The organism is Streptomyces cylindrosporus (assembly GCF_022698165.1).
GTDB lineage: Bacteria > Actinomycetota > Actinomycetes > Streptomycetales > Streptomycetaceae > Streptomyces > Streptomyces cylindrosporus.
The window spans coordinates 341,900-398,545 of sequence record NZ_JALDAY010000010.1; the positions used below are offsets into that span (position 1 = coordinate 341,900).

The 56,646-nt window shown below is 71.4% G+C and carries 53 protein-coding genes and 1 pseudogene (2 of these 54 only partly in view); 34 read left to right on the forward strand and 20 right to left on the reverse strand.

Annotation, left to right across the window (positions count from 1 at the left end):
• Positions 1-276 carry the 5' portion of an amino acid deaminase/aldolase gene (locus MQP27_RS32365; protein WP_242771271.1) on the reverse strand. Its footprint begins 927 nt before the window's first position, so 276 of the gene's 1,203 nt are visible here — the first part of the coding sequence; the start codon lies at positions 274-276; its stop codon lies off the left edge, out of view.
• Between the two features lie 2,650 nt (positions 277-2,926).
• Here MQP27_RS32365 and MQP27_RS32370 point away from each other — a divergent pair.
• Complete coding sequence (locus MQP27_RS32370) at positions 2,927-3,679, forward strand: hypothetical protein (protein ID WP_242770735.1); 753 nt, start codon at positions 2,927-2,929, stop codon at positions 3,677-3,679.
• Positions 3,680-3,741: 62 nt separating this feature from the next.
• Positions 3,742-4,893, forward strand: coding sequence for a type VII secretion-associated serine protease mycosin (gene mycP / locus MQP27_RS32375; RefSeq protein WP_242770738.1), 1,152 nt, complete (start codon positions 3,742-3,744; stop codon positions 4,891-4,893).
• Between the two features lie 9 nt (positions 4,894-4,902).
• On the opposite strand, the gene MQP27_RS32380 is transcribed toward mycP, so the two are convergent.
• Positions 4,903-5,928 carry a serine hydrolase gene (locus MQP27_RS32380; protein WP_242770745.1) on the reverse strand — a complete coding sequence of 342 codons (1,026 nt, stop codon included), beginning with the start codon at positions 5,926-5,928 and terminating at the stop codon, positions 4,903-4,905.
• Between the two features lie 160 nt (positions 5,929-6,088).
• Here MQP27_RS32380 and MQP27_RS32385 point away from each other — a divergent pair, with 160 nt between their 5' ends.
• Entirely contained in the window at positions 6,089-6,817 is a 729-nt protein-coding gene (locus MQP27_RS32385; protein ID WP_242770746.1) for an SseB family protein, read from the forward strand.
• Positions 6,818-6,821: 4 nt separating this feature from the next.
• Here the strand turns inward: MQP27_RS32385 and MQP27_RS32390 are convergent, their stop codons facing one another.
• Positions 6,822-7,187: a DUF1844 domain-containing protein gene (locus tag MQP27_RS32390; RefSeq protein WP_242770747.1), complete on the reverse strand. Its 366-nt coding sequence runs from the start codon at positions 7,185-7,187 to the stop codon at positions 6,822-6,824.
• Between the two features lie 336 nt (positions 7,188-7,523).
• On the opposite strand from MQP27_RS32390, the pseudogene infC reads away from it, so the two are divergent.
• The 10 genes and pseudogenes from infC to MQP27_RS32440 all read left to right on the forward strand — a co-directional run bounded on the left by infC (position 7,524) and on the right by MQP27_RS32440 (position 18,460).
• Positions 7,524-8,205 (forward strand): annotated as a pseudogene (gene infC / locus MQP27_RS32395) (translation initiation factor IF-3).
• Positions 8,206-8,316: 111 nt separating this feature from the next.
• Entirely contained in the window at positions 8,317-8,511 is a 195-nt protein-coding gene (gene rpmI / locus MQP27_RS32400; protein ID WP_007829094.1) for a 50S ribosomal protein L35, read from the forward strand.
• Positions 8,512-8,614: 103 nt separating this feature from the next.
• Positions 8,615-8,998: a 50S ribosomal protein L20 gene (rplT, locus tag MQP27_RS32405; RefSeq protein WP_004002577.1), complete on the forward strand. Its 384-nt coding sequence runs from the start codon at positions 8,615-8,617 to the stop codon at positions 8,996-8,998.
• An 89-nt stretch (positions 8,999-9,087) separates the two neighbouring features.
• A complete protein-coding gene (locus MQP27_RS32410; RefSeq protein WP_242770749.1) occupies positions 9,088-9,945 on the forward strand; it encodes a TrmH family RNA methyltransferase in 858 nt (285 codons plus the stop codon).
• Positions 9,946-9,997: 52 nt separating this feature from the next.
• Positions 9,998-11,071 (forward strand): sensor histidine kinase, encoded by a 1,074-nt coding sequence (locus MQP27_RS32415; protein WP_242770759.1) that lies wholly within the window; start codon positions 9,998-10,000, stop codon positions 11,069-11,071.
• 150 nt (positions 11,072-11,221) lie between these two features.
• The gene (gene pheS / locus MQP27_RS32420) at positions 11,222-12,343 is read left to right on the forward strand and encodes a phenylalanine--tRNA ligase subunit alpha (protein WP_242770761.1); all 1,122 of its coding nucleotides are present in this window, start codon (positions 11,222-11,224) and stop codon (positions 12,341-12,343) included.
• Positions 12,343-14,853: a phenylalanine--tRNA ligase subunit beta gene (pheT, locus tag MQP27_RS32425; RefSeq protein WP_242770782.1), complete on the forward strand. Its 2,511-nt coding sequence runs from the start codon at positions 12,343-12,345 to the stop codon at positions 14,851-14,853. Before pheS ends, pheT begins: the two co-directional genes overlap by 1 nt.
• A gap of 273 nt (positions 14,854-15,126) precedes the next feature.
• Entirely contained in the window at positions 15,127-16,161 is a 1,035-nt protein-coding gene (locus tag MQP27_RS32430; protein ID WP_242770784.1) for a PP2C family protein-serine/threonine phosphatase, read from the forward strand.
• 343 nt (positions 16,162-16,504) lie between these two features.
• The gene (locus MQP27_RS32435) at positions 16,505-17,845 is read left to right on the forward strand and encodes an NsdA family TPR-like regulatory protein (RefSeq protein WP_242770795.1); all 1,341 of its coding nucleotides are present in this window, start codon (positions 16,505-16,507) and stop codon (positions 17,843-17,845) included.
• A gap of 75 nt (positions 17,846-17,920) precedes the next feature.
• On the forward strand, positions 17,921-18,460 hold the full coding sequence (locus MQP27_RS32440; protein WP_242770796.1) for an NUDIX hydrolase: 540 nt from the start codon (positions 17,921-17,923) through the stop codon (positions 18,458-18,460).
• Positions 18,461-18,498: 38 nt separating this feature from the next.
• Here the strand turns inward: MQP27_RS32440 and MQP27_RS32445 are convergent, their stop codons facing one another.
• On the reverse strand, positions 18,499-18,756 hold the full coding sequence (locus tag MQP27_RS32445) for a hypothetical protein (RefSeq protein ID WP_242770797.1): 258 nt from the start codon (positions 18,754-18,756) through the stop codon (positions 18,499-18,501).
• A 222-nt stretch (positions 18,757-18,978) separates the two neighbouring features.
• A complete protein-coding gene (locus MQP27_RS32450; RefSeq protein WP_242770798.1) occupies positions 18,979-19,839 on the reverse strand; it encodes a 3-hydroxybutyryl-CoA dehydrogenase in 861 nt (286 codons plus the stop codon).
• A 238-nt stretch (positions 19,840-20,077) separates the two neighbouring features.
• Here MQP27_RS32450 and MQP27_RS32455 point away from each other — a divergent pair, with 238 nt between their 5' ends.
• Positions 20,078-21,295 (forward strand): glycoside hydrolase family 10-like protein, encoded by a 1,218-nt coding sequence (locus MQP27_RS32455; RefSeq protein WP_242770799.1) that lies wholly within the window; start codon positions 20,078-20,080, stop codon positions 21,293-21,295.
• Positions 21,296-21,299: 4 nt separating this feature from the next.
• Here the strand turns inward: MQP27_RS32455 and MQP27_RS32460 are convergent, their stop codons facing one another.
• Positions 21,300-21,491, reverse strand: coding sequence for a DUF1918 domain-containing protein (locus MQP27_RS32460; RefSeq protein ID WP_242770800.1), 192 nt, complete (start codon positions 21,489-21,491; stop codon positions 21,300-21,302).
• Positions 21,492-21,599: 108 nt separating this feature from the next.
• The gene (locus tag MQP27_RS32465) at positions 21,600-22,511 is read right to left on the reverse strand and encodes a DMT family transporter (protein WP_242770802.1); all 912 of its coding nucleotides are present in this window, start codon (positions 22,509-22,511) and stop codon (positions 21,600-21,602) included.
• Here MQP27_RS32465 and MQP27_RS32470 point away from each other — a divergent pair.
• Positions 22,510-23,964: an aminotransferase-like domain-containing protein gene (locus MQP27_RS32470; RefSeq protein WP_242770804.1), complete on the forward strand. Its 1,455-nt coding sequence runs from the start codon at positions 22,510-22,512 to the stop codon at positions 23,962-23,964. The genes MQP27_RS32465 and MQP27_RS32470 overlap by 2 nt on opposite strands.
• Here the strand turns inward: MQP27_RS32470 and MQP27_RS32475 are convergent.
• A complete protein-coding gene (locus tag MQP27_RS32475) occupies positions 23,961-24,575 on the reverse strand; it encodes a DUF6461 domain-containing protein (RefSeq protein WP_242770814.1) in 615 nt (204 codons plus the stop codon). The genes MQP27_RS32470 and MQP27_RS32475 overlap by 4 nt on opposite strands.
• A gap of 89 nt (positions 24,576-24,664) precedes the next feature.
• Here MQP27_RS32475 and MQP27_RS32480 point away from each other — a divergent pair, with 89 nt between their 5' ends.
• Both MQP27_RS32480 and MQP27_RS32485 read left to right on the forward strand, forming a co-directional pair.
• Positions 24,665-25,102 (forward strand): GNAT family N-acetyltransferase, encoded by a 438-nt coding sequence (locus tag MQP27_RS32480; RefSeq protein WP_242770816.1) that lies wholly within the window; start codon positions 24,665-24,667, stop codon positions 25,100-25,102.
• Between the two features lie 103 nt (positions 25,103-25,205).
• Positions 25,206-25,799 carry a histidine phosphatase family protein gene (locus tag MQP27_RS32485; protein WP_242770818.1) on the forward strand — a complete coding sequence of 198 codons (594 nt, stop codon included), beginning with the start codon at positions 25,206-25,208 and terminating at the stop codon, positions 25,797-25,799.
• Here MQP27_RS32485 and MQP27_RS32490 read toward each other — a convergent pair.
• Together MQP27_RS32490 and MQP27_RS32495 are read right to left on the reverse strand one after the other, a co-directional pair.
• Entirely contained in the window at positions 25,781-26,227 is a 447-nt protein-coding gene (locus tag MQP27_RS32490; protein ID WP_242770820.1) for a DUF6314 family protein, read from the reverse strand. The genes MQP27_RS32485 and MQP27_RS32490 overlap by 19 nt on opposite strands.
• Positions 26,224-26,478 carry a hypothetical protein gene (locus MQP27_RS32495; protein WP_242770828.1) on the reverse strand — a complete coding sequence of 85 codons (255 nt, stop codon included), beginning with the start codon at positions 26,476-26,478 and terminating at the stop codon, positions 26,224-26,226. The genes MQP27_RS32490 and MQP27_RS32495 overlap by 4 nt, the downstream gene beginning before the upstream one ends.
• A 143-nt stretch (positions 26,479-26,621) precedes the next feature.
• Between MQP27_RS32495 and MQP27_RS32500 the strand changes: the two genes are divergently transcribed.
• A complete protein-coding gene (locus tag MQP27_RS32500) occupies positions 26,622-29,108 on the forward strand; it encodes an alpha-L-arabinofuranosidase family protein (RefSeq protein WP_242770830.1) in 2,487 nt (828 codons plus the stop codon).
• A gap of 265 nt (positions 29,109-29,373) precedes the next feature.
• On the opposite strand, the gene MQP27_RS32505 is transcribed toward MQP27_RS32500, so the two are convergent.
• Both MQP27_RS32505 and MQP27_RS32510 read right to left on the reverse strand, forming a co-directional pair.
• On the reverse strand, positions 29,374-29,823 hold the full coding sequence (locus MQP27_RS32505) for a carboxymuconolactone decarboxylase family protein (protein WP_242770832.1): 450 nt from the start codon (positions 29,821-29,823) through the stop codon (positions 29,374-29,376).
• 51 nt (positions 29,824-29,874) lie between these two features.
• Positions 29,875-31,107: a cysteine desulfurase gene (locus MQP27_RS32510; RefSeq protein ID WP_242770834.1), complete on the reverse strand. Its 1,233-nt coding sequence runs from the start codon at positions 31,105-31,107 to the stop codon at positions 29,875-29,877.
• 89 nt (positions 31,108-31,196) lie between these two features.
• Between MQP27_RS32510 and MQP27_RS32515 the strand changes: the two genes are divergently transcribed.
• The 9 genes from MQP27_RS32515 to MQP27_RS32555 all read left to right on the forward strand — a co-directional run bounded on the left by MQP27_RS32515 (position 31,197) and on the right by MQP27_RS32555 (position 41,290).
• A complete protein-coding gene (locus MQP27_RS32515; protein ID WP_242770836.1) occupies positions 31,197-31,784 on the forward strand; it encodes an ABATE domain-containing protein in 588 nt (195 codons plus the stop codon).
• Positions 31,785-31,959: 175 nt separating this feature from the next.
• Complete coding sequence (locus MQP27_RS32520) at positions 31,960-35,064, forward strand: YfhO family protein (protein WP_242770838.1); 3,105 nt, start codon at positions 31,960-31,962, stop codon at positions 35,062-35,064.
• 22 nt (positions 35,065-35,086) lie between these two features.
• Positions 35,087-36,037: a glycosyltransferase family 2 protein gene (locus MQP27_RS32525; RefSeq protein WP_242770840.1), complete on the forward strand. Its 951-nt coding sequence runs from the start codon at positions 35,087-35,089 to the stop codon at positions 36,035-36,037.
• The gene (locus MQP27_RS32530; protein WP_242770842.1) at positions 36,037-36,420 is read left to right on the forward strand and encodes a GtrA family protein; all 384 of its coding nucleotides are present in this window, start codon (positions 36,037-36,039) and stop codon (positions 36,418-36,420) included. The genes MQP27_RS32525 and MQP27_RS32530 overlap by 1 nt, the downstream gene beginning before the upstream one ends.
• Before the next feature lie 45 nt (positions 36,421-36,465).
• A complete protein-coding gene (gene argC, locus MQP27_RS32535) occupies positions 36,466-37,494 on the forward strand; it encodes an N-acetyl-gamma-glutamyl-phosphate reductase (RefSeq protein ID WP_242770844.1) in 1,029 nt (342 codons plus the stop codon).
• Positions 37,491-38,642: a bifunctional glutamate N-acetyltransferase/amino-acid acetyltransferase ArgJ gene (gene argJ, locus MQP27_RS32540; protein ID WP_242770846.1), complete on the forward strand. Its 1,152-nt coding sequence runs from the start codon at positions 37,491-37,493 to the stop codon at positions 38,640-38,642. Before argC ends, argJ begins: the two co-directional genes overlap by 4 nt.
• On the forward strand, positions 38,639-39,547 hold the full coding sequence (argB, locus tag MQP27_RS32545) for an acetylglutamate kinase (RefSeq protein ID WP_242770848.1): 909 nt from the start codon (positions 38,639-38,641) through the stop codon (positions 39,545-39,547). Before argJ ends, argB begins: the two co-directional genes overlap by 4 nt.
• A complete protein-coding gene (locus tag MQP27_RS32550) occupies positions 39,544-40,743 on the forward strand; it encodes an acetylornithine transaminase (protein WP_242770850.1) in 1,200 nt (399 codons plus the stop codon). Before argB ends, MQP27_RS32550 begins: the two co-directional genes overlap by 4 nt.
• 7 nt (positions 40,744-40,750) lie before the next feature.
• Positions 40,751-41,290 carry an arginine repressor gene (locus MQP27_RS32555; RefSeq protein WP_242770852.1) on the forward strand — a complete coding sequence of 180 codons (540 nt, stop codon included), beginning with the start codon at positions 40,751-40,753 and terminating at the stop codon, positions 41,288-41,290.
• A gap of 6 nt (positions 41,291-41,296) precedes the next feature.
• Here MQP27_RS32555 and MQP27_RS32560 read toward each other — a convergent pair whose 3' ends face one another.
• The 5 genes from MQP27_RS32560 to MQP27_RS32580 form a co-directional block, all read right to left on the reverse strand.
• Positions 41,297-42,034: an FAD:protein FMN transferase gene (locus MQP27_RS32560; protein ID WP_242770854.1), complete on the reverse strand. Its 738-nt coding sequence runs from the start codon at positions 42,032-42,034 to the stop codon at positions 41,297-41,299.
• A 58-nt stretch (positions 42,035-42,092) separates the two neighbouring features.
• Complete coding sequence (locus tag MQP27_RS32565; RefSeq protein WP_242770856.1) at positions 42,093-42,881, reverse strand: FMN-binding protein; 789 nt, start codon at positions 42,879-42,881, stop codon at positions 42,093-42,095.
• A 29-nt stretch (positions 42,882-42,910) separates the two neighbouring features.
• The gene (locus MQP27_RS32570) at positions 42,911-44,293 is read right to left on the reverse strand and encodes a ferredoxin reductase family protein (protein WP_242770858.1); all 1,383 of its coding nucleotides are present in this window, start codon (positions 44,291-44,293) and stop codon (positions 42,911-42,913) included.
• A gap of 76 nt (positions 44,294-44,369) precedes the next feature.
• The gene (locus tag MQP27_RS32575; protein WP_242770866.1) at positions 44,370-44,864 is read right to left on the reverse strand and encodes an FMN-binding protein; all 495 of its coding nucleotides are present in this window, start codon (positions 44,862-44,864) and stop codon (positions 44,370-44,372) included.
• An 18-nt stretch (positions 44,865-44,882) separates the two neighbouring features.
• Positions 44,883-46,235 (reverse strand): ferredoxin reductase family protein, encoded by a 1,353-nt coding sequence (locus tag MQP27_RS32580; protein ID WP_242770868.1) that lies wholly within the window; start codon positions 46,233-46,235, stop codon positions 44,883-44,885.
• Between the two features lie 149 nt (positions 46,236-46,384).
• Between MQP27_RS32580 and MQP27_RS32585 the strand changes: the two genes are divergently transcribed.
• Together MQP27_RS32585 and MQP27_RS32590 are read left to right on the forward strand one after the other, a co-directional pair.
• Positions 46,385-47,125 carry a response regulator transcription factor gene (locus MQP27_RS32585; protein ID WP_242770870.1) on the forward strand — a complete coding sequence of 247 codons (741 nt, stop codon included), beginning with the start codon at positions 46,385-46,387 and terminating at the stop codon, positions 47,123-47,125.
• Positions 47,122-48,576 carry a sensor histidine kinase gene (locus MQP27_RS32590; RefSeq protein WP_242770872.1) on the forward strand — a complete coding sequence of 485 codons (1,455 nt, stop codon included), beginning with the start codon at positions 47,122-47,124 and terminating at the stop codon, positions 48,574-48,576. Before MQP27_RS32585 ends, MQP27_RS32590 begins: the two co-directional genes overlap by 4 nt.
• Here MQP27_RS32590 and MQP27_RS32595 read toward each other — a convergent pair.
• Entirely contained in the window at positions 48,563-49,270 is a 708-nt protein-coding gene (locus tag MQP27_RS32595; RefSeq protein ID WP_242770874.1) for a L,D-transpeptidase family protein, read from the reverse strand. The two genes, MQP27_RS32590 and MQP27_RS32595, sit on opposite strands and share 14 nt — an antisense overlap.
• Before the next feature lie 138 nt (positions 49,271-49,408).
• Positions 49,409-50,284 carry a hypothetical protein gene (locus MQP27_RS32600; RefSeq protein ID WP_242770876.1) on the reverse strand — a complete coding sequence of 292 codons (876 nt, stop codon included), beginning with the start codon at positions 50,282-50,284 and terminating at the stop codon, positions 49,409-49,411.
• Between the two features lie 194 nt (positions 50,285-50,478).
• Between MQP27_RS32600 and MQP27_RS32605 the strand changes: the two genes are divergently transcribed.
• From MQP27_RS32605 to MQP27_RS32625, 5 genes are all read left to right on the forward strand, one after another.
• On the forward strand, positions 50,479-51,672 hold the full coding sequence (locus tag MQP27_RS32605; protein ID WP_242770878.1) for an argininosuccinate synthase: 1,194 nt from the start codon (positions 50,479-50,481) through the stop codon (positions 51,670-51,672).
• A 45-nt stretch (positions 51,673-51,717) separates the two neighbouring features.
• A complete protein-coding gene (gene argH / locus MQP27_RS32610) occupies positions 51,718-53,148 on the forward strand; it encodes an argininosuccinate lyase (protein ID WP_242770880.1) in 1,431 nt (476 codons plus the stop codon).
• A 69-nt stretch (positions 53,149-53,217) separates the two neighbouring features.
• The gene (locus MQP27_RS32615; protein WP_242770882.1) at positions 53,218-54,189 is read left to right on the forward strand and encodes an aldo/keto reductase; all 972 of its coding nucleotides are present in this window, start codon (positions 53,218-53,220) and stop codon (positions 54,187-54,189) included.
• Positions 54,190-54,284: 95 nt separating this feature from the next.
• Entirely contained in the window at positions 54,285-54,836 is a 552-nt protein-coding gene (locus MQP27_RS32620; RefSeq protein ID WP_242770884.1) for a TetR/AcrR family transcriptional regulator, read from the forward strand.
• A complete protein-coding gene (locus MQP27_RS32625) occupies positions 54,833-56,356 on the forward strand; it encodes an MFS transporter (protein ID WP_242770886.1) in 1,524 nt (507 codons plus the stop codon). Before MQP27_RS32620 ends, MQP27_RS32625 begins: the two co-directional genes overlap by 4 nt.
• Positions 56,357-56,360: 4 nt before the next feature.
• Here the strand turns inward: MQP27_RS32625 and MQP27_RS32630 are convergent, their stop codons facing one another.
• On the reverse strand, positions 56,361-56,646 hold the 3' end of the coding sequence (locus tag MQP27_RS32630; RefSeq protein WP_242770888.1) for a P-loop NTPase fold protein. 1,832 nt of this gene lie beyond the right edge of the window; the window shows 286 of its 2,118 coding nt (coding positions 1,833-2,118); its start codon lies off the right edge, out of view; it ends in the stop codon at positions 56,361-56,363.

A 56,646-nucleotide genomic window follows, 5' to 3' on the forward strand; every position in this document is an offset into this window, starting at 1 on the left:
GAGCAGGACGTCGTCGAAGCCGCCGCGTGCGAGCCACAGCGATTCGGCCAATGTGAAGGACATGATCCCCGCGAAGCCGTCCTTCGCGAGGACCCGCTCCAGCAGGGCCCGGCAGCGGACGGACTTGCTGGCGACGCGGATCGGCTTGCCGCCGGCCCGGCGGACGAGGTCGTCCGCGTTGGCGTCGAAGGCCTCCAGGTCCACGATGGCAAGGGGGGCCTCAAGATGGGCGGTGGCCCGGTCGTAACGGGCCCGGTCGGCGGCGCGCGCAGTCATGAACGAAGCCTGCCAGACAGGATTACCGCAGGGTAGGGGGACGTTCCGGGCAGATGCCCCGGGCTCGTGGACTGGTTCCCGTTCGGGCCGGGGCAACCCGTAGAGTGACGCGCAGGTACGACGGAACGGAGCCGGCCGCTTGGCCTGCGGCGGGATGCCGGTCCGCGCGCACGGGTATGCGTGCCCGGGAGGGACGGCCTGCGGCGGGTTCGGTCCGGGGTCGGTCCGGGTTCCGTCCGGGTTCGGTGCCGAGCGGTTGAGCACAAGGACGCCGGTGCGCGTACGACGTAGGACTGGACGGCCCGGGGATGAAGGAAACGGGGGGTGCATGAGCACGGAAGCGCAGCACGCCTCATTCCCACCACGCCCGACGACACCACCGCCTCCGGCGCAGCCGCCTGTGGTGGGGCGGGAGCAGGGCCGGGGGCCGGGGGAGACCGGGGAGTCGGAGGCTTCCGGCGGCCATGGTTCCGTCGACCAGGGTTCCGGTGACCAGGGGGCCGACGCGGGGCGGTACGCAAGTGGTTCCGAGGCGTCGGGGTCGTACACACGTGGTTCCGGCGTATCAGGTCCGGATGCGAGTGGTTCCGTAGCGGCGGGCGGTTCTCGCGGGGTGTGGTCGCCGTGGCGGGGCTCCGAGCCCTTCGCGGCTTTCGGACGGCCTGTGGGTTCGACTGGAGCAGGAGCAGGAGCAGGAGCAGGAGCAGGAGCAGGAGCAGGAGCAGGAGCGAGCGGGGACCGTGGTGACTCGTCGGCCGCCGCGTCCCGTCCCGACCGAGCGGCGTCGCGTCGCGCCAACCCCGAACGGCCCGCGACCACCCGCCCGGACACCGACAGCACCCCGTCCGCTGCCGCGCCCCGCCCTCCGCGTCCAAGCGCCGGCGAGTCCTGGGACGCCCCGCTCAACCCACCCCCGCCCCAGGCCTCGGCCCGCTTCCCGGACACCCCGCCGTCGGTCGGCCGCACCCCGCAGGGCGACAGCATGGGCCCGCCGGCCCCGGAAGCCGGGCTGTCGGCAGGCCGCGAGCCGCGCCGCGACGTTAGCGGTGCGCCGACTCCGGACGCTGCCGCGTGGGCCGGCCCCGATTCCACCAGCACGTCCTCTCCAGCTCCGCCGGCCACCGGCGGACCCGCTCCGTCGGCCGACGGCCGCACCCCGCAGGGCGGCACCACGGGCCCGTCGGTCCCGGGCGCCACGCCGTCGGCAGGCCGCGAGCCGCGCCGCGATGTCAGGGGTGTGCCGACTCCGGATGCCGCAGCGTGGGCCGGCCCGGAGGCCACCGGCACGCCCGGGCCGGCGGCGGCTGCGTCGGCCGCTCGCGACTCGCACCGCGACGCCACCGGTGTACCCTCCCAGCCGGTCGCTCCTGAGCCTCGCCGCAACGCCATGGGTGCGTCCGCCCCGGATGCCGCTTCGTCGACGAATCGTGAGCCGGGCCGCAGTGCGCCCACCCCGGATGCCACTCGGCCGACGGCCGCCGAACGCCGCGACCGCACCGGCACGTCCGCCCCGGACACTCTCGTACCCCCGCGCCCGAGGCACCGCCCCACCGCGGCCCCGGCCGACTCGGCCCAGGAGCCCACCAGACGCCCGGGGCCGAGCCTCCCGGAACCCCCCTCACAGCCGCCGTCCACTTCCCCCCGCCGCCCCAACACGGCCCCACCCCCCATGCCGGACACCCAACCGACCTCCACCCCCGCCGACCCGCCCCGGCGCCCTGCGGCACCCCCGGACGGCTTCTACCGCCTCGGCCGGCCCGCCCAGCCCCTCCCCGAAGACCGCCCGGCTTCCGCCGCCGATCCGTCCCGGCGCTCCGGCGCGCGCACCCCCGATGGCCCTACCGCGTCCGCCGACGGCTACCGCCGCCCCGGCCCGGACGCCCGCCAGGCTTCCGGCACCCCCGCCGATCCGTCCCGGCGCTCCGGCGCGTCCACGCCCGATCGCCCCGCCGCGTCCGCCGACGCCTACCGCCGCCCCGGCCCGGCTGCACAGCCGCTTCCCGAAGCGCGCCCGGCGTCCGCGCCCGCCGCTCCGCCCCGGCGCCCTGCGGCCTCCGCGCCCACCGATCCGCCGCGGCGCCCTGCGTCGCCCGCGTCCGACCGCCCCATGACGCCCCCCGAGGACTTCCGCCGCCCCGGCCGCACGGCACAGCCGCTGCCGGACGCCCGCTCGGCCTCCGCGCCCGCCGACCCGGCACGCCACCCTGGATCGCCCACCCCGTCGACCCCCGACCCTCGCGCGGCAGCGCCTCGCACGCCGAGCAACCGCACGGGCTCGAACGGGCCCACATCCGCGCCGTCACCCACGCGTACCGGCTCGAACATGCCCACGTCCCCGCCGTCACCCACGCGTACCGGCTCGAACCGGCCTACATCCGCGCCGTCACCCACGCGCACAAGCTCGTCCGCGCCCACACCCCCGCCGCCCCCCACCCGCACGCACCCCACCCCACCCGCACCCTCCGCACCCAACCCCCACCCGACGCCCACCCACCCCTCCACACCCCCCACCTCCGTAACCCCCGACCCCGCCCTCTCCTGGAGCGCCCCCGTGGCCCCCGGTGGGGTCCCCGGGGCCGGGCGGCCCGTTGTCTCGTTCGGGGAGCCCGAGGGATACGACGGGCAGGGGCGGCCGCGTGGGCTTCGGCGGGTGCGGTCCAGGGCCGGGGCCGTCGGCGCGTGTCTTGTGCTCGGGGTCGGACTCATCGGTGGTGCCGTCACCGGGAGTTGGCTGGCCGGGGACGACGCAGGTGACGGCTCCCGTGGAGCCTTCGCCGCCGCCGGCGCGCTGTGGCACAGCGTCCCCGTCGATCGGCTCTTTCCGCCCACCGTCCAGGGCCAGGGCGCCGGCCCCGGCGGCGCTGACCGGACCTGGACGCGTATCGCCGTCGCCCCGGACAGCGGCTGCAAGGGCGCCTTCGACCCACTGCTCGGCAAGGCCCTCGCCCCCGTCGGATGCCAGCGGCTGATCCGCGCCACCTACACCGACGCCACCCAGAGCTACGTCACCACCGTCGGCCTCCTCTTCACCGACGCCGACGCCACCGCCATGGACTCCCTCGCCGAACGCTTCCGGGACGAGAAACTCGGCGACCGTACCGACCTCATGCCCCGCCCCTACGCCGCCAAGGACACCGCCGCCGCCGACTTCGGCACCAAGCAGCGCGCCTCCTGGACGGTCTCCGTCCTCACCGACGCCCCCGTCGTCGTGTACGCCGTCTCCGGCTGGGCCGACGGCCGTACCGTCGACACCCCCCAGCCCGCCGCGGAAGCCACCAAGTCCGGCGCCACCACACCCGCCGCCCAGGCCGGCCTCGGCAACGAGGCCCAGGGCCTCGCCGACCGCATCGAACGAGCCCTGAGGAAAGACGTGAGCAGTCCGGCCGCGGAGCGGACTTCATGAGGAGCAAGAGCAGGAGCAGGAGTACCAGGGGACGAAAAGCCGGGCGTCTGCGGCTCGGTGGGATGAGCGTGCTGCTCGCCGCCTCCCTCGCCCTCGTGCCCGCCACCGCCGCCCACGCCGACGGCATACGCGCCCAGCAGTGGGCCCTCGACGCCATGCACACCCAGCAGGCCTGGCAGACCACCAAGGGCAAGGGCGTCACCGTCGCCGTCCTGGACACCGGGGTCGAGGACGACCACCCCGACCTCGTCGGCAACGTCCTGCCCACCAAGGACATGATCGGCTTCGGCGCCACCAAGGGGCAGCGCAACTGGGCCCGGCACGGCACCGCCATGGCCGGCATCATCGCCGGGCACGGCCACGGCGTCGGCAACGCCGACGGCGTCATGGGCATCGCCCCCGAGGCCAAGATCCTGCCGGTGCGGGTGATCCTGGAGGACGAGGACCCCGCCCGCGGCAAGGCCCGTACCTCCCGCGGCAACGCCCTCGCCGAAGGCATCCGCTGGGCCGCCGACCACGGCGCCGACGTCATCAACCTCTCCCTCGGCGACGACTCCGCCTCCGCCCACCCCGAACCCGCCGAGGACGAGGCCGTCCAGTACGCCCTGAAGAAGAACGTCACCGTCGTCGCCTCCGCCGGCAACGGCGGCAAGAAGGGCGACCACGTCTCCTACCCGGCCGCCTACCCCGGCGTCATCGCCGCCACCGCCGTCGACCGCTTCGGCACCCGCGCCGACTTCTCCACCCGCCGCTGGTACGCCACGGTCAGCGCCCCCGGCGTCGGCATCGTCATCGCCGATCCCGACCACAAGTACTACGAGGGGTGGGGTACGAGTGCGGCCTCGGCGTTCGTGTCCGGCGCGGTCGCTCTCATCAAGGCCGCCCATCCGGGGCTGACCCCGGCCCAGATCAAGAAGCTCCTGGAGGACACCGCCCGCGACGCCCCGGTCGGCGGCCGGGACGACTCCCGCGGCTTCGGCATGATCGACCCGGCCGCCGCGATCAAGGCCGCCGGCAGTCTCAAGCCGGAGGGGCTGGAGGCCGCGGCCTACGGCAAGAAGTACTTCGGTTCAGGGCCGGAAGCCGCCAAGTCCGGTGACGACACCAGCGGTTGGGCCGCCCCGCTCGCGGGCAGCCTGGGCGGGGTCCTGCTCGTCGTCGCCGTGGTGCTGTGGCGGGGGCGCAGGCGCGGCCGCTACGGCGACGGGTTCTAGGAGCGCCCGCTAGGAAGCGGAAGTGGACGCGGAAGCAGACGTCGAGGTTGAGGCCGATGCCGGTGCCGACGCGGTGTCCGTGGTTCCCGTGAACACCGACACCGCCGCCTTCGCCGTCGCCTCCACCAGCGAAATTCCCTTCGCCTGCGTCGAGTTGCCCTTGGATAGCGCCGCCACCAGGTAGTCGTGGCCGTCCACCGTCACGCGCCCGATGCTGTTGATGTCCCAGAGGTTCGTGGTGCTGCGGGCCAGCCAGCCGTTCTTCAGCGCCCACTTCGAACCGTCGGCCGCGGCCGAGACACCCCAGTGCTGGTCGGCCTCTATCTGCCCCATCAGCCCCTGGACGTACGCCCGCGAGGTCTCGCTCAGCTTCGAGTCGTCCCCGAACACCTGCTGGAGCAGGGTGAGTTGGTCGGCGGCCGTGGTCTGCGTCAGGCCCCACAGCGCCCCGTCGCCGCCCTCCGTATCGGTGAGCCCGAACTTCTTGTTCGCGGCGTCCAGCCCGTCGGCCTTCCCGATGACGTCCCACAGCGCGGACGCGGACGTGTTGTCGCTGTTCTCGATCATCTTGGTGGCGTACGCCTTCTCGGTCGCCGTCAACTGGCGACCGGCGTCCTGCGCCTGCAGCAGCAGCGTCGCCAGGATGTCGACCTTCACGATGCTCGCCGTGTCGAAGGCGCCCTCGCCGTACGTGGCACTGTCGCCGGAGTCCATGTCCAGGATCGCCACCGAGACCTCGGCCTTGCCCCCGACCGGCACCGACTTCATCGCCTTCGCGAGCAGCGCGTCGTAGTCCACCGCGGGTTGCGCCACCGGTTCCACCGACTCCTCCCCGTCCGCCGTGGCCGACGTGGAGGCCGTCGGCGACCCCGCCGACGATACGGGGGCCCCACCCGAGTGCGCCTGGGCCTTCACGTACACGGTCCCGGCGGCCGTGCCGCCGACGATGGCGACGGTGGCGAGGGCGGTGTAGAGCATGGGGCGCGTCCGGGACGGACGAGCGCGGCGGCTTCGGCGGGCTCTGGGGGACTCCATGCCGCGATGGTCCGGGCGTCGACTGTGCGCGCCGTTAGACGGAAGTTAGATGTGTGTCAGGGGAATCTGAGAAAGCCGTGAAGGCTGTGAACGACCGGTTTCCGGGACCGCACAAGCCCAGCAGTAAGCCCCCGATATCCGCCCGATAGGGTCGGTGACCGTGGCGAACAAGAACATTCCCGACTCCGGCTTCCCCGACGACGACGGCTCCGCCGACCCCCGGCTGAGCGCCGCGCTCGCCGCCTGGGCCGAGGACCGCGGCGCAGTGGGCCCGGTCCTGGAGGCGCTGAAGGGCGCCCGGCTCCTGGTGCCCGTCGTCGCCGTGCTCGGCGAGGTCGAGGAGGACGAGAACGGGCTGCGCCGCGAGAAGACCAGCGACATGGCCGTACCGACCCTGAAGGCCGGATCCCGGACCGCCCTGCCCGCCTTCACGTCCACCGACTCGCTGGCCCGGTGGGACCCGGCGGCGCGCCCCGTCGCCGTACCCCTGCACCAGGCGCTGCAGGCCGCCGCGCACGAGAAGGCGGACACGGTGGTGCTCGACCTGGCCGGTCCGGTGCCGTTCGAGCTGACCGGGTCCGCGCTGCTCGCGCTCGCCGAGGGGCGTACGACGGCCGACCCGCTCGCCGACCCGGCCGTGCGGGAGGCGGTGCGGGCCGCGGTGGCCGCCGAGTCCGCCGTGCTGAGCGCCCACCTCGGGCCCGGCCAGGCCGACGGCACCCTCGCCCTCGTACTGGATCCCGCGGTCGCTCCCGCTCAGGCCGCCCGTGCGGTCGCCGAGCGGCTGGCCGCCGACGAGACGCTGAGGGCCCGCCTGGTGCGCGGCCTCGACCTGGCACTGCTGCCGGCCGGGGCGACGCCTCCGGGCGAGCCCTTGTACGTACGGTGACGGACTAGCCGTAGACGGGACCGGTGTACTTCTCGCCCGGGCCCTGGCCCGGCTCGTCCGGGACGATCGACGCCTCGCGGAAGGCCAGCTGGAGGGACTTCAGGCCGTCGCGCAGCGGGGACGCGTGGAAGGAGCTGATCTCGGTCACGGAGGCGTCCAGCAGACCGGCGAGGGCGGTGACCAGCTTGCGGGCCTCGTCCAGGTCCTTGTACTTGTCGCCCTCCTCGGTCAGACCGAGCTTCACGGCGGCGGCGCTCATCAGGTTCACGGCCACCGTCACGATCACCTCGACGGCGGGGACCTCGGCGATGTCGCGGGTCATCTCGTCGAAGCCGGGAGAGTCAGGAGACGCGGGAGGGGTGTCACTCATGCCCCACACGATAGGGCCCGGTGCGGGCCGGTTCGCACCACCCCCGGGTAGCTGCTAACCTTGTGTGACGACCGGCCGGACATTCATGTGCCCGGCCTACAAGTGGAGGCTCCGATCTCCCACCTGACCGTCCTCCGGGACGGCGGGTCACCCCGGTCAGGCGGCCGCCATCGTTCCGTACGGACGATGGAGTCGCCCGAATCGCGCCCCGCGGCATCGCGGCGGTGCTCCGGCAGTGTATTTGGAGCCCCGCCTGTGATCGTCCGGGGCATTTTTCATGCTTCGGCGCGGTTAGGTCTAAGGAAAGAGACGTACGCGGCTGTCCGCCAGACCGCCGTGTGGTGCTAACCGAGGAGGATCCATCAGCGCCGAGCCCCGCATCAACGACCGGATTCGCGTTCCCGAGGTGCGACTTGTCGGTCCCAGTGGCGAGCAGGTGGGCATTGTCCCGCTCGCGAAGGCACTGGAGCTTGCCCAGGAGTACGACCTCGACCTCGTCGAGGTAGCGGCGAACGCCCGTCCGCCCGTGTGCAAGCTCATGGACTACGGGAAGTTCAAGTACGAGTCGGCCATGAAGGCCCGTGAGGCGCGCAAGAACCAGGCGCACACGGTCATCAAGGAGATGAAGCTCCGGCCGAAGATCGACCCGCACGACTATGACACCAAGAAGGGTCACGTCGTCCGGTTCCTCAAGCAGGGCGACAAGGTCAAGATCACGATCATGTTCCGTGGTCGCGAGCAGTCCCGGCCGGAGCTCGGCTACCGACTGCTGCAGCGTCTCGCGGAGGACGTCCAGGACCTCGGTTTCGTCGAGTCGAACCCGAAGCAGGACGGCCGCAACATGATCATGGTTCTCGGTCCGCACAAGAAGAAGACCGAGGCGATGGCCGAGGCCCGCCAGGCGCAGGAAGCCCGCAAGGCCGAAGCGAAGGCCAACCCCGGCAAGTCGCAGAACGCCGCCGAGGTCGAGACCGCCGTGGAGACCGAGGCCCCTGCCGAGGCTTCCGCCGAGGCGTGATCCACGGGGACACCGGTCCCCAGGACATAACCGAAACAAGAGCGACGTTCCGACGTGCCCGGTTTTCCGAACCGGGCACCGGAGCGCCACCGACGAGGAGATAACGGCGCTATGCCGAAGAACAAGTCGCACAGCGGTGCCAGCAAGCGCTTCAAGGTCACCGGCTCCGGCAAGGTGCTCCGTGAGCGCGCCGGCAAGCGCCACCTGCTCGAGCACAAGTCGTCGCGCCTGACGCGTCGCCTCACCGGCAACGCCGAGATGGCCCCGGGCGACGCCAAGAAGATCAAGAAGCTTCTCGGCAAGTGACGCACGCGGCGCTCTGCCTCTGAGCGCCCGACGTCATCACCGGGACCCAATCGATACCGGGTCGTGTGAGTCCAACCACGGCCCCGCTACAAGGAGTTAAAAAGTGGCACGCGTCAAGCGGGCAGTCAACGCCCACAAGAAGCGCCGGGCGATCCTCGAGCAGGCCTCCGGCTACCGCGGTCAGCGTTCGCGCCTGTACCGCAAGGCCAAGGAGCAGGTCACCCACTCGCTGGTCTACAACTACAACGACCGCAAGAAGCGCAAGGGTGACTTCCGCCAGCTGTGGATCCAGCGCATCAACGCCGCTGCCCGCGCCAACGGCATCACGTACAACCGCTTCATCCAGGGCCTGAAGGCCGCGAACGTCGAGGTCGACCGCAAGATCCTCGCCGAGCTGGCCGTCAACGACGCCGGTGCGTTCGCCGCCCTGGTCGAGGTCGCGCAGAAGGCGCTGCCGTCGGACGTCAACGCCCCCAAGGCTGCGTGACGCTGCGCTCGGCCCAGGCCGAAGTGACTGTACGGACCCGTGGGCTTCTGCCCGCGGGTCCGTTTCGTTGAGTGCTGAGAGTGAGTGCGATGCCCGTTACCCCCGAGCTGATCTCCCCCCGTTCCGCCCGTGTCGCCGCTGCCCGGCGGCTGGCCAAGCGGAACTTCCGGGGCAAGGACCGGCTGTTCCTCGCGGAGGGACCGCAGGCCGTCAGGGAAGCGGCCGGGCATGACACGGACGGCACCGCCACGCTCGTGGAACTGTTCGCGACCGTCGAGGCGGCGGAGCGCTACGCCGACATCATCGGCCGGTCCCGGGAGATCGGCGCGCGGCTGCATCTCGCGTCCGAGCAGGTCATCGCCGACATCTCCACCACCGTCACCCCGCAGGGGCTCGTCGGGATCTGCCGGTTCCTCGACACCCCCTTCGCCCGGATCCTCGCCGCCCGGCCCAAGCTGGTCGCCGTGCTCGCGAACGTGCGGGACCCCGGGAACGCCGGGACCGTGCTGCGGTGCGCCGATGCCGCCGGCGCCGAGGCCGTCGTACTGACCGACGCCTCCGTGGACCTCTACAACCCCAAGGCCGTGCGCGCCTCCGTCGGCTCCCTCTTCCACCTGCCCGTCGCCGTCGGCGTCCCCGTGGAGGAAGCCGTCCGGGGGCTCAAGGACGTCGGCGTGCGGATCCTCGCCGCCGACGGGGCCGGGACCGACGACCTCGACGACGAGCTCGACAAGGGGACCATGGGCGGGCCGACCGCCTGGGTGTTCGGGAACGAGGCCTGGGGGCTCCCGGAGGAGACCCGCGCGCTCGCGGACGCCGTCGTGCGCGTTCCGATCCACGGAAAGGCCGAGAGCCTGAACCTCGCGACCGCCGCCGCCGTATGTCTCTATGCATCGGCCCGTGCACAGCGCGCCTCCGGAGGGTGCCGCTCCGTCACCGAGAGCTAGTAGGGTGACCAGCTCGGGGGCCCCTCAGCCGTCTGAGAGGTGGGGTACGGGGATGAGTGTCGGCACGAGCGGGGGCGTCGATCCCGACGAGCTGCCCGACGGTCTGGTCGTCGCCGACGAGGACGGCCGGGTCGTCTGCTTCAACGCCGCCGCCGAGCGCATCACCGCCGTCCCCGCCGACGAGGCCCTGGGACAGCGCCTGGAGAAGGCCCTGCCGTTAGAGGACCTGGAGGGCCGGCGCTGGTGGCAGCTGACCGATCCGTACGGCGGCCTCGCCATCCGGCGGCGGCAGCCCGAGCGCAACCTCCTCCTCCCCGGCGGCCGTGAGGTGCTGGTCTCCGCGCGCTACGTCCGCACCGAGCCCACCGGCCCGGTCCGCCGCGTCGTCGTCTCCCTGCGCGACACCGAGGCCCGCCGCCGCACCGAGCGCAGCCACGCCGAGCTGATCGCCACCGTCGCCCACGAGCTGCGCTCCCCGCTCACCTCGGTCAAGGGCTTCACGGCCACCCTGCTGGCCAAGTGGGAACGGTTCACCGACGACCAGAAGCGCCTGATGCTGGAGACCGTCGACGCCGACGCCGACCGCGTCACCCGGCTCATCGCCGAGCTCCTCGACATCTCACGGATCGACAGCGGGCGGCTTGAGGTCCGGCGCCAGCCGGTCGACATAGGCGCGGCCGTCGGACGGCACATCCAGGCGTACGTCGCCGCCGGGCAGCCCGCCGACCGGTTCCTGCTCCGCATCGAACAGCCGCTGCCCGCGCTGTGGGCCGACCCCGACAAGATCGACCAGGTGCTCAGCAACCTGCTGGAAAATGCCGTGCGGCACGGCGAGGGAACCGTCACGATTGACATCACGGCCACAGTGTCCCCCCGCGAGGGAGAGGACACCGGTACGTCGGTCACGGTGAGCGACGAGGGGCCCGGCATCCCGGAGGAGTCCATGAACCGCGTCTTCACCCGCTTCTGGCGGGGCAGCAAGCGCGGCGGCACCGGCCTCGGGCTCTACATCGTCAAGGGCATCGTCGAGGCCCACGGCGGCACCATCACCGTCGGCCGCGGCCCCCAGGGCGGCGCCGAGTTCCGATTTACGTTGCCCGTGGCGGCCCCGGCGTACCTCACCTGAGAGCCGGAGACCCGCCCACGGGCGCATTCGCATACCTCCACCCCGTTAGACTCGGCCTTTGGCACCTTTGTGTCCCATGGACGGCCCTCTGACCTCTGCGTGAGTCGGTGACGGGGACCTTCAGCCAGCCAATCGGAAGCACGGGAAGAGATGTCGGCACCGAACAAGTCGTACGACCCGGTAGAGGTCGAGGCCCTGAAACCGGAAGAGATCGAGCGCATGCGGGAGGAGGCGCTCGCCGCCTTCGCGGCCGCGGACTCCCTCGACGCGCTCCAGGAGGCCAAGGTCGCCCACACCGGGGGCGCCTCCCCGCTGGCCCTCGCCAACCGCGAGATCGGCGCCCTGCCCCCGCACGCCAAGGCCGCCGCCGGCAAGCTCGTCGGCCAGGCCCGGGGCGCCGTGAACAAGGCCCTCGCCGGCCGCCAGGCCGAGCTGGAGGCCGAGCGCGACGCCCGTGTGCTGGTCGAGGAGTCGGTGGACGTCACGCTGCCCTACGACCGCGTACCGGCCGGCGCCCGCCACCCGCTCACCACCCTGTCCGAGCGCATCGAGGACGTCTTCGTGGCCATGGGCTACGAGGTCGCCGAGGGCCCGCAGGCCGAGGCCGAGTGGTTCAACTTCGACGCCCTGAACATCGGCCCGGACCACCCGGCCCGCGGCGAGGCCGACACCTTCTTCGTGCAGGGCCCGGACGGCGGCACCGAGTCCGGTGTCGTGCTGCGCACCCACACCTCGCCCGTGCAGATCCGCTCGCTGCTCGGCCGTGAGCTGCCGGTGTACGTGATCTGCCCCGGCGTGGTCTACCGCACCGACGAGCTGGACGCGACCCACACCCCGGTCTTCCGCCAGGTCGAGCTGCTCGCCGTCGACGAGGGCCTGACCATGGCCGACCTCAAGGGCACCCTCGACCACATGGTCCAGTCCCTGTTCGGCGAGGGCATGAAGACCCGGCTGCGCCCGAACTTCTTCCCGTTCACCGAGCCGTCCGCCGAGATGGACATGGTGTGCTACGTCTGCCGCGGCGAGTCCGTCGGCAACCCCGACCGCCCCTGCCGTACCTGCTCCTCCGAGGGCTGGATCGAGCTGGGCGGCTGCGGGATGGTCAACCCCAAGGTGCTGACCGCCTGCGGTGTCGACCCGGAGAAGTACAGCGGCTTCGCCTTCGGGTTCGGCATCGAGCGGATGCTGATGTTCCGCCACAACGTCGAAGACATGCGAGACATGGTCGAGGGTGACGTCCGGTTCACCCGGCCGTTCGGGATGGAGATCTGATGCGGGTCCCGCTTTCTTGGCTGCGGGAGTACGTCGACCTGCCGGCGACTCAGACCGGGCGTGACGTCCAGGCCAAGCTCATTTCCGCCGGCCTCGAGGTCGAGACCGTCGAGCACCTCGGCGCCGACCTCAAGGGCCCCCTCGTCGTCGGCCAGGTGCTGACCATCGAGGAACTGGAGGGCTTCAAGAAGCCGATCCGCTTCTGCACGGTCGACGTCGGCCAGGCCAACGGCACCGGCGAGCCCCAGGAGATCGTCTGCGGCGCCCGGAACTTCGCGGTGGGCGACAAGGTCGTGGTCGTGCTCCCCGGCGCCACCCTGCCCGGCGGCTTCTCGATCTCCGCGCGCAAGACGTACGGCAAGACCTCCCACGGCATGATCTGCTCCAGCGACGAGCTGGGCATGGGCGACGACGGCACCCACGGCATCATCGTGCTGCCGCCGGAGACCGAGGTCGGCAAGGACGCCATCGAGCTGCTCGAACTGGTCGACGAGGTCCTGGACATCGCCGTCACCGCCAACCGCGGCGACTGCCTGTCCATCCGCGGCGTCGCCCGCGAGACCGCCATCGCCTACGGCCTGCCGCTGCGCGACCCGGCGCTGATCGACGTACCCGGCCCGAACGCCTTCGGCTACCCGGTCCAGGTCTCAGACCCGTACGGCTGCGACCGCTTCACCGCCCGCACGGTGACCGGCCTCAGCCCCGAGGCCCGCTCGCCGATCTGGCTCCAGCGCCGGCTGCAGAAGGTCGGCATGCGCCCGATCTCCCTCGCCGTCGACGTCACCAACTACGTGATGATGGAGCTCGGCCAGCCCCTGCACGCCTACGACCGCTCGCTGGTCCAGGGCACGATCGGGGTCCGCCGCGCGGCCGAGGGCGAGAAGATCGTCACCCTCGACGGCGTCGAGCGGAAGCTGCACGCCGAGGACCTGGTCATCACCGACGACCGCGGCCCCATCGGGCTCGCCGGCGTCATGGGCGGCGCCAACACCGAGATCGCCGACCACCAGGAGGGGGAGGGCACGACCGACGTCGTCATCGAGGCCGCCCACTTCAACGCGGTGTCGATCGCCCGTACGGCCCGTCGTCACAAGCTGTCCTCGGAGGCCTCCCGCCGCTTCGAGCGGGGCGTCGACCCGCAGGCCGCCGCCGCTGCCGCGCAGCGCACGGTCGACCTGCTGGTCCTCCTCGCGGGCGGCACCGCCGAGGCCGGCGTCACCGAGGTCATCGCACCCTCCGCACCGCACACCATCAGCGTCCCGGCGAACCATCCGGACAAGGTGGCCGGCGTCGACTACGGCCGGGAGACGGTCGTACGACGGCTGCAGGAGATCGGCTGCGACGTGTACGGGCAGGACGAGCTGATCGTCACCGTCCCGTCCTGGCGGCCCGACCTCACCGAGATCAACGACCTCGCCGAAGAGGTCATCCGCTTGGAGGGCTACGAGAACCTGCCCTCCACGCTGCCCAAGCTCCCCTCGGGCCGCGGCCTGACCCACCGGCAGCGGCTGCACCGCCGGGTCGGCCGGGCGCTGGCCGGGGCGGGCTATGTCGAGGCGCCGAACTACCCGTTCATCAGCGAGCAGATCTTCGACCAGCTGCTCCTGGAGGCGGACGACCCGAAGCGCCGGGTCGTGAAGCTCACCAACCCGCTGAGCGACGAGGAGCCCGCGCTGCGGACCTCGCTGCTGCCGGGCCTGCTGGGTGCGTTGCGGCGCAACAACGGCCGCGGCTCGCACGATCTCGCCCTGTTCGAGACCGGGCTGGTGTTCCTCCCGCGTGCGGAGCAGAGGGTCGCCGTCGCGCTGCCGGTGGACCGGCGCCCGACCGACGAGGAGATCGCCGAGCTCGACGCCGCGCTGCCGGAGCAGCCGCGGCATGTGGCCGCCGTGCTCGCCGGCGCGCGGGAGCAGGCCGGCTGGTGGGGCAAGGGCCGGCCCGCGGACTGGGCCGACGCCGTCGAGGCGGGGCGCGCGGTGGCGCGGGAGGCCGGGGCCGAACTGGTCGTCCGCAAGGGGCAGTACGGGCCGTGGCATCCCGGGCGGTGTGCCGAGTTCGTGCTCGTCGTGGACGGGGCGGAGACGGTCGTCGGGCATGCCGGTGAGCTGCATCCGCGGGTCGTGAAGGCGCTGGGGCTGCCGGAGCGGACCAGTGCGATGGAGTTGGACCTGGACGCGGTGGAGGCGGTCGGGAACGACACGCCTCAGGCGCCGAGGATTTCGACGTTCCCCGTGGCCACGCAGGATGTCGCGCTCGTGGTCGACAAGTTCGTGCCGCATGCCGATGTCGAGGCCGCGTTGCGGGACGGGGCGGGTGAACTGCTTGAGGGCATCCGGCTGTTCGACGTGTACGAGAACGAGGAGCAGCTCGGTGAGGGGCGGAAGTCCCTTGCGTATGCGCTGCGGTTCCGGGCGGCGGATCGGACGCTGACCGTCGAGGAGGCGTCTGCTGCTCGGGATGCGGCGGTTGCCCTTGCGGGGGAGCGTGTTGGTGCCGTGCTGAGGGGCTAGTTCGCCTCATGGGCGGGGAGCTGTTGGTCGTTGGCGGCTGCGGGTTCGTCGTGGCTGGTCGCGCAGTTCCCCGCGCCCCTGAAGGGGCGCTCCAACAACCCTCGTGAATATGCCCCCTACCTGCATAAATGCGGGTGGCTGGGGTGGTGTCACTCATCTGGGTGATGAATCTGGGTGATCTGGTCCTTGCGGGTCATGTGGTCGACAGAATCGGACCGGCCTTTCGGGGTCGGTCCGGCTGTGCTCTCGGGGCCTGTATGGGGGGCCATCGGCATGATTCGCAAGCGCTTGCTCGCGTTCGGGCTTCCCATGGCCTGGGGGGCCATGGCGATCACCTACAAGTTGGCCTGTCCGCTCGCCCAGCAGAACGGGCTGGGGGCTCGGGTCGTCACCAGTGCCGTGTTCTTCGCCGTGGGGACCGGGCTGATACTCCACGTCCGGCGCGCGTTGCTGCGTGAGCTGCGGGAGGTCAAGAAGGTCGCGGGGGTCGCGCAGAGTGTTCTGCTGCGGCCGTTGCCGCCTCGGGTCGACGGGTTGAACGTCGCCGCCGCGCAGTTGTCCGCGGACCGGGGGGCCGTGATCGGCGGGGACCTGTACGAGGTCATCGCCACCGAGCACGGGGTGCGGGTGGTGATGGGGGACGTGCGGGGGCACGGGCTGGGGGCTGTCGGGACCGTTGCCGCTGTGCTCGGGAGCTTTCGGGAAGCCGTGCACGACGAGGTGGATCTGGCGTGTGTGCTGCGACGGCTGGAGCGGGCGCTGGGGCGGCATCTGAGGGAGCGGGCGCGGGCCGAGCACCCCTCGGCCGGGGGCGAGCCGGAGAGTCCGGTCGCCGAGGAGTTCGTCACCGTACTGCTGCTGGAGATCCGGCAGGACGGCGAGGTGCGCGTCCTCAACTGCGGGCACCCGTGGCCGTATCTGCTCAGCGGGGCCCGGGCGGAGCCCCTCACCCGGGCCGAACCGCTGCCTCCCCTCGGGCCGTTCCCACTGCCCGCCGAGCTGCCCGCCGTCCGCTGCGGTCGACTCCTGCCCGGCGAGACCCTCTTCCTGCACACGGACGGTGTCGAGGACGCCCGTGACGGACATGGCCGGTTCTTTCCGCTGCCGGCCGCGCTCGCCGAGGCCGTCGCGGCCGGCCCGGTCTCCCCGCAGTCGGTGCTGCGCGCCGTGCTGGCGGGGCTGCTGCGGCACACCGGCGGCAGGCCCGCCGACGACGTCGCGCTGCTGCTCCTGCGCAACGACCGCCGCCATGTCGTACGACAGCCTCCCGGTGAGCCGGTCGGACACCGGGCGCACCGCCTCACGTGACGTCGAGGCCGCGAACCGCCACGTACCTACCCCCGCGGTGCGCCCGGCGCTCCCGCGTGGTCTGGGCGGTTCGCTGGTTCGGTGTCGTTCTTCGGGTCGGCGACGCCGTCCGCCCCGCCACGGAGTGTCGGGCAGGCAGCTGGGCGGACGGCGCGGAAGCGGGCCGCCGCACTGTACGAGGGGGAGCCGGCGGCCCGGCCGGCCTCTTGCGAGGCATTTCAGTCAACCGGCCCGGAACTCTCCGCGACAGTGCGCGTACGCTGCGGATTCGGGCACTCCGTTCACACCCCGTGTGAAGCCGCTCGCACTAGTCTGACGGCACCGAGGCTCCCGGGGGGCATATATGCAGCCCAACACTCTGCTCGACGCGATCCTGGACGAGGCCGGGATCTCGCACGCGGGGTTGGCGGCGCACGTCAATCAGGCGGGGCGGGCGCGCGGGCTCGCGTTGCGGTACGAACACACCGCCGTCGCGCGGTGGTTGAAGGGCCAGCGGCCGCGAGGGCAGGTGCCCGACCTGATCTGCGAGGTCCTGGCGGGGCGTCTGCACCGGCCCGTCACGCTCGACGACATCGGGCTCGGAGTGCCGGGCGAGCCGTCCACCCCGCACGGCACCTCCCTCTCCGGCTTCGTCGAGCGGGCCACCGCCCTGTGGCGCTCCGACGAGCAGCAGCGCCCGCACATACTGGGCGCGCCCGCGGTGACCGGCACGCCCGCGGTCATGCCCGTGTGGGAGTGGGAGAACCCGCCCGAGGACGTGGACGTGTCGCGGGGTGGCCGGCACCGGGTCACGCCTGCCGATCTGGAGATGCTGCGGGCCGCCCGTACCCACTACGAGCAGATGTACCGGAAGGCGGGCGGGATCGCGACGCGTACGCGGATCGTGGGCTTCCTGAACGCCGAGGCCGCCCCGCTGCTGCGCGGCAGCTACACCGATGCCACGGGCCGTCAACTGCACCGGGCGACCGGCGGGTTGGTGGCGATCGCCGGCATCTGCGCCTACGACTCCGACGCGCACGGGCTCGCCCAGCGCTACTTCCACCAGGCGCTCCGGCTCGCCAAGGCCAGCGGGGACCGGGGACTCGGCGCGTATGTGATCGCACTGCTGGTCAACCAGGCCCTCTTCATGCGCGAGTACCGGCAGGCCGTCGCCTTCGCGGAGGCCGCGCTGCGCGCCGCCGGCAAGCACATCACACCGGCGCTCGCCTGCGACCTGTACGCGATGCAGGCCAAGGCGTACGCACACCTCGGCGACGGCACGACCGCGCTGTCCTGCATCCGGCGGGCCGAGCAGGCCGCCGAACGCATCCGGCGCGGATACGAACCCGACGAGACGGGCTATGTCCAGCCCGGGTTGGTCAACGTCCAGGTGGCGGAGGCGTTGCTGAGCCTCGGGGAACTGGTGGCGGCGGGGGAGCACGCCGCTGCCGCCGTGGACAACCCGGCGCACGACCGGGGGCGCGTGCACCGGCTCGCCATGCTCAGCACGATCGAACTGCGCCGCGGAAACGCCGACAAGGCGGTGGCCACCGCGGTGCAGATGGCCGAACAGGCCCGTGGGATGGAGTCCCAGCGGCTGCGCGACAGACTCCGGGCGGTGCGCGAACACCTGGTGCGCAGCGGCTGCGCGGGCACCGCCGAGGCCGCCGAACTCATCGACGGGGCACTGCGCGTACCGCTGTAGACCGGTTCCCGAGCACCACCGCCCCACAGTCCCTGCTGCGATATTGCCACTTACTCGACGGAAGGTGGCAGAACCGTGCAGTGGACGAAACAGAACGAACAACCTGTGTACTCAAACCGCTGGTTCAGCGTCAATCTCGCCGATGTGCAGCTGCCCGACGGGCGGCACCTCGATCACTTCCTGATACGGCTGCGGCCGGTGGCCGTGGCGACGGTGGTGAACGAGGCGAACGAGGTGCTGTTGCTGTGGCGGCACCGTTTCATCACGGACAGCTGGGGGTGGGAACTCGCGGCCGGGGTGGTCGAGGACGGCGAGGACATCGTCGTCGCGGCCGCCAGGGAACTGGAGGAGGAGACCGGCTGGCGGCCGGGGCCCCTGCACCACCTGATGACGGTGGAGCCGTCCAACGGCCTCACCGACGCCCGGCACCACATCTACTGGTCGGACGAGGGCGAGTACACCGGACATCCCGTGGACGACTTCGAGTCGGACCGCCGGGAGTGGGTCCCGCTCAAGCTCGTCCCCGACATGATCGCCCGCGGGGAGGTCCCGGCCGCCAACATGGCGGCCGCGTTACTGCTCCTGCACCACCTCAGGCTCGGCCAGGACGGCTAGCCCTGATGCTCCCCCCACCCGTCCCGGCCCGGCCGGCTTCAGTGGCCCAGGGCCTGCCAGATCGTCGCCACGAGTGCGCCCACCGCGGTGAGTGTCGCGATCGCGGGCAGGGGCCAGCGGGCGTGCTCCAGCGCGACGATCCGCGCGCTGAGGTCGTCCATCTCCTTGTCGGTCTCCTCGGTGCGATGGTTGAGCAGGGCCAGCCCTCCCTCGACACGCGCGTAGGCGACGTCGAGGCGACGGCGTAACTCTGCGAGTTCTCCAAGTGCCACGGGATGCTCGGGGTCGGCGGTCACGAGTCCGCTCCTTTCCGTAGTCGTCACATCCCTTGCATGCGCATGAAGAGTCAACTCGCCTGGTGGGTGCGTGGGGAGCGTGTGCGCGGGGCATATGCGTGCCCGCCGCGCACACGGTGTGTGAATGCCGCGGGCCCGGCGCTCCGAAGAGAGCCGGGCCCGCGGTCGTAGCACTGTGTAATCAGCACCCTGGAACGGGCACTGTGCAAACGCCGGTCGCCGTCAGCCGTAGGTGTAGAAGCCCGAGCCGGTCTTCCGGCCCAGCCGGCCCGCGTCGACCATGCGCTGGAGCAGCGGGGGAGCGGCGTACAGCGGCTCCTTGTACTCCTCGTACATCGAGTTGGCGATCGACACGATGGTGTCCAGGCCGATCAGGTCGGACAGCTTCAGCGGGCCCATCGGGTGGGCGCAGCCCATCTCCATGCCGTTGTCGATGTCCTCGCGGCCCGCGATGCCCGACTCGAACATCCGGATGGCGGAGAGGAGATACGGCACCAGGAGCGCGTTGACCACGAAGCCGGAGCGGTCCTGGGCGCGGATCGCGTGCTTGCCGAGCACCTTCTCGGCGAAGACCTGGGCGCGGCTGAGCGTGCCCTCGGAGGTGGTGAGCGCCGGGATCAGCTCGACGAGCTTCTGCACCGGGGCCGGGTTGAAGAAGTGGATGCCGACGATGTGGTCCGGGCGCGAGGTGGCGACCGCGAGCTTCACCAGCGGGATCGAGGACGTGTTGGAGGCGAGGATCGCGTCCGGGCGGGTCACCACCTGGTCGAGGACCTGGAAGATCTCCGTCTTCACCTGCTCGTTCTCGACGACGGCCTCGATCACCAGGTCGCGGTCGGCGAACTCGCCGAGGTCCGTGGTGAAGCTGAGGCGCGCCAGCGTCTCGTCCCGCTCCTGCTCGGTGATCTTGCCGCGCTCGGCGGCCTTGGCGAGGGAGTTGAACAGCCGGGTCCGGCCGATCTCCAGGGCCTCGCCGGTGGTCTCGGCGACCTTCACCTCCAGGCCGGACCGGGCGCACACCTCGGCGATGCCCGCTCCCATCTGGCCGCAGCCGACCACTCCGACGCGCTCGATGTCGGTCACATCGTCCCCTTCGCTGATCTACGAATCCGGCAGGGTCCCCGGTGGTTCGGTGCCTGCTCCGAACCTGCACGTTACCTCCGGCGATCGTTGATCGATCGTTCGGGTACCGCGTGGCAGGCTGACGCCGGACCTCGCCCGGGTCCAGAATCGCGCCCGGACACGGGCATCGGCAGATGGAGGTAGGGGAATGCTGCACCGGAGGTCTCGGCTGTCGCGGCGGGCGTTCGCGGTGACGGCCATGTCGGCACTCGTGGCGGGGGGTGGCGCGGTGGCGGCCGGTGCGGCTATGGCGGGCGGCACGGACGACAAGGCCCCGCGCCGGAGGGCGTCCGGCGAACTGCGGGGCGTGTGGGTGGCCACCGTGGCCAACCGGGACTGGCCCTCCAAGCCGGGGCTGACCGCGGCCCAGCAGAAGGCCGAGCTGATCGCGATCCTCGACCGGGCCGTCAAGGACCGCCTCAACACCGTGATCTTCCAGGTACGGCCCACCGCCGACGCGCTCTGGCCCTCGCCGTACGAGCCCTGGTCGAACGTCCTCACCGGCACCCAGGGCAAGGCCCCGGGCTGGGACCCGCTCGGCACGGCGGTCAAGGAGGCCCACGCCCGCGGCCTCCAGCTGCACGCCTGGTTCAACCCGTACCGGATCTCCAACCAGTCCGACCCGAGCAGGCTCATCGCCTCGCACCCCGCGCGCAAGCACCCCGACTGGGTGGTGAAGTACGGCGGCAAGCTCTACTACAACCCGGGGCTGCCCCAGGTCCGCGCCTTCGTCGAGAACGCGATCCTCGACGCGGTGAAGAAGTACCCCGTCGACGCCGTGCACTTCGACGACTACTTCTACCCGTACCCGGTGGCCGGGCAGACCTTCGACGACGACGCCGCGTACGACCGCTACGGTGACGGCTTCGCGAACCGGGCCGCCTGGCGCCGGAGCAACATCGACAAGCTGGTCCGCGAGACGGCGGCCCGCATCAAGGAGATCCGGCCCGGCACGCAGTTCGGCATCAGCCCCTTCGGCGTCTGGCGGAACATCGCCACCGACTCGCACGGCTCCGACACCAGGGCGGGCGTGCAGACGTACGACGATCTCCACGCGGACACCCGCAAGTGGGTGCGCCAGAACTGGATCGACTACATCGCCCCGCAGATCTACTGGAACATCGGCTTCGCCGCCGCCGACTACGCCAAGCTCGTGTCCTGGTGGGCGGGTGTGGCGAAGGGCACGGCGACGAAGCTCTACATCGGCGAGGCCCTCTACAAGGCCGGCGACCCGGCGCAGCCCGCCGCCTGGCAGGACCCCGCCGAACTCTCCAGGCACCTCACCCTGGCCGCCAAGTACCCGCAGGTGCGCGGCCACGCCTTCTTCGCCGCGAAGGAACTGGCGACGGATCCCATCGGCGCGATGGCACGGGTCGTCGCCGACCACTACAAGCAGCCGGCGAAGCCCCCGCGCTGATCCGCTAGTGCGTCTCCCTGTGCCGGATCTCGGTGTCGGGGCCGGGGGAGCAGATGCCCGTGTGCCCGTCCTCGAAGCGGACGCGGTACGGAGGGTTTCCCTCCTGGCCCATCACTTCGACGATCTCGCCGACCTTGTCCTGCTGTCCGACCACCCTGCCGTGCTGGACAAGCTGGTCGCCCACGGTTGCACGCATTCTGTAGGGCCTCCTCACCAGGTGCGGGAGCAACGGTCCGTGGCCTCGATTTTACGGCGCCGGGCCGCGGTTGGAACCGGCACGCACATGCCGGTCAGCCTCAGAGCCTCACGCCCGCTGGGTGACGGCGATGCACACCAGCACCGCCGCGGCCGTCAGCGGTGCGGCCACCGTCAGGTGCTCGCCGAGCAGCAGCACCGACCACACCAGTGTGAGCAGGGGCTGGGCCAACTGCAACTGGCTGGCCTTCGGGATGCCGATCGCCGCCATGCCCCGGTACCAGACGACCAGACCGAGGAACTGCGAGCCCACCGCGACCCACAGCAGCCCGGCCACGCTGTGCGCGGTCAGCCGTACCGGCTCGTACGACAGCGCGACCGCGGCGGCCGGCACGGTCAGCGGCAGACACATCACCAGCGCCCAGCCGATGACCTGCCAGCCCGGCATCACCCGGGCCAGCCGGCCGCCCTCGGTGTAGCCGGCCGCGCACACCAACAGGGCGCCGAACAGGTACAGATCGGCGCTCGTGAGCGCACCGCCGCTCTGCTGCACGGTGAACGCGACGACCGCCACCGCGCCCGCGAACGCCGCGATCCAGAAGGTGCGGGAGGGACGGCTGCCCATGCGCAGGGCCGAGAACAGCGCGGTGGTGAGCGGCAACAGCCCGACCACGACGGCCGCGTGCGCGGTGGTGGAGGTCTGGAGCGCGAGGGTGGTGAGGAGGGGGAACCCGACGACGACGCCGGCACCGACCACCAGGAGTCCGGCCCGGTGCCGGCGCTCGGGCACGGGTATGCGCAGCGCCGACAGACAGACCCCGGCGATGAGCGCGGCGAGCACACTGCGCACCGCGACGAGCGCCCAGGGCCCGAACCCCTCGAGTCCCCACGCGGTGGCGGGAAAGGTGAGAGAGAAGGCGACGACACCGAGAGCGGCCTGGAGGGTGCCGGTGGTGTTGGCCTTCGGCGGGATGACCACCGCTATCGAGGTGGGGGCAGTAGCGCTACTCTGTGCTCTCATGCAAGAGCGTAGCAGTGTCGGAGAACTGGCGAAACAGCTGAAGCAGGACCTTGACCGCTACTCTCCCGGCGGAAAGCTCCCGTCCAGCCGGGCCCTCGTCGAGCGCTACCGGGTCAGCCCGGTGACCGTCTCGCGGGCCCTGGCCCAGCTCGCCGCCGAGGGACTGGTCGTCACCCGGCCCGGCGCCGGCGCCTTCCGGGCCGAGCCGCGTGCCACGGCCGTGCCGACCGTCGGCGACACCTCCTGGCAGGAGGTCGCCCTGAGCGCGGACGGCGCCGCCGACCTCGTACCGCGCACGGTGGACGCGTCCGGAGTGGTCGTCTCCCTCGCCGCGCCCCCGCCGGGCGTCGTGGAGTTCAACGGCGGCTATCTGCACCCGTCGTTGCAGCCGGAGCGCGCGATGGCGGCGGCGCTGGCACGGGCGGGCCGACGCCCCGGTGCGTGGGGCCGGCCGCCGATGGAGGGGCTGCCCGAGCTGCGGGAGTGGTTCGCGCGCGGCATCGGCGGCGGCGTCACCGCGGCCGAGGTGCTGATCACGGCGGGCGGCCAGTCGGCCCTGACCACGGCCCTGCGCGCGGTGGCCCCGCCCGGCGCACCGGTCCTCGTCGAATCACCCACGTATCCCGGCATGTTGGCGATCGCCCGCGCGGCGGGCCTGCGGCCCGTGCCGGTCCCGGTCGACGCGGACGGCGTCCGACCCGCCCTCCTCGCCGACGCGTTCCGCGCGACCGGTGCGCGTGTCTTCGTCTGCCAGCCCCTGTTCCAGAACCCGACCGGCGCGGTCCTCGCCCCCGAGCGGCGCGGCGAAGTCCTCCGTATCGCCCGCGAGGCGGGCGCGTTCGTGGTGGAGGACGACTTCGTACGGCGGCTGGTGCACGAGGACGCGGGGCCGCTGCCGAGTCCGCTGGCCGCCGACGACCCCGACGGGGTGGTCGTCCACGTCAGCTCACTCACCAAGGCGACCTCGCCGAGCTTCCGGCTCAGCGCCCTTGCCGCGCGCGGGCCGGTGCTGGAACGGCTGCGCGCCATCCAGATCGTCGACACCTTCTTCGTCCCGCGCCCGCTCCAGGAGGCGGCCCTCGAACTCGTCGGCTCACCGGCGTGGCCGCGGCACCTCCGCGCGATCTCGACGGAACTGAAGTCCCGCCGCGACACCATGACCGCGGCCCTCCGTCTCACGCTCCCCGACCTCGTCCTCCCGCACATCCCGTCCGGCGGCTACCACCTGTGGCTCCGCCTCCCCGACGGCACGGACGACGCCGTCCTGACCTCCGCCGCCCTGCGCGCGGGCGTCGCGATCACACCAGGTCGCCCGTACTTCAGCGCCGAACCCCCGGCGGCCCACGTGCGGTTGAGCTTCGCGGCGGTGGCGGGGGCGGGGGAGATCACGGAGGGGGTACGGCGGTTGGAAAGAGCCTGCGCCGAGGTCTTGAGGGGTGCCGGAGGCCGCTAGGGCGCGGGTGCTCTGCCGCAGACGAATTCGAGGGAGTCGAGCGTGTCCGCCGTCAGTCGTATCCCGGTGATCCGCTCGGCGAGCGCGAACGCGGCTTCGGTGTGCTGATGGTCCAGGTCCTGACCTGGGCAGAGGAGGAAGCCGGACTCCCGCATCCGCGGGGCGAACGCCTCGGCGCGGCTGCCCTCCCGGCGGTAGGGGAAGAGGGGCTCGAAGCCCAGGATCAGCTCGCCGTCCGCCAGCCATATGAAGTGGTCCAGCGCGTCGACGGAACGGTGATGGGCGACCACGGTGCGGCCCCGCGACAGCGGCCGTACCGCCGCCGACGTGACCCCCAGATACCCGTTCACCTCGACCAGCACCGACCAGCCGCCGACCGCCGCGGCGGCGACGAACAGCTCACGCCCCTGATGCTCCTCCCATGTATCGAAGGCCGGCTCGAAGAGCCCGCCGACGCCGGTCACCTCCGTCCCCGCCTCGGCGCCGAGCCGCTGCAGCAGCGGCTCCGGAGCGATCTCACTCACCAAGGTGATGCAGTACGCCTCCCGCAGCGACCGATGGCGCTCGCGGAGCCAGGCGTAGTCCCTCGCGTGCGGTGTCCTCCCCGTCATGCCCGAAGCATCGCACGCACCACTGACAACCCCCTCGGCCACCGCGAAAACCCCTCGACACCCCACCCCCGACCTGCAAGTCTCCCGCCATGACCGACACCCCGCCCCTCCCCGACGGCTACGAGATCTCCACCGACCCCGAGCGGCTCGACGTCGACCGTGTGCACCGCTGGCTGTCCACCGATGCCTACTGGGCGACGGGCCGACCGCGCGAGAAGCAGGAGCGGGCCATCGCCGGGTCGCTCAACTTCGGGGTGTACGACGCCGGGTCGGGGGAGCAGGTCGGATATGCCCGGGTCGTCACCGACCACACCACCTTCGCCTGGCTCTGCGACGTCTACGTCGACCGCTCGGTCCGCGGCAAGAGCATCGGCACCGCCCTCGTCGGCGCCGTACGCGACCACCTCCAGCCCCTCGGCCTGCGCCGCATCATGCTCGCCACCGCCGACGCCCACGGCGTCTACGCCAAGCTCGGCTTCGCGCCGCTCGACCCGCCCGACATCTGGATGGCCCTCGTTTTCGAGTGACTTGTCCGGCAGATCCTGACCTCGAAGTAAGGTTTCGGGCACCTTCCGTGAATCCTCACCAACACCCCTTGACCTGCGCACTTTCACGTCACACCATCACCGCATGCCACTTCGGGTCACGTTCGTCGCCGCCGCGCGCAGCTCCCCGCTGCTCGCCGAGCGCTTCGAGGACGACCGTCCGCTGGACCAGGCCGGCTGGGACGAGGTCCAGCACGTCGCCCACGACCTGATCCCGCTCGCGGCGGCCGAGCTGCGCTACTGCTCGCCCACCCCGCGCAGCCGCGCCACCGGCGACGCGCTCGGCTACGCCCCCCTCGTGCAACTCGCCCTCCGCGACTGCGACATGGGCCGCTGGCGCGGTCTGACCCTCGGCGAGGCGATGGCCCGCGAGCCCGAGGCCGTGGACGCCTGGCTCGCCGACCCGCGCTCCACCCCGCACGGCGGCGAGTCCCTGATGGCCTTCGTCGCCCGTGTCGGCAACTGGCTCGACACCCGCCCCTTCGAGGACGGCGGCCGCATCGTCGCCGTCGCCGAACCGTCGGTCATCCGGGCCGCGCTCGTCTACGCCCTGAAGGCGCCCCCGTCGAGCTACTGGAACATCGACGTCCGCCCGCTGTCCACGACCACCGTCACCGGCCGCGCCGGCCGCTGGAACCTCCGCTTCGAGGGCGCGCCGGCTCAGCCCTCGCGTACGTAGTCGGTGGTCAGCACCAAGTCCTTGGCGGGACCGCCCACCCGCCACACCGTCCGCCAGCGATCCGAGTCCCGCACGGTGAACTCGCCCCGGTAGAGGTCCGCCGCGCAGGGATGGTCGGCTGCATACCGTCCCGTGCCGAGGTCCAGGTCGTGGAAGGGGCGGCCGTCGGCGAAGCGGACGTCGGCCGTCCCCGGTGAAGCGCCGGGCAGGAAGCGCAGGGTGCGTTCGGCGGGCCGGGCTACGCCCTGCCAGGTGAAGGTGCCGGACTCCTCGTGCAGCAGCCCGCCGTCCTCCAGCGGGCTGAACAGGGTCACGCCCTCGAACCGTCCCTCGTCCCCGCTCGCCAGATCCCGCACGGTCCGCGCCACCCGCCAACTCCCGGCGAGATAGGCCAGCGCGTCCGCCACCGGCCAGAACTCACCCGTCATCGCCCTCTCCTCACCCCGCGCCGCAGGCGATCGGGCGACTCCAGCGGGTCCTTCCGCTCGGCCTGCGCCCGGATCTCGTAGTGCGAGGCGTGGCTCGTGGCTCTGAAGGCCTCCTCGTAGGCGGCCAGCGCCGCGCCCAGACCCCCGCCGGCCCCACCACGGCGGCGGATCAGCCGCGCGAGCCCGGTGAACGCGCCCATCACCAGCACCAGCGCTCCGAGCACGAGGAGGTAGGGCAGCAGCTCGTCCATGCCCCCGACCCTACGTCCCCACGCGGGCCCCATTGACGTGCACACACCCCTTCCCTATCTTGCCGTTCGAAGTGCTGACCGCTGTCTGATATTTCGAACGATCGAGCCGTTCAGAACGATCCATCAAGAGCCGCGGAGTATCCATGTCACGCACCACCCGCACCCGCCTGAGACTCGGCCTCGGTGCAAGCGCTTTCCTGCTGGCCGCCGGCCTCATTCCGTCCCCCGCCCACGCCGAGGACGTCACCGACTACTCGATCACCGTCGACCCGAACACCAAGGGCGCGAAGATCGACAAGACCATGTACGGCGTCTTCTTCGAGGACATCAACCGGGCCGCCGACGGGGGTCTGTACGCCGAGCTCGTGCAGAATCGGTCCTTCGAGTACTCGACCGCCGACAACACCTCTTACACGCCGCTCACCGCGTGGACCGTCTCCGGCAGTGCCCAGGTCGTGGACGACGACGGGCGCCTGAACGCCCGTAACCGCAACTACCTCTCCCTGGGCGCCGGTTCGTCCGTCACGAACGCCGGATACAACACCGGCATCCGCGTCGAGGAGGGCAAGAAGTACGACTTCTCGGTGTGGGCCCGGGCCGAGAGCGGCACCGCGCTGACCGTCTCGTTGCAGGACGCCGACGGCACCCTGGCCGCCGCCCGCCGGGTGAACGTGACCAAGAGCGGCTGGGCCCGGTACAAGGCCACCTTCACCGCCACTCGCACCAGCTCCGACGGCCGGCTCACCGTGGCCACCTCGGCCGCCACCGCCCTCGACATGGTGTCCCTCTTCCCGCGCGACACCTACAGGCACGAGCCGAACGGCCTGCGCAAGGACCTCGCCGAGAAGATCGCCGCCCTGCACCCGGGCTTCGTGCGCTTCCCTGGCGGCTGCCTGGTCAACACCGGTTCCATGGCGGACTACAGCGAGGCCTCCGGCTACCAGCGCAAGCGCTCGTACCAGTGGAAGGACACCATCGGCCCGGTCGAGACACGCGCCACCAACTCCAACTTCTGGGGCTACAACCAGAGTTACGGCCTCGGCTACTACGAGTACTTCCGCTTCGCCGAGGACATCGGCGCCATGCCGCTGCCCGTCGTCCCGGCGCTGGTCACCGGCTGCGGCCAGAACAAGGCCGTCGACGACCCCGCACTGCTGAAGCGGCACATCCAGGACACCCTCGACCTCATCGAGTTCGCCAACGGGCCCGTGACGAGCGAGTGGGGGAAGAAGCGCGCCGAGATGGGGCACCCCAAGCCCTTCCACCTCACCCACATCGAGGTCGGCAACGAGGAGAACCTCCCCGACGAGTTCTTCGCCCGCTTCACACAGTTCCGGGCCGCCATCCAGGCGAAGTACCCGTACATGCAGGTGATCTCCAACTCCGGTCCGGACGACGCCGGTTCGACCTTCGACACGGCCTGGCAGCTGAACCGGGACGCCAAAGTCGACATGGTCGACGAGCACTACTACAACAGCCCGCAGTGGTTCCTGCAGAACAACGACCGCTACGACTCCTACGACCGCAGCGGGCCCAAGGTCTTCCTCGGCGAGTACGCCTCCTGGGGCAACGCCTTCAAGAACGGGCTCGCCGAGGCCGCGTACATGACCGGCCTGGAACGCAACGCGGACGTCGTCAAACTCGCCTCGTACGCACCGCTGTTCGCCAACGAGGACTACGTCCAGTGGAGTCCGGACATGGTGTGGTTCAACAACCACGCCTCCTGGGGCTCGGCCAACTACGAGGTCCAGAAGCTGTTCATGACGAACGTCGGTGACCGGGTCGTCCCCTCGACCGCCACCGGCACGCCCTCGCTGCTCGGGCCGATCACCGGCGCCGTCGGCCTGTCGACCTGGAACACCAGCGCCGCGTACGACGACGTGAAGGTCACCGGCGCCGACGGGAACACGCTGCTCAGCGACGACTTCTCCGGTGACGCCACGCAGTGGACGCACACCGGCGGCGGCAGCTGGGAGATCCAGGACGGACAGTACGTCGAGACCTCGGACACCGCCGAGAACACCATGGTCTCCGCCGGCGACCCGAGCTGGCACGACTACGACCTGCATGTGAAGGCCACCAAGAAGTCCGGCAAGGAGGGCTTCCTCGTCGCCTTCGGCGTCAAGGACACCGGCAACTACTACTGGTGGAACATCGGCGGCTGGAACAACACCCAGACCGCCGTCGAACAGGCCGTGGACGGCGGCAAGTCGACGCTGATCTCCAAGGCCGGGTCGGTCGAGACCGGCCGCGCCTACGACGTCGACATCAAGGTGCGGGGCCGCCAGGTCACCCTCTACCTCGACGGCCAGGAGTGGGGCGGCTTCACCGACGACAAGCCGGCCGAGCCCTTCCGCCAGGTCGTCACCAAGGACGAGAAGACCGGCGACCTGATCGTCAAGGTCGTCAACGCCCAGTCCTCGGCGGCCCGTACGGCGATCGACCTCGGCGGCGCCAAGGTCGCGTCCAAGGCCCGCGTGACCCAACTCGCCGCCGCGCCCGACGCGGTGAACACCGAGACGAACACGGCCGTCGCCCCGGTGACGTCCACCTTCGACGGGGTCACCGACAGGTTCACGTACACCTTCCCGGCGAACTCCGTCACCTTCCTGCGGATCAGGCAGAATTGACATCCTCGCCTGCGTGAACGCGGACGATTCCGGTCCGCACCGCTACCCGGTGCCACCGAGGGTTCCTGCTTCATCGGCCTCCGCCGCCCGGTGTGGGGTGGTCTTACGTGGTCTCCACAGGCTTGACGTCCCACCTGTCCGGCGGTAGGTCCGACAACTCCGTCGCCAGACAAGACGATCCTGCCATGACTCCGCGCCCCATCGGGCCGTTACGGCGAGGACGCCCTCCACCTCCACCCTGAAGGGTGGAGCACTGGGCAATTGTTCAGGTAGCCGGGGTCTCCTTCGTGGGCTGCTGTCCCAGGGGCAGCAGCCCGCGTTCGGTGAAGACCTTCTTCGCGACGAAGGTGGCGTTGAGGGCCTTCGGGAAGCCGCAGTATCCGGCCGAGTGCAGCAGCGCCTCGACGATCTGTTCGGGGGTGAGGCCCACGTTCAGGGACGCGTTGATGTGCACCTCCAGCTGGGGCTCGCAGCCGCCGAGCGCGGTGAGCATGCCCAGGGTCACCAACTGGCGGTCGCGCGGCTGGAGTTCGGGGCGGGAGTAGATCTCGCCGAAGCCCCAGGCGACGATCTGGTGCCCCAGCTCGGGGCTGATGTCGGAGAGCGAGTCGATGACCCGCTGCCCGGCCTCGCCGTCGACGCTCCGCAGCACCTCCAGGCCGCGGGTGAAACGCTCGTCACGGATGGTGCTCTCGCTCTTGTCTGCGTTGGTCATGAACAAGACCGTAGGAGTTGGAGCACACTCCAGGTCAAGCGGACCCGGCGATCACCCGCCGAAGTACTGCTGAGCCGCGCGGACACCCGCCACCAGCGCGTCCACCTCGTCGGGCGTGTTGTAGACGTAGAAGCTCGCCCGGGTGGTCGCCGGGATGCCGTACCGCTTCACGATCGGGCGGGCGCAGTGGTGGCCGACGCGGACGGCGACGCCCCGCTCGTCCAGGACCTGGCCGACGTCGTGCGGGTGGATGCCGTCCACGGTGAAGGAGACCGCCGAGCCGCGGTCGGTGAGGCCGGCCGGGCCGACGATCCGCACGCCCGGGACCTCGCCGAGCAGCTCCAGCGCACGGGCGGTGAGCCGCTCCTCGTACGCCGCCACCTCCGCCATGCCCAGCGCCTCCAGGTACTCCACGGCCGCCGCGAGCCCCACCGCCTGGGACGTCATCGGCACGCCCGCCTCGAAGCGCTGCGGCGGCGGCAGGAAGGTGGTGCGGTCCATCTCGACGACCTCGATCATCGAGCCGCCGGTGAGGAACGGCGGGAGATCCGCGAGGAGTTCACGCCTGCCCCACAGCACGCCGACGCCGTTCGGGCCGAGCATCTTGTGGCCGGAGAAGGCGAGGAAGTCCGCGCCGAGTTCGCGCACGTCGACCGGGCGGTGGGGGACCGACTGGGCGCCGTCGACCACGACCAGGGTGCCGAACTCGTGGGCCCGGTCGGCGAGTTCGCGCACCGGGTTGAGGGTGCCGAGGACGTTCGACTGGTGCGTGACGGCCAGCACCTTGGTGCGCTCGTCGAGGAGTTCGTCGATCCGGGTCAGGTCGAGGCGGCCGTCGTCTGTCAGGCCGAACCAGTCCAGCGTCGCGCCGGTGCGCTCGGCCAGCTGCTGCCAGGGCACCAGGTTGGCGTGGTGCTCCATCTGCGTGACCACGATCCGGTCGCCGGGGCCGAGCCGGCGGGCGTTGCCCAGCGCGTAGGCGACGAGGTTGATGCCCTCGGTGGTGTTCCTGGTGAAGACGATCTCGTCGGCCGACGCCCCCACGAACCGGGCCACCGTCCCCCGGGCACCCTCGTACGCCTCCGTGGCCTCCCCGGCCAGCTGGTGCGCGCCGCGGTGCACGGCCGCGTTGTGCGTGAGGTAGAAGTCCCGCTCCGCGTCGAGCACCTGGAGCGGCTTCTGGGTGGTGGCGCCGGAGTCCAGGTAGACGAGCCGGGCGCCGCTGTCCACCGTCCGCTCCAGGATCGGAAAGTCCCTGCGCAGCACGTCCACGTCGAAGCCCACGGCTCGCCACCTCTCACGGTTTCCATGTCTGTTTGCCGTGAGGAACGCTAGGCCTCCTCACGGAGAATCGCAAGCATTACCATGAGGCCGTGGATGACGAGGCCCCTGTCTACCTGTCCCAGCTCCAGGTCCCCGGCGAGGAGCTCTATCTCTCGCTGGCCCTGGTCAACACGCGCTTCGCGCTCGGCCATCGCAAGGTCGACCTGCTGGAGGACACCGAGGCCGGACACCTGTGGCTCGTCCGGCATGAGCTGCTGCCCGACCGGGTGACCCTGAACGGCCGCCAGTTCGGCAGGCTCCTCGGCCTCCGCGAGGCGCTCCGCGCCCTCTTCAAGGCGTACGGCGCCCATGAGCGCCCGGCGGCCGGACACCTCGCCACCCTGAACGCGGCGCTCGCGGCGGCCCCCTCCACCCCGCGCCTCGCCTGGACCGCGGACGGCCCGCACCGCGCCGACGAACCCGACGCCGGCAACCCGGCCGCCGCCGCGCTCTCCCTTCTCGCCGAGGACGCCACCGACCTGCTGACCGGCGCCGAGGCCGCGCAGCTCGCCGAGTGCGAGGCCCAGGGCTGCGACCGCTGGTTCCTGCGCTCGCACGGCGCCCGGCGCTGGTGCACGACCAAGTGCGGCAACCGGGTGCGGGCGGCACGGGCCTACGCGGCCCGGAAAACGCGGTGAATTCACCGGCAAATAAGGTGCCGGGATATTTCTGTTTCCCGGCCGTTAACCAAGTCATTGAATATCTGCTCCGCTATTCGGAACTAACCTTGCCACTTCCTGTGAGAGGGGCAACCAAAGGGAAAGTCGATCCGTCTAACTCCGCGAATCAATAACCTTCGGGGAGTACCAAGGAATGGATCGCTCGACCCTGTCCAAAGCCGTTTCGAGCGGCCATTTCTCACCGAAGAGGGCTGCCGCCGTGCTCGCCGCGGTGCTCACCGGCGCCGTGTTCTGCGCCGCGGACGCCCTCGCCGGCAGCTACCCCTTCGGATCCCGTACCCGCGACGTCAACGACCTGGGCAACCAGTACGTACCCTTCCACGCCCACCTGTGGGACCTGCTGCACGGCCGGGCGCACGGCGGCCTGTTCGTCAACTGGCAGTCCGGCTTCGGCTCCAGCTTCCTGCCCGACGTGGGCACCTACCTCGGCAGCCCGTTCGCCCTGCTCGTCGGCGTCTTCCCGCGCGACGAGATCGACCTCGCGGTGTACGTCATCACGGTGCTGAAGACGGCGTCGGCCGGTGCCGCCATGGCCTGGCTGCTGCTCGTCCTGCGCCGTGGCCGCTGGTGGGGAGCGGGCCTGCTCGGCACGTCGTACGCGCTCTGCGGCTGGAGCCTCGCCGTCGCCTCGTACAACCCGATGTGGCTCGACGGGCTGCTCGCCCTGCCGCTGCTGTGCCTGGTCGGCGAGTGGACGCTGCGACGGCGGCGCCCGCTGCTCGGCGTGCTGATCGTGGCCCTCGCCTGGATCGCCAACTTCTACACGGCCTACATGGCCACGCTCGCCGCCGGCCTGGTGCTGCTGCTCCGGCTGTGGCTCTCCGGCCTCTCCAATCGGCAGCGGCTGCGCACCGCGGGCCGCGCCGCGCTGACCGTCGCCCTGGGCGTGGGCCTCGCCGCGCCGCTCGTGACGGTCGTGTACTTCGGCACCAAGCACGCGTATCCCGGCCGGGTCGTGGACTTCAGGCCGGTCCCGACCGAGGATCTGCTCGCCCGGCTGCTGCCGACGACGTACAGCTTCGGCAGTCCGGCCGTCTACGCCGGCACCGCGGCCCTCCTGCTCGCCCTCGCCCTGCCCTTCCACCGGGCGGTCCCGCGCCGGACGCGCGTCGGCTGGACGGTACTGGTCGCCGCGGTGGCGCTGTCGCTCCAGTGGGGCCCGACCCACCTGGTCTGGCACGCCTTCGCCACGCCCCAGGGCAGCCCGTACCGCCAGGCGTTCGTCCTGTGCGGCCTGCTGGTGATCGCCGCCTGGCAGTCCCTCTCGTACGGCCCACCCGACCTGCGCGCACTGGGCGCGGCGGGCGCGCTGCTGACGCTCATCGCGGCAGCGGCGAGCCGCAGCGCGCTGGTGCACCACGTGACGTGGGCGGTGTTCGGGCTCGCGGTGGTGGGCGCGGCGGGCGGGCTGGCGTTGCTGCGACACGCGACGGCTGAAGGCGCCGCGAGCGCCGGCCAGGTCACGGACGTCGGCCACGTCACGGACGTCGGCCGCACGCCGGGCGGCGAACGGCGGCTCGAAGCCGGGCCGCGCTTCGACGCCGGGCCGCGCTTCGAGGGTGCGCCGCGCTTCGACGGTGAGTTGCGCTCGGGCGCCGAGACGCGCCTCGATGGTGAGCCGCGCTCGGACTCCGGACCCAGCCTCGATGGTGAGGCGTGCTCGGGCGCCGGGCTTCGCTCCGATGGTGGGGCGCGCTCCGGCTCCGGGCTCCGCTCCGACGGTGAGCCGCGCTCGGGCTCCGGGCTCCGCTCCGACGGTGAGGCGTGCTCGGGTTCCGGGCTGCGCTTCGACGGTGAGGTGTGCTCGGACTCCGGGCCCAACCCCGACGGGGAGCCGCGCTCAGTCTCCGGGCTCAGCCCCGACGGTGAAGCCCGCTCGGGTGCCCGGCCCCGCTCCGACAGCAGCCCCACCCCCGCGCGCCGTCGTCGCACCGTCCTCGTCGGCCTCGCCCTGCTTCTCCTGTTCGGTGGGCAGTTCGGTGAGGCCATGGCCACCTCCGCGCAGGCCAGTCGGCTGCGGCTGGACCACATGGACGACTACGCGCCCTGGGGCGAGCGGCAGCAGGAGCAGGCCGACGTGATCGCGCGGGCCGACGGGTGGCCGCGGTACCGGACCGACCCGGGGCGTGAGCAGACCGTCGCCAACGACCCCATGGTGGTCGGCGGCGAGGGCGCCCAGTACTACAGCAGCCTCACCTCGGACGTCCTCAGCCGCACGCTCAGTGCCCTCGGCGGCGGCTGGACCTCCCGCGGCCGCAGCCTGCAGAGCCTCGACAACCCCGTCACCGACGCCGTCTTCTCCATCGGCGCCCGCGTGCACTCCCCGCCGGACCCGCACCAGAACTGGTTCGCCCAGGACGGCAGCCGCCCGACGGTGACCCGGCAGGACGTGCCGCCCCTGGTGACGGTACGACCGTCCACCGCGACCCCCTCCCGCTGGGGCCCGTCGCCGTACCGGAACCAGGAACTCCTGCTCGGCGCCCGCGTCTACACCGTCCCCCGCATCACGATCCGCACCGGCACCGGCAAGCCCCCGACCGCGGGCAACGCCGCGCACCCCGGGCTGCTCGTCCCCGCTGGCACCGGGAAGCCGACCATCACCGCCACCTGCCCGGCCGGCAACGAGGTCTACCTCTGGGCCCCGCACTTCTCCGGCACCGCGCGGACCGCCGACGGCGCGACCGGGCGGTTCCGCTCCGACGCCCTCGTCACCAAGATCGCCGCGATGCAGCGCCTCGGCACGGTCCCGCCCTCCGGCAAGCTCCGGATCGAACTCACCCCGAACCGCGACAGCCGTGTCCCGCAGGGCGCCGTCGGCTGCCTCGACACCGCCAGGCTGCACACCGCCGTCGAGCACCTCAAGGCCACCGGCGCCACCCGGGTCTCCGTCGACGACGCCACCGTCAAGGCCCAACTCCCCGCGGGCAGCAAGGGAGTCGCCGTGATCGCCGCCCCGCGTATCGCGGGCTGGCGCTGCGCCGCGGGCGACGCCACCGCCGTACCGGCAAAGGCGTACCACGGCCTGATCGCCGTCCCCCTCGACGGCTCGGCGAACAGCCTGACCTGCACCTTCCACCCGCCCGGGCTGCGGCTCGGCGCGACCGTCGGGGGCGCCTCGCTGCTGACCCTCGGCCTGCTCGGCGTCCTCACCGCCGTACGCCGCCGACGCACGCCGCACGCGCCGGCACCCACGACCACACCCGCCCGACCGCTCGAGCGCGTGACCGGCGCTCGCTGAACCCGTGCCCCAGGGGGAAACCATGCTCATATCGATCGTCGCGCCCTGTTACAACGAGGAAGAAGTCCTCGAAAGCTTCCACGACGAGGTCCAGAAGGTCGCGGAGGAACTCCTTCCGCTCGGCCACGACATGGAGTTCGTGTACATCGACGACGGCAGCCGCGACCGCACCCTGCACGTGCTGCAGCGCCTCGCCGACCTCGACGCGCGCGTGCGGTACGTGTCCTTCAGCCGCAACTTCGGCAAGGAGGCGGCGCTCCTCGCCGGTCTGCGGAACGCCTCCGGCGACTCCGTGATTGTCATGGACGCCGACCTCCAGCACCCGCCGGAGCTGATCAAGCGCATGGTGGAGCTGCGCGCGCAGGGCCACGACCAGGTCATCGCCCGCCGCACCAGGACCGGCGACGGCATGGCCCGCACCCTCACCGCCCGCCTCTACTACCGGCTCGTCAACCGCCTGGTCGACGTCGAACTCGTCGACGGCGTGGGCGACTTCCGCCTGATGTCCCGCCGTGTGGTGGACGCGGTCCTCGACCTCACCGAGTACAACCGCTTTTCCAAGGGCCTGTTCGCCTGGGTCGGCTTCCCCAGCACGACCTTCGAGTACGAGAACGCCGTGCGCGAGGCCGGCCGCAGCTCCTGGACCTTCAAGGGGCTGCTCAACTACGGCCTCGACGGCCTCATCTCCTTCAACAACCGCCCGCTGCGCGCCGCCCTCTACCTGGGCATGGGCCTGCTGACGGTCGCCGGCCTCTACACCGCCTGGATCGTGGGCGCCGCCCTCGTCAACGGCGTCCAGACACCCGGCTACGTCACCATCATCACGGCCGTCACCGGTGTCGCCGGGGTCCAGATGGTCATGCTGGGCGTCATAGGCGAGTACACCGGCCGGATCTACTACGAGGTGAAGGGCCGCCCGCACTTCCTGGTGAAGGCCAGCAACGTGAAGCGAGCGAAGGATCTCATCCAGTGATGACGCGGCAGATGCTCACCTTCGCCGCCATCGGCGTCCTGAACACGGGCACCTACTACGCGCCCTATCTGCTGTTCCTGCCGCACATGCCGTACCTGGCCGCGCATATTCTCGCCACCTTCATCAGCATGACCGGTTCCTTTTTCCTCAATGCGCGGTTCACCTACCGGACCCGTCCGACCCTGCGGAAATTCCTGCTGTTCCCGCTCACGAACGCGGCCAATTTCGTGATCACCACGACGGGTGTCTACGTCCTCGTCGACCTCCTCCACTTCAGCAGCCGCCTCTCCCCGCTGCTCGCCTCCCTGGGTGCCATCCCGGTGACCTTCGTCGTCTCCCGCTGGATCATGCTCCCCAAGGCCGAGACCGCCGGGATTGCATAAACATGCAGCGTTACGTATAGTCGTGCCGTCCAGGAGGAGGATGACATGGCGGTACGTGCGGCGGTGGCCGGAGCGAGCGGATACGCGGGCGGAGAGCTACTGCGCCTGCTCCTCGCGCACCCCGAGGTCGAGATCGGCGCCCTGACCGGCAACTCCAACGCCGGCCAGCGGCTCGGCGCGCTCCAGCCGCACCTGCTGCCGCTGGCCGACCGGACACTCCAGGAGACCACCCCCGAGGTCCTCGCCGGTCACGACGTCGTCTTCCTCGCCCTGCCCCACGGCCAGTCCGCCGCCGTAGCCGAGCAGCTCGGCCCGGACGTCCTGGTCGTCGACATGGGCGCCGACTTCCGGCTCGAGGACCCGGCCGACTGGGAGAGGTTCTACGGCTCCGCGCACGCCGGGACCTGGCCCTACGGCCTCCCCGAACTGCCGGGCGCCCGCGCCGCGCTGGAGGGGTCCAAGCGCATCGCGGTGCCCGGTTGCTACCCCACCGCCGCCTCGCTGGCCCTCTTCCCGGCCTACGCGGCCGGTCTCGCCGAGAACGAGGCGGTGATCGTCGCCGCCTCCGGCACCTCCGGCGCGGGCAAGGCGCCCAAGCCGCACCTGCTCGGCTCCGAGGTCATGGGCTCCATGTCGCCGTACGGCGTCGGCGGCGGCCACCGGCACACGCCCGAGATCATCCAGAACCTCAGCGCGGCGGCGGGGGAGCGGGTGTCCGTCTCCTTCACGCCGACCCTCGCGCCGATGGCCCGCGGCATCCTCGCCACGTGCAGCGCGAAGGCCGTCGCGGGAGTGACCGGGGAGTCCGTCCGGGCCGCCTACGAGAAGGCCTACGCCGACGAGCCCTTCGTCCACCTGCTGCCCGAGGGCCAGTGGCCCGCGACGGCGTCCGTCTACGGTTCCAACGCCGTTCAGGTGCAGGTCGCGTACGACGAGGCGGCGGGCCGCATCATCGCGATCAGCGCCATCGACAACCTCACCAAGGGCACCGCGGGCGGTGCCGTCCAGAGCATGAACCTCGCCCTCGGACTGGACGAGTCCACCGGGCTGACGACGATCGGAGTTGCGCCGTGAGCGTGACGGCAGCAAAGGGATTCACGGCCGCGGGCATCGCCGCCGGGATCAAGGAGAACGGCAACCCGGACCTGGCCCTCGTGGTCAACGACGGGCCCCGCCGCGCCGCCGCCGGTGTCTTCACCTCCAACCGTGTGAAGGCCGCGCCGGTGCTCTGGTCCGAGCAGGTGCTCAAGGGCGGCCAGGTGTCGGCCGTCGTCCTCAACTCCGGTGGCGCCAACGCCTGTACGGGCCCCAAGGGGTTCCAGGACACCCACGCGACCGCCGAGAAGGTCGCCGAGGTGCTCGGCCGCGGCGCGATCGAGGTCGCCGTCTGCTCCACCGGCCTCATCGGCGTGCTGCTCCCGATGGACAAGCTGCTCCCAGGAGTCGAGACGGCAGCCGCCCAGCTCTCCGAGCACGGCGGCGAGAAGGCCGCCATCGCCATCAAGACCACGGACACCGTCCACAAGACGTCCGTCGTCACCAAGGACGGCTGGACCGTCGGCGGCATGGCGAAGGGCGCGGGCATGCTCGCCCCCGGCCTCGCCACCATGCTGGTCGTCCTCACCACGGACGCGGCCCTCGAAAGCGACGTACTGGACAAGGCACTTCGGGCCGCGACCCGCACCACCTTCGACCGCATCGACTCCGACGGCTGCATGTCCACCAACGACACCGTGCTGCTGCTCGCCTCCGGCGCCGCCGAAGTCACCCCGGAGTACGAGGAGTTCGCGGAGGCGGTACGGCAGGTCTGCGACGACCTCGGCCAGCAGCTGATCCGCGACGCCGAGGGCGCCAGCAAGGACATCAAGGTCGAGGTGGTCAACGCCGCTTCCGAGGACGACGCCGTCGAGGTGGGCCGGTCCATCGCCCGCAACAACCTCCTCAAGTGCGCCATCCACGGCGAGGACCCCAACTGGGGCCGGGTGCTGAGCGCGATCGGCACCACCAAGGCCGCCTTCGAGCCGGATCAGCTCAACGTCGCCATCAACGGCGTCTGGGTCTGCAAGAACGGCGGCGTGGGCGAGGACCGCGAGAAGGTCGACATGCGCTACCGCGAGGTGCACATCGTCGCCGACCTGGCCGCCGGCTCCGAGACCGCCACCATCTGGACCAACGACCTCACCGCCGACTACGTCCACGAGAACAGCGCCTATTCATCATGAGCACCACGCGTAAGCACACCGCGCTCCCCAAGGCCCAGATCCTCATCGAGGCGCTGCCCTGGCTGGTCAAGCACAACGGCAAGACGGTCGTCATCAAGTTCGGCGGCAACGCCATGATCGACGAGGACCTCAAGGCCGCCTTCGCCCAGGACGTCGTCTTCCTGCACCACGCCGGCCTCAAGCCGGTCGTCGTGCACGGCGGCGGCCCCCAGATCAGCGCCGCCCTCGACAGGCACGGCATCGTCAGCGAGTTCAAGGCAGGCCTCAGGGTCACCACCGAGGACGCCATGGACGTCGTACGGATGGTGCTGGCCGGACAGGTCCAGCGCGAGCTGGTCAACCTGCTCAACGAACACGGGCCGCTGGCCGTCGGGCTGACCGGCGAGGACGCGCACACCATCACCGCCACCAAGCACCAGCCCGAGATCGACGGGGAGTTGGTCGACATCGGGCGGGTGGGCGAGATCACCGAGATCGACACGGGCGCGATCGAGGCACTGCTCGCCGACGGCCGTATCCCGGTCGTCTCGTCGATTGCCCGTAGCCAGGACGACGGACATGTCTACAACGTCAATGCTGACACGGCGGCTGCGGCCCTCGCTGCTGCTCTTGGAGCGGAGACTCTCATGGTCCTCACGGACGTCGAGGGTCTCTACGAGGACTGGCCGAACAGCGACGAGGTGATCAGCCGCCTCACGGCTTCCCAACTGGAGAAGCTGCTGCCGGAGTTGAGCTCCGGCATGGTGCCGAAGATGGAGGGCTGTCTGCACGCCGTGCGCAACGGCGTCACCACCGCCCGCGTCATCGACGGCCGGGTCCAGCACTCGATCCTGCTGGAGATCTTCACCGACGAGGGCATCGGCACGATGGTCGTGCCCGACGAGCAACAGGGGGACGCCGTATGACGAACAATCAGGAGCTGACCCAGCGGTGGCAGGGCTCGCTCATGAACAACTACGGCACTCCGCGGCTGCCCCTCGTGCGCGGCGCCGGCGCGACGCTGTGGGACGCCGACGGCAAGGAGTACATCGACTTCGTCGGCGGCATCGCGGTCAACGCGCTCGGGCACGCCCACCCGGCGATCGTGGAGGCCGTGAGCACGCAGATCGCCTCGCTCGGCCATGTCTCCAACCTCTTCATCGCCGAGCCGCCCGTCGCGCTCGCCGAGAAGCTGCTCCAGCTCTTCGGCCGGGACGGCAAGGTCTACTTCTGCAACTCCGGCGCCGAGGCCAACGAGGGCGCCTTCAAGATCGGCCGGCTCACCGGGCGCACCCACATGGTCGCGACCGAGGGCGGCTTCCACGGCCGGACGATGGGCGCCCTCGCGCTCACCGGCCAGCCCGGCAAGCAGGAACCGTTCCTGCCGCTGCCCGGCGACGTCACGCATGTCCCGTACGGCGACGCGCAGGCCCTCGCGGCCGCCGTCACCGAGGAGACCGCGCTCGTGATCATCGAGCCGATCCAGGGCGAGAACGGTGTCGTGGTCCCGCCCGCCGGCTACCTGAAGGCGGCCCGGGCGATCACCGCCGCGCACGGCGCGCTGCTGGTCCTGGACGAGGTGCAGACCGGGATCGGCCGGACCGGGCACTGGTTCGAGTACCAGGCCCACGAGGGCGTGCTGCCGGACGTGGTCACGCTCGCCAAGGGGCTCGGCGGCGGGCTGCCGCTGGGCGCGACCGTCGCGTTCGGGCGGGCGGCGGAGCTGCTGCAGCCGGGGCACCACGGCACGACCTTCGGCGGCAACCCGGTGGCCTGCGCAGCGGGACTCGCCGTTCTCGACACGATCGAGAACGAGGGGTTGCTGGACAACGTCAAGCGGCAGAGCGGGAAGTTGCGGGACGGAATCGAGTCACTGGGCCACCCGTTGATCGGCCATGTCCGGGGCGCGGGTCTTCTCCTGGGTATCGTGCTCACCGGGCCGCTCGCGCCGACGGTGCAGCAGGCGGCTCAGGAGGCCGGTTTCCTGGTGAACGCGCCCGCCGCAGACGTCGTACGGCTGATGCCGCCGCTGACGCTCGGGGACGGTGAGGCGGACGCGTTCCTCCAGGCGCTGCCCGGCATCCTGGACGACGCCTACGGGGACGGACGATCCGGAGAATGAGACGACGATGAGTCAGGCGCAGGACGACGCACAGCACGCGGGGCCCGCCGTGCCGCAGACGCGCACCGCGCGGCATCGCCGGATCGTGGACATCCTCAACCGGCAACCGGTGCGGTCACAGAGCCAGTTGGCGAAGTTGCTGGCCGACGACGGCTTGACCGTCACGCAGGCCACGCTCTCGCGGGACCTGGACGAGCTGAACGCGGTCAAGATCCGCAACACCGACGGCGACCTGATCTACGCGGTGCCCAGCGAGGGCGGTTTCCGCACGCCCCGGGCGCCGCTGGGGGAGTCGGCCAAGGAAGAGCGGATGCGGCGGCTCTCCCAGGAGCTGCTGATCTCCGCGGAGGCCTCGGCGAACCTCGTCGTCCTGCGCACGCCGCCCGGCGCCGCGCAGTTCCTGGCCTCGGCCATCGACCAGGCAGAACTGCACGACATCCTCGGCACGATCGCGGGCGACGACACACTGCTGCTGATCAGCCGGAACCCGAGCGGGGGGCAGGCACTGGCGGAGCATCTGCTGAGACTGGCTCAGAACGGGCACTGAGCACATTCATCCGAGTCGAGATGCCAGGCCCCCCGTGCATCTCACCTCGTCCCCCGCCGTGATCAGCAACGCCTCCACGTCCGGCAGCGCCTCCAGCCAGCGCAGGCCTTCCCTCGAACCCATCGCGAAGGCCGCCGTCGCCCAGCAGTCCGCCCACGTCAGGCTCGGGGCCACCACCGTCACCGCCACCAGGTCCGTCACCGCGGAGCGGCCCGTGCGGGGGTCGACGATGTGGGCGCCGCGTTCCGCCGTGCCGGAGGTCGCCACCGCCAACTCGTCGGCGCCCGCCGCCGAGACGACCGCCGCGAGGCCGCCGGGGCGCAGGGGGTCCGCCACGCCGACGCGCCACGGGCGATGCGGCTCCGGAGCGCCGTACATCTGGACGTCTCCGCCGCCGTTGACGCTCACCCCGGTCGCGCCGGCCGCCCGCAGCCGGCGGGCCGCGCGTTCGGTCGCCCAGCCCTTGACGATTCCGGTCGGGTCCAGGCGGCCCTCGTAGCGCAGGCTGAACCAGCCGTCGCTCGTGCGCTCCGCCTCCGCGCCCAGACCCAGTACCTCGGCGACCTCGGGATCGCACTCCTCGACGGTCAGCTCACCGCGTGCCAGCCGGGAGACCTGGCTGTCCTCGCGGTAGGTGCTGAACACCTCGTTGACCCGGTGCAGTCCGGCGATCGCTTCCCCGAGCGCCGCCTGCACCGCACCGGGCTCCCCACCGCGGACGTCGAAGGAGAAGACGGTCCCCATGACCTCCTCCGCATGCCGGCGCACCGCGGCGGGAGCTTCTGCGGATTCCGCCACCGACTCAGCCACCGGCCTGGTCCAGGGCGGACTGGAGCGACTGCTTGTAGCCGTTGCTGGTGTACGTCGCCCCGGACACGGAGTCGATCTGCGCGCTGCCGGCCGCCACCGCCTCCTGGTTGAGCCGGGGGACGGACAGCGCCGTCTTCGCGTCGCTGGTGCCGCCCTTGGGCGCCTGCACCGCGTCCGCCTGGGTGATCTTGCCGTTCGCGACGGTGATACGGACCTGCACCGGGCCGTACTGGGTCTGTACGACCTTGCCGGTGACCGTCTTGGCCTGGGCCGCGCCGCCCGCGGAGCCGGACCCGCTCGACGCGCTCTGCGAGGGAGCGCTGCTCGCCTTCATCTTGTCCAGCGCGGACTGGAGCGACTGCTTGTAGCCGTTGCTCGTGTACGTCGCACCCGACACCGAGTCGATCTGCGCGCTCTGCGCGGCGACCGTCTCCTGGGTGAGCTTCGGGATGGAGAGGGCGGTCTTCTGGTCGCTGGTGCCGCCCTTGGGCGCCTGGATCGCCTCGGCCTTGGTGATCTTGCCGCCCGCGACGGTCAGCCGTACCTGGACGTTGCCGTACTCCGTCTGCACCACGGCGCCGTCGACCGTGCCGTTCGCGGCTCCGGCCGCCGAGGATCCGCCCTGCGGCGACTCCTGGGCCGCCGCGGTCTGCTGCGGGGCGGCGCCGGCCGCCTGGGCGCCCGGGTCGGACGCCGGCTTCAGCGACAGCAGCAGCACGACACCCGAGACGGTGGCGGCGGTGGCCAGCACGACACGCCGGATGGGGTGACTCTTCTTCATCGGTACCTGAGCTCCTGAAGTCCCGTCGCTCACATCTCGAACGACTCGTGATGGATGCGGCGGGCGGGCACTCCCGCGCCGCGCAGTGCTTCGTACACGGACTGCGCGAACCCGGCCGGGCCGCACATGAACACGTCGTGCTTCTCGATGTCCGGCAGCTTCTGCCGCAGCCGGTCCGCCGAGATGTCGGGGCGCTCCCCGTCCGGGCTGTTCACGGCGTACATCAGGCGCGCGCCGCGGTCGTCGGCGATGGCGGCGAGCTCGTCCCACAGGGCCAGGTCCTGCGTGGTGTTGGCCCGGTAGAGCAGCGTGATGTCACCGGCCGCGCCCGGCAGCGTCTCGAACAGCGCCCGCATCGGCGTGATGCCCACGCCACCGGCGACCAGCAGCACCTTGCCGCGGCTGCGCCGCTGGGCGGTCATCGCGCCGTACGGCCCCTCGGCCCACACCCGCGTCCCGGGCGTCAACTCCCGCAGCCGGGCGCTGTGGTCGCCGATCGCCTTCACGGTGATCCGCAGCATGTCCGGGCGGGGGGCCGCCGACAGCGAGTACGGGTGCGAGCTGAACCGCATGCCCGGCGCGAGGAACCGCCACCGGAAGAACTGCCCGGCCTCCGCGCCCATCCGGTGCAGCTTCCGGCCGCCGATCAGCACCGACACGATGCCCGGGGTCTCCTCGATGACCGCCTCGACGCGCATGCGGTGCCGCATGTTCAGCCGGATCGGGACGAGGATGCGGTACCAGATCACCAGCGCGGTGACCGACCCGTACAGCGCGTACCAGAAGGTCTTCGCGGTCGGCTCGACGGCGAAGTCGTTGCCGGTGGTGATCTGGTGCCAGAACGTCAGGAACACCGCCGCGTACGTCAGCAGGTGGACGTGGTACCAGGTGTCGTACGGGATCCGGCGGCGGACCGGGCCGATCGACGTCAGGCCGATCACCACGAACAGGCCGGTGCCGATGGCCGCCTTGCCCATGTCCGGCAGCTGGTTGATGGAGTCGATCGTCTGCTGGACGATGTCGCCGAGCGTCTTGCCGGCCTGAAGGGCGTAGCCCCACATGGTCAGGAAGACGTGCGCGACGATCAGAGAGAGGGTGTAGCGGCCGCTCATCGCGTGCCAGCGGGCCACCCGGTCGGAGCCGACGCGCCGTTCGAGCGCGGGCACGCGGGCCATCTGCAGCACGACCAGCGCCATCAGATAGCCCGCCAGCAGACCGGTGATCCGGCCCGCGTTGAGGATCTTGCCGTTCTGGTCGGCGATGGAGGGCGTGTTGTGCCACCAGAGCCACATCACGCCCGCCGCGCCGGCGAACACGGCGATCAGCAGGACGGTCGCCGGGGAACGGCGCGGGCGGATGCGGCGCATCGTCTGGCGGCGGGCGGCGCGGCCGCCTGCGAGCGTGGTGGTCACGATTCCTCCGGGGCGGGGGCAAGGGGGGATGGCGTGGTCCCTTGGCCCTGGAATACGTGCCGTGACGCCAGTGCGTTCAGCTCTTCGCCGAGTCCAGTGCGGACTGGAGTGACTGGCGGTAACCGTCACTGGTGTACGTCGCCCCGGAGACCGTGTCGATGTCCGCGCTCTGCGCCGCCAGCGCCTCGGTGCGCAGCTTCGGTATCGCGTAGCTGTTGATCTCCTGGTCCCGCGGGTTCTCCGACGGGTAGACGACCGCGGTGACGTCGGTGAGCTTGCCGTTCTTGACCGTGATCTTCACCTGGACCGGACCCCAGCGGGTGTCCACCGAGTCGCCGGTCACCGTCTTGCTGACGCCGGTCGAGCCACTGGAACCACTGGAACCACTGGATCCGCTGGATCCGCTGGATCCGCCGGACGCACTCGAACTGCTGGACGGCGCGGGCACGGCCAGGCCCACGTCCGGTGTGGAGTGCGGCTTCAGCGACAGCAGCATCACCATCCCGGAGACGGTGGCGGCACTGGCCAGCACGATCCGGCGCAGGGGTCGGTTCTTCTTCAACGCGTGCACGGGGCTGCCTCACAGCTCTCAGAGTTCGAAGGACTCGTGGTGGATACGGCGGTCCGGCACACCGGCGGTGCGCAGCGCCTCGTACAACTCGCGGGCGAAGCCGTGCGGGCCGCATATGTATACGTCGTGGCCCGCCAGGTCCGGGAAGGTCGCGCGCAGGGACTGGGCGGACAGGCTCGGGCGCCGTCCGTCGGGCCCGTTGAGGGCGTACAGCACCTTCGCGCCGCGCCAGCGGGCGATGGCCTCCAGCTCCCCGCCCAGGGCGAGGTCCTCGGCCGTCCGCGCCCGGTACAACAAGGTGACCTCGCCGGGCAGCGTCTCGAACAGGGCCCGCAGCGGGGTGATGCCGACGCCGGCGCCGATCAGCAGCGACTTCGCCGAGGTCTGCCGGTCCTCGGTCATCGAGCCGTACGGCCCCTCCGCCCACACCCGGGTGCCGGGACGCAGCAGGGAGACGGCCGCGCTGTGGTCGCCGAGCGCCTTGACGGTGATCCGCATCAGGTCCCGGCGCGGCGGCGCCGACAGCGAGTACGGCGTCGAGGTCCAGCCCATGCCCTCGCCGAAGAACCGCCAGCGGAAGAACTGCCCGGCGCGCGCCCCGAGTTCGTCCAGGCGCCGCCCCTTCACCACGACCGAGTACACGCCCGGCGCCTCCCGGTGCACCGACTCGACCCGCATCCGGTGCCGCAGGTTGAGCCGCAGCGGCACCAGGACCCGGAACCAGACCACCAGGGCGGCGACGCCCAGGTAGAGCGCGTACCAGGCGGCCGTCGCGCCGGTGTGCCCGTTGAACTCGTTGCCGAGGCTGAGCTGGTGGAAGAAGGCCAGGAAGACGGCCGCGTAGGTGAGCAGATGGACGTAGTACCAGAACTCGTAGCTGGTACGGCGGCGCACCGCGCGGGCCGAGGTGATGCCGACCGCGAAGAGGATCAGCGTGCCGAAGGTGGCCTTCAGCATGTCCGGGTAGTCCAGGACGACTGTGACCGTCTCGTGCCACAGCGAGGCGCGGTCCTGGGCTGCGTACCCGAGCAGGATCAGTGTGATGTGCGCGACCAGCAGGCAGATGGTGTAGCGCCCGGCCATCGCGTGCCAGCGGGCCACCCGGTCGGACCCGACCCGCCGCTCCAGCAGCGGCACCCGCGCCATCATGCCGACGAGCACCGCGCAGGCGTACCCGCACAGCAGTCCGGCGATCCGCCCGGCCCCGGTCAGCCAGCCCGCCGAGCCGACCACGGAGCCGGTGTCCGCCCACCACAGGGCGACGACGGCCGCGGCCCCGGCCCACAGCAGGGCGAGCACGGCGCCCGCTGGGGAGCGTCGCGCGGCCGGCGCCACGGCCGGTGCCGTCCGCCGCTCGTACACGGTGGTCATGTGTGCGTCCTTTCGCCTGTTCCGGACGCAACTGTGCAGGGCGAACTTCTCAGGACCCTCTGAACCGGGGGCCGCAGAGCCCACTCAGAGGAAACTCAGAGCGTCCGGCGGTGCCCCCGGCCGGTGCGAGGGGTGATCCTGGTAGGGCGATGAACACCACCCGCTCCGGCCGCCCCGCCCTCACCCGCCCCGACGGCACTCCACTGCGCGTCCTGGTCGTCGACGACGACCCGGACCTCGCCGAGGTGCTCTCCGGCGCCCTGCGCTACGAGGGCTGGCAGGTCCGCTCGGCGGGCGACGGCGCGAGCGCGCTGACCGAGGCCCGTGAGCTGATGCCGGACGCCGTCGTGCTCGACGTGATGCTCCCGGACACCGACGGCTTCGCGGTGCTGCGCTCCCTGCACACCGTGAAACCGGACGTCTGCGTCCTCTTCCTCACCGCACGGGACGCCGTCGAGGACCGTATCGCGGGCATCACCGCGGGCGGCGACGACTACGTCACCAAGCCCTTCAGCCTGGAGGAGGTCGTCGCCCGGGTGCGCGGCCTGCTGCGCCGCGCCGGCATGGCCCGCCAGCTGGACGAGGGCCCGCGCCTGACCGTCGGCGACCTGGTCATGGACGAGGACTCCCACGAGGTCACCCGCGCGGGCGAGCTGATCGAATTGTCCCCGACCGAGTTCGAGCTGCTGCGCTTCCTGATGCGCAACCCGCGCCGCGTCCTCAGCAAGGCTCAGATCCTCGACCGCGTCTGGTCCTACGACTTCGGCGGCCGTGCCCATGTGGTCGAGCTGTACATCTCGTACCTGCGCAAGAAGGTGGACGCGGGCCGCGAGCCGATGATCCACACGGTGCGGGGCGCCGGATACGTGCTCAAGCCGGTGACCCCGTGAGGCTCCAGTGGCGCCGCGTGCCGCGCCCGCGCACGCTGCGGGCCCGCCTCACCGTCGGCCTGGTGGTGCTCCTCGCGGTGAGCTGCGCGGCGGTCGGGGTGGCCGCGGTCATCGAGTTGCAGGGCTTCCTCACCGGCCGGCTCGACGAGCAGCTGAGCCAGGCCGGGAACCGCTTCGCCCTGAGCCTGGAACACAAGGGGCAGCTGCCCGACGACCACGACGGCGACGAGCGCGGCGACACCCGCCGCCAGTCCACGGGAACCTTCGGCGCCAGGCTGGTGGACGGCACGGTCACCAACGCGGCGGTCGTCCGCTCGGACGGCACCCAGAACGTCGCCCTCAGCCAGGGCGACAGGAAACAGCTCGCCGCGGTCCCGGCCGATGGCAAGGGGCACACCGTCGAGCTCTCCGCCCTGGACCACTACCGGCTCCTCGCCTCCCAGGGCATCGACGGCGACGTCCTGATCACCGGCCTGCCCCTGGAACCGGTGGAGGCCGTCGTCCACCGCCTCGAACTGGTCGCCGGCATCGTCTTCGGCGCCGCCCTCACCCTCACCGGCGTCGCGGGCGCCCTGTGGGTGCGCTGGTCGCTGCGCCCGCTGAGCCGGGTCGCGGCGACCGCCACCCGGGTCAGCGAACTCCCGCTGGCCAGCGGCGAGGTGGCGCTGCCGCCGCGGGCCCCGGAGTCCGACCCGCGCAGCGAGGTGGGCCGGGTCGCCGGCGCCTTCAACCGGATGCTGGGCCATGTCGAGGACGCGCTGACGAAACGGCACGCCAGCGAGGAGCGGCTGCGCAGCTTCGCCGCCGACGCCAGCCACGAGCTGCGCACTCCGGTCGCCTCGGTCCGCGGCCACGCGGAACTGGCCCTGCTGCACCCCGGCCCGGTCCCGCCGGAGATCACCCGTGCCCTGGAGCGCATCGCCGCCGAGTCCTCCCGGATGGGCGCGATGGTCGACGACCTGCTGCTCCTGGCCCGCCTCGACGCGGGCCGCCCCCTGGAGTCCGAGCCGGTCGACCTGACCCGTCTGGTGCTGGACGCGGTGACCGACGCGCGGGCCGCGGGCCCCGACCACCGCTGGGAGCTGGACCTTCCGGAGGACCCGGTCACGGTCACCGGCGACGAACACCGCCTCCACCAGGTGTTGGCCAACCTGCTGGCCAACGCGCGTCTGCACACGCCCGTCGGCACCAAGGTCACGGTGACGCTGGAGACGGAGGGCACCACAGCGCTCCTGCAGGTCCACGACGACGGCCCCGGCGTCCCCGAGGACATCCGCCCGGGCGTCTTCGAACGCTTCACCCGGGCCGACCGCCGCACCAAGGAGGCGACGGGCGGCGCGGGCCTGGGCCTGTCGATCGTGGCCGCGGTCGCGGAGGCACACGGGGGGACCGTGACGCTGGAGAGCGAGCCGGGGTCCACCACGTTCTCCGTGCGGCTCAGTACTGGGTGATCACCGTGCTTCCGCCGGTCGTCCCGATCGCGATGTGCGGCTTCTTCCCCGGGGCCGCCCACTTGAGGATCGCCTTCATGGCGTCCGCCGGCACGGACACACAACCGGCCGTCGCCCCACGCCCGTTGACGTGGAGGAAGATTCCCGCTCCCCGTTTGTGCACCGGCCGCCGGTAGTTGAAGCCGATGACGAGCGCGTACGCGTACTGCGTCGGATAGGCGCCGAGCCGCTCCGACTCGGAGGCCCGGCAGTCGGCCGCGAGGGGCTCGGTCCAACGGTTGTACGAGCGTGAGTCGTTGTCCTCGCACCACCACGAACTGCTGTGCACCGCACGGTACTTGTACGAGGTGCCGGTCGGGGCCGCCTTGATGCCGAAGGCGAACGGGAGGTCGTACAGGCCGGTGGGCGTGGTGTTCGTGCTCTGCTTGCGTTCGGTGCCCTCGACGAGCCCCTTCGCCCCGAACCGGGCGGCGGCCGAACCGGCCTTCACCCACTGCCCGTTGCGCAGGTCCCACCACGTCACCGTGCCCGTCGTCGAGCTCGCTTTCGCGGCCACGGCGGTGATCAGCTGCGTACCGCCCCCGGTGTCGGCCATCCGCTCGGGCAGCGGCGGGACGGCGACGCTCGGCGCCGCCGCGCCGAGCACGAGAAGGGACGCGGACATGAGGGCACCGGCGGCGAGAGCGCTTCGCATGGCTCAGACCGTAGACGGCGAAGGCGCCGACGGCACCGCGAATGGGCCATCCAGGCTCGTCGGAGTGCGGAGGCCGGCGGCCCCCTCCGTGGCCGCCCCGGCCGGCGCACAAACGGGGCGGCCACAGCGCCTGTCACGTCACTTGGTGAGCGTGCAGGCAGCCAGGGAGTCGAGGCCGGTCGGCTTGGCCGCCGTACGGCCGATCGCGATGGCGATGCGGTCGATGGTCGACTTCCGCTTGTCGGCGAGCGGGCCGAGGATCGCGTTCTGCACGAAGTTCGGGCCGCCCTGGCCGACGGTGGACTGGAGCCGCTTGTTGGCCTCGTCGATCTGCGTCTGCAGCAGCGTCAGATTGCGGGTGACCTCGGCCTGCGCCGAGGCGGGGATCGCCGGGAGCTGCGAGGCGACATCAGGGCAGGTGATCGTGCCGACGGCGGATGCGTCGGTGCCGGCCGCCTGACCGGTCGCCGCCGCGGAGGCGCTCGCGCTGGGCGTCGCCGCGGCACCGGAACCGGCGTTGCCCGTGGCCGCGCCGCCGGTGTCGGTGCTGCCCGCGTTCGCGCCGGCCGCGTTCAGCGTGCAGGGCGCGAGCGAGTCGAGGCCGGTCGGCTTGGCCGCCGTACGCCCGATGGCCGTGGCGATGCGGTTGATCGTCGCCACCCGCTTGTCCTTGAGAGGCCCGAGGATGGCGTTGTTGACGAAGTTCGGCCCGCCCTGGCCCACCGTGTCGACCAGCCGCTTGTTGGCCTCGTCGATCTGCGTCTGGAGCAGCGTCAGATTGCGGGTGACCTCGGCCTGGGCGGAGGCCGGGATCGCGGGGAGCTTGGATGCGACGTCCGGGCAGGTGATGGTGCCCGGGGACGCGGCCAGGGTGCGGGCGTCGTTCCCGCTGCTCTTGGACGGTGTCCCGGCGAGGGCGGTACCGGCGATCACCGCTCCGGACAGCGCCACCGCGGCAGCGCCGCCGATGATCGCGACGCGACGCTTGTTGTACTTCGGGAGAGCCCTGGACATGCGGATGCCTCACTCGGGTCTGGAGTGACGGTTGTGTCACTGGCGTGTGGCTGGGGTGTACAAACGCGGCGCCTGCGTTCGGCGAGAGGTACGGGAAAGCGGTTGCGGGTGTTCAAGCCTCCCTCAGATTGACGAATCATGCATCACTCTACATACTCATGCATGAGGGTGGAACGCGACGGAAGGAGCACCCCGTGACCGAGCGCGTCGTACTCGCCTACTCCGGCGGTCTGGACACCTCCGTCGCCATCGGCTGGATCGCCGAGGAGACGGGCGCCGAGGTCGTCGCGGTCGCGGTGGACGTCGGCCAGGGCGGCGAGGACCTGGACGTCATCCGCAAGCGCGCCCTCGCCTGCGGCGCGGTCGAGGCCGAAGTCGCCGACGCCAAGGACGAGTTCGCCGAGGAGTACTGCCTCCCGGCGATCAAGGCCAACGCCCTCTACATGGACCGCTATCCGCTGGTCTCCGCGCTCTCCCGGCCGACGATCGTCAAGCACCTCGTCGCCGCCGCGCACAAGCACGGCGCCACCACCGTCGCCCACGGCTGCACCGGCAAGGGCAACGACCAGGTCCGCTTCGAGGCCGGCATCGCGGCCCTCGCCCCCGACCTCAGGTGCATCGCCCCGGTCCGCGACTACGCGATGACCCGCGACAGGGCGATCGCCTTCTGCGAGCAGAAGCAGCTCCCGATCGCGACCACCAGGAAGTCCCCGTACTCCATCGACCAGAACGTCTTCGGACGCGCCGTCGAGACGGGCTTCCTGGAGGACATCTGGAACGCCCCGCTCGAGGACGTCTACGAGTACACGCAGAACCCGGCCGTGGCCCGCGAACCCGACGAGGTGATCATCACCTTCGAGCAGGGCGCCCCGGTCGCGATCGACGGCACGCCCGTCACCGTCCTCCAGGCGATCCAGCAGCTGAACGAGCGCGCCGGCGCCCAGGGCGTCGGCCGCATCGACATGGTCGAGGACCGCCTGGTCGGCATCAAGTCCCGCGAGGTGTACGAGGCCCCGGGCGCGATCGCCCTGATCACCGCCCACCAGGAGCTGGAGAACGTCACCGTCGAGCGCGAACTCGCCCGGTACAAGCGGCAGGTGGAACAGCGCTGGGGCGAACTCGTCTACGACGGCCAGTGGTTCTCCCCGCTCAAGCGCGCGCTGGACGGCTTCGTCGACGAGGCCAACCAGCACGTGAACGGCGACATCCGCATGACCCTGCACGGCGGCCGGGCGGTCGTGACGGGCCGGCGTTCCGCGTCGTCCCTGTACGACTTCGACCTCGCGACGTACGACACTGGTGACACCTTCGACCAGTCCGCGGCCAAGGGCTTCATCGACATCTACAGTCTGTCGGCGAAGATCGCGTCCAAGCGCGACCTCGCCTGAGGTTCCGGCCCGACACCGACCCACCCTCCCGAGGAGCAAACGCAAGTGAGCAGCAACAGCGGTGACGTACGGCTCTGGGGCGGCCGTTTCGCCGACGGTCCCGCCGAGGCCCTGGCGAAGCTGTCCGCGTCCGTCCACTTCGACTGGCGCCTCGCGCCCTACGACATCGCCGGTTCGCGCGCCCACGCGCGCGTGCTGCACAAGGCGGGCCTGCTCACCGAGGACGAGCTCCAGCGGATGATCGCCGGCCTCGACCAGCTGGAGGCCGACGTCGCCGACGGCTCGTTCGTGGGCACGATCGCCGACGAGGACGTGCACACCGCCCTGGAGCGCGGCCTCCTGGAGCGCCTCGGCCCCGACCTCGGCGGCAAGCTCCGCGCCGGCCGCTCCCGCAACGACCAGGTGGCGACCCTCTTCCGCATGTACCTGCGGGACCACGCCCGCACGGTCGGCGGCCTGATCGCCGACCTCCAGGACGCCCTGATCGGCCTGGCGGAGGCCCACCCGGACGTGGCGATGCCCGGCCGCACGCACCTCCAGCACGCCCAGCCGGTCCTGTTCGCCCACCACGTCCTGGCGCACGTCCAGTCCCTGTCCCGGGACGCGGAGAGGCTGCGCCAGTGGGACGAGCGCACGGCCGTCTCCCCGTACGGCTCCGGCGCCCTCGCCGGCTCCTCCCTCGGCCTGGACCCGGAGGCGGTGGCGGCCGACCTGGGCTTCGAGCACGGCAGTTCCGCGAACTCCATCGACGGCACGGCCTCCCGCGACTTCGTCGCCGAGTTCGCCTTCATCACCGCGATGATCGGCGTGAACCTCTCCCGGATCGCCGAGGAGGTCATCATCTGGAACACGAAGGAGTTCTCCTTCGTGACCCTGCACGACGCCTTCTCGACCGGCTCGTCGATCATGCCGCAGAAGAAGAACCCGGACATCGCGGAGCTCGCGCGCGGCAAGTCGGGCCGCCTGATCGGCAACCTGACCGGCCTGATGGCCACCCTCAAGGCCCTCCCGCTCGCGTACAACCGCGACCTCCAGGAGGACAAGGAGCCGGTCTTCGACTCCATCGACCAGCTGGAGGTCCTGCTCCCGGCCTTCACCGGCATGATGGCCACCCTCACCGTGCACCGCGAGCGCATGGAGGAACTGGCCCCGGCCGGCTTCTCGCTCGCCACCGACATCGCCGAGTGGCTGGTCAAGCAGGGCGTCCCGTTCCGTGTCGCCCACGAGGTCGCCGGCGAGTGCGTGAAGGCGGCGGAGGCCGAGGGCAAGGAGCTCGACGAGCTGACCGACGACCAGTTCGCGAAGATCTCCGCCCACCTCACCCCCGAGGTCCGCACGGTACTGAACGTGCCGGGCGCCCTGGCATCGAGGAACGGCCGCGGCGGTACGGCCCCGAGCGCGGTGGCGATCCAGCTGGCCGAGGTGAAGAGGGACGTCGCCGCTCAGCACGAGTGGGCGAACGCGAAGAAGAAGTAGCGGTACGCATGTCCGAAGGGCATCGCGGTTACGTTGGTCATGAGCCGTACCGACCGAACGGAGCCCGCGATGCCCTTCGCCCGTCTCGCCTCAGCGACGACCCCCACCTGCCACATCGGCCTGGGCCTCGCCGCGGTCGGGCGCCCCGGCTACATCAACCTCGGCCGCGACGAGGACCTCCCCGAGAGCCGTAGCGTCGACGCCCTGCGCGCCCGTACCCACGAACTCCTCGACGCCGCCTACTTCCAGGGCGTCCGCTACTTCGACGTGGCCCGCTCCTACGGCCGCTCCGAGGAGTTCCTCGCCGACTGGCTCAGCGCCCGCCCCGACATCGACGACATCGTCGTGGGCAGCAAGTGGGGCTACACCTACACCGCCGGCTGGACGACGGACGCCGAGAAGCACGAGGTCAAGGACCACAGTCTCGGCACGTACGAGCGACAGCGCGCCGAGACCGCCGCGATCCTCGGCGAGCGCCTCGACCTCTACCAGATCCACTCGGTGACCCCGGACAGCCCGGCCCTCACCGACAAGGAACTCCACGCCAGGCTCGCCGAAGCCGCCGCGCAGGGCACCACCATCGGCTTCTCCACCAGCGGCCCGTCCCAGGCGGAGGCCATCCGCGCCGCCCTCGCCGTGACGGTCGACGGCGAGCCCATCTTCCGTACCGTCCAGTCGACGTACAACGCCCTGGAGACCTCCGCCGCCCCCGCCCTCGCCGAGGCGCACGACGCCGGCCTCACGGTGATCGTCAAGGAGGGCATGGCCAACGGCCGTCTCGCCGACCCGTACGCCCCGGAAGCCCTCAAGGCCGTAGCCGCGGAAACGTCTCTGGGCTGCGACGCCGTGGCCCTCGCCCTGATCCTGCGCCGGCCGTGGGCCGGGGTCGTCCTCTCCGGCGCGGCGACGGTGACCCAGCTCGCCTCCAACCTCCACGCGGCAGTCGTGGACCTGGACGAGGACCAGCTGAACCGCCTGGCCGAACTGGTCGAGGACCCGCAGGAGTACTGGACCCGGCGCAGCAGCCTCCCCTGGCACTGAGAGCAAGCACGACAGAGCAAGCACGACACACTGACCCATGAGACGAGCACGCCTACAGTGAGACGCGAACGTCTCACATGGGTTACGCTTGTCTCATGGCTGTAGACCGTGACCACGTACTGCGCGCCGCCGCGGCGCTGCTGACCCGCAAGTCCACCGCGACGATGGACGAGGTCGCCAAGGCGGCCGGAATCAGCCGCGCCACGCTGCACCGCCACTTCGCGGGCCGTGACGCGCTGGTACGAGCGCTGGAGTCGCTCGGCATCGCCGAGTGCGAGGCGGCCCTGGACACGGCCCGTCCGGGCGAGGGCCCGGCGGCCGAGGCCGTACGGCGCCTCGTCCGCGCGATCGAACCGTCGGCCGCCCTGCTCGCCTTCCTCTACACCGAGAACCAGCTCTTCGAGGGCGAGCAGCAGAACGCGGGCTGGACCCGGATCGACGACCGCATCTCCGCGCTGTTCCGGCGCGGACAGGAGAGCGGTGAGTTCCGCATCGACCTGACCCCGGCCTGGCTCACCGAGGCGCTCTACGGCCTGCTGGCCTCCGGCGCCTGGGCGGTCCTGGAGGGCCGGGTGGCAGCCAAGGACTTCACCTTCATGATCACCGAGCTGCTGCTCGGTGGCGCACTACGGAGAGAGGAACCATGACCAGCACCCTGCAGCCGGCGACCACGACCGAGGCGGTGAAGCGTCCCGGCCGTTGGCTCGCGCTGTCCGTCCTCGTGCTCGCCGTGCTGCTGGTGGCCGTCGACGCGACCGTCCTCGGCCTGGCGACCCCGTACATCAGCGAGGACCTCAAGCCCTCCGGCACCCAGCTCCTCTGGATCGGAGACGTCTACTCGTTCGTGATCGCAGGCCTCCTGGTCTCGATGGGCAGCCTCGGCGACCGCACAGGCCGCAAGCGCATCCTGCTCGTCGGCGCCACGGCCTTCGGCGCGATCTCGATCCTCAACGCCTACGCCACGACACCGGAGTTGATGATCCTGGCCCGCGCCCTGCTCGGCGTCGCGGGCGCGACCCTCATGCCGGCCACCCTGGCCCTGATCCGCAACCTCTTCCACGACCCGCGCGAACGCAGCCTCGCGGTGGGCATCTGGGGCGCGACGGCCTCGGCGGGCACCGCGATAGGCCCGATAGCGGGCGGTTTCCTGCTCGAACACTTCTGGTGGGGCTCGGTCTTCCTCATCAACCTGCCGGTGATGGCGGTCCTGGTGGCGGTCGGCATCAAGCTCCTCCCGGAGTCGAAGAACCCGGACCCTGGTCCGTGGGACCTGCTGAGCGTGGTGCTGTCGTTGATCGGCATGATCACGGTGGTGTACGCGGTCAAGGAGGTGGCGACGCACGGCTTCTCGTGGGACCCGGTCGCCGCGGCGGTACTCGGCCTGACGGCCCTGTACTGGTTCGTCCGCCGCCAACTGACGCTGCCCACCCCGCTCCTGGACATGCGCCTGTTCCGCCACCGCGGCTTCAGCGGCGCGGTCCTGGCCGACCTCCTGACCATCCTGGGCCTGTCCGGCCTGGTCTTCTTCCTCTCCCAGTACCTGCAACTGGTGCAGGGCAGGCGCCCGTTCGAGGCGGGCCTGGCGGAGATCCCGGCGGCGGTGGGTGCCGTGGCAGCGGGCCTGATCGCGGGCCGGGCGGCCCGCCGCTTCTCGGTCCGTACGGTGGTCTCGGGTGGCCTGGCGGCGATCGGCCTCGCCCTGGCCGCGCTCACGGTGATCGACGAGTCGACGGGCTATCCGCTCCTCGGCACCGCCCTGCTCTTCGTGGGCATCGGCGCGGGCTTCTCCTTCACGGTGACGTCGGACGTGATCCTGTCGTCGGTCCCGAAGGAACAGGCAGGCGCCGCATCGGCGGTCTCCGAAACGGCGTACGAACTGGGCGCGGCCCTGGGCATAGCCGTCCTGGGCTCGATCGTGACTGGCGTCTACCGGGACTTCGCAGCCCCGGCGGGCACGCCGTCCGGCGCCCACGAGTCACTGGGCGGTGCGGTGGAGGCGGCGTCCGGAATGCCGACGGACGCGGCGCAGGCTCTACTGACGTCTGCCCGAGACGCCTTCGTCAACGGCCTGTCGATCGCAGTCGGCGTGGGCGCGATCGTCCTGCTGGCGACGGCGGTCGCGGCGTGGTTCATGCTCCGGGGCCAGCGGCTGGACAACGCCGCCTGAGGCGTCACTCGGTGATCCAGCCACCCGTGTGGAAGCTGAAGCGGGTGACCACCGGACACCAGTGGGCGTAGTACCGCGCCTCGACCGGCCCCGCCCCCGAGCCCAGGAGGCTGTCGAGTTCGGCCGCGATGCCGTTGCAGGCGTCGACGACGTCGGCCCCGGCTCCTTGGCCACCCGCGCCTCGGAGCACCTCGCGGACGTCCTGCTCGGGGTCGGCCGCATAGAGAGCGGTGAGCACGGACCGGGCCACCGCAGGCGCTCCGACCACCACGGCCAGCAGGATCTGTACG

Bases quoted from the DNA above. Each gene is read 5' to 3' on its own strand.
- mycP (WP_242770738.1), top strand. From the start codon at position 3,742: ATGAGCGTGCTGCTCGCCGCCTCCCTCGCCCTCGTGCCCGCCACCGCC.
- MQP27_RS32380 (WP_242770745.1), bottom strand. From the start codon at position 5,928: ATGGAGTCCCCCAGAGCCCGCCGAAGCCGCCGCGCTCGTCCGTCCCGG.
- MQP27_RS32390 (WP_242770747.1), bottom strand. From the start codon at position 7,187: ATGAGTGACACCCCTCCCGCGTCTCCTGACTCTCCCGGCTTCGACGAG.
- rpmI (WP_007829094.1), top strand. From the start codon at position 8,317: ATGCCGAAGAACAAGTCGCACAGCGGTGCCAGCAAGCGCTTCAAGGTC.
- MQP27_RS32410 (WP_242770749.1), top strand. From the start codon at position 9,088: ATGCCCGTTACCCCCGAGCTGATCTCCCCCCGTTCCGCCCGTGTCGCC.
- MQP27_RS32415 (WP_242770759.1), top strand. From the start codon at position 9,998: ATGAGTGTCGGCACGAGCGGGGGCGTCGATCCCGACGAGCTGCCCGAC.
- pheS (WP_242770761.1), top strand. From the start codon at position 11,222: ATGTCGGCACCGAACAAGTCGTACGACCCGGTAGAGGTCGAGGCCCTG.
- pheT (WP_242770782.1), top strand. From the start codon at position 12,343: ATGCGGGTCCCGCTTTCTTGGCTGCGGGAGTACGTCGACCTGCCGGCG.
- MQP27_RS32430 (WP_242770784.1), top strand. From the start codon at position 15,127: ATGATTCGCAAGCGCTTGCTCGCGTTCGGGCTTCCCATGGCCTGGGGG.
- MQP27_RS32435 (WP_242770795.1), top strand. From the start codon at position 16,505: ATGCAGCCCAACACTCTGCTCGACGCGATCCTGGACGAGGCCGGGATC.
- MQP27_RS32455 (WP_242770799.1), top strand. From the start codon at position 20,078: ATGTCGGCACTCGTGGCGGGGGGTGGCGCGGTGGCGGCCGGTGCGGCT.
- MQP27_RS32460 (WP_242770800.1), bottom strand. From the start codon at position 21,491: ATGCGTGCAACCGTGGGCGACCAGCTTGTCCAGCACGGCAGGGTGGTC.
- MQP27_RS32470 (WP_242770804.1), top strand. From the start codon at position 22,510: ATGCAAGAGCGTAGCAGTGTCGGAGAACTGGCGAAACAGCTGAAGCAG.
- MQP27_RS32465 (WP_242770802.1), bottom strand. From the start codon at position 22,511: ATGAGAGCACAGAGTAGCGCTACTGCCCCCACCTCGATAGCGGTGGTC.
- MQP27_RS32475 (WP_242770814.1), bottom strand. From the start codon at position 24,575: ATGACGGGGAGGACACCGCACGCGAGGGACTACGCCTGGCTCCGCGAG.
- MQP27_RS32480 (WP_242770816.1), top strand. From the start codon at position 24,665: ATGACCGACACCCCGCCCCTCCCCGACGGCTACGAGATCTCCACCGAC.
- MQP27_RS32485 (WP_242770818.1), top strand. From the start codon at position 25,206: ATGCCACTTCGGGTCACGTTCGTCGCCGCCGCGCGCAGCTCCCCGCTG.
- MQP27_RS32490 (WP_242770820.1), bottom strand. From the start codon at position 26,227: ATGACGGGTGAGTTCTGGCCGGTGGCGGACGCGCTGGCCTATCTCGCC.
- MQP27_RS32495 (WP_242770828.1), bottom strand. From the start codon at position 26,478: ATGGACGAGCTGCTGCCCTACCTCCTCGTGCTCGGAGCGCTGGTGCTG.
- MQP27_RS32500 (WP_242770830.1), top strand. From the start codon at position 26,622: ATGTCACGCACCACCCGCACCCGCCTGAGACTCGGCCTCGGTGCAAGC.
- MQP27_RS32505 (WP_242770832.1), bottom strand. From the start codon at position 29,823: ATGACCAACGCAGACAAGAGCGAGAGCACCATCCGTGACGAGCGTTTC.
- MQP27_RS32520 (WP_242770838.1), top strand. From the start codon at position 31,960: ATGGATCGCTCGACCCTGTCCAAAGCCGTTTCGAGCGGCCATTTCTCA.
- MQP27_RS32525 (WP_242770840.1), top strand. From the start codon at position 35,087: ATGCTCATATCGATCGTCGCGCCCTGTTACAACGAGGAAGAAGTCCTC.
- MQP27_RS32530 (WP_242770842.1), top strand. From the start codon at position 36,037: ATGACGCGGCAGATGCTCACCTTCGCCGCCATCGGCGTCCTGAACACG.
- argC (WP_242770844.1), top strand. From the start codon at position 36,466: ATGGCGGTACGTGCGGCGGTGGCCGGAGCGAGCGGATACGCGGGCGGA.
- argB (WP_242770848.1), top strand. From the start codon at position 38,639: ATGAGCACCACGCGTAAGCACACCGCGCTCCCCAAGGCCCAGATCCTC.
- MQP27_RS32550 (WP_242770850.1), top strand. From the start codon at position 39,544: ATGACGAACAATCAGGAGCTGACCCAGCGGTGGCAGGGCTCGCTCATG.
- MQP27_RS32555 (WP_242770852.1), top strand. From the start codon at position 40,751: ATGAGTCAGGCGCAGGACGACGCACAGCACGCGGGGCCCGCCGTGCCG.
- MQP27_RS32560 (WP_242770854.1), bottom strand. From the start codon at position 42,034: ATGGGGACCGTCTTCTCCTTCGACGTCCGCGGTGGGGAGCCCGGTGCG.
- MQP27_RS32565 (WP_242770856.1), bottom strand. From the start codon at position 42,881: ATGAAGAAGAGTCACCCCATCCGGCGTGTCGTGCTGGCCACCGCCGCC.
- MQP27_RS32580 (WP_242770868.1), bottom strand. From the start codon at position 46,235: ATGACCACCGTGTACGAGCGGCGGACGGCACCGGCCGTGGCGCCGGCC.
- MQP27_RS32585 (WP_242770870.1), top strand. From the start codon at position 46,385: ATGAACACCACCCGCTCCGGCCGCCCCGCCCTCACCCGCCCCGACGGC.
- MQP27_RS32595 (WP_242770874.1), bottom strand. From the start codon at position 49,270: ATGCGAAGCGCTCTCGCCGCCGGTGCCCTCATGTCCGCGTCCCTTCTC.
- MQP27_RS32600 (WP_242770876.1), bottom strand. From the start codon at position 50,284: ATGTCCAGGGCTCTCCCGAAGTACAACAAGCGTCGCGTCGCGATCATC.
- MQP27_RS32615 (WP_242770882.1), top strand. From the start codon at position 53,218: ATGCCCTTCGCCCGTCTCGCCTCAGCGACGACCCCCACCTGCCACATC.
- MQP27_RS32620 (WP_242770884.1), top strand. From the start codon at position 54,285: ATGGCTGTAGACCGTGACCACGTACTGCGCGCCGCCGCGGCGCTGCTG.
- MQP27_RS32625 (WP_242770886.1), top strand. From the start codon at position 54,833: ATGACCAGCACCCTGCAGCCGGCGACCACGACCGAGGCGGTGAAGCGT.